This is a genomic window from Rhodopila sp., from assembly GCF_965277825.1.
In the GTDB taxonomy this organism is placed as follows: domain Bacteria; phylum Pseudomonadota; class Alphaproteobacteria; order Acetobacterales; family Acetobacteraceae; genus Rhodopila.
Window position 1 is genome coordinate 5,021,519 of the sequence record NZ_OZ255846.1, and the last position, 56,913, is coordinate 5,078,431.

A 56,913-nucleotide genomic window follows, 5' to 3' on the forward strand; every position below is an offset into this window, starting at 1 on the left:
TCGATCACGTCTCTTTAAGAAATTAACAGGGTGGCGGATGCGAGGGAAGGTTACTCGCCCAGAGCAGAGGTTCCGCTTATTCGTCCTCCGCTGCGCCGGCCATGCTGTCCGCGGCAGGCGCCAAGTTCCCCTGGATGACCAAAGAATATAGGTAGGTGGACCGCCGGAGCCATCGTCCAGCGTCTAGGGAAAGCGAGCCATTTACCCAGGGCGCCCCCCATTGCGGAACTTCAGAGACTGGATTGCTTATGACACTGGATCGGCTTTCGACCCCAAGAAAATAGGCTGTTGACGCAGGTGACCATGGACCAGCTTCCAGACGCGGACCGGCCTCCCAGCGCCGATCGCCCGACCTCCTCCATCAGACCGGAGGTCACGGCGGCATCGATGACGCGCGAGGGTGAGCGTCCTTCCGCCACACCGAATCAGGTATTGGCCATCGTGTGCATCGGGATCGTGCTCGCCAACCTCGATCTGTTCATCGTCAATGTCGGCCTGCCCGCCATCGCTACGGATTTCAACAATGCCAAGCTTGAAGATCTGTCCTGGATCTTGAACGGCTACGCGATTGCCTATGCTGCGTTGCTGGTGTTCTTCGGGCGCTTGGCCGAACGTTACCGTCGTGACCGAAGCTTCCTGCTCGGCATCGCGCTGTTCACAGCCGCGTCGGCGGCCTGTTCCGCCGCCACCGGCGTCGCGATGCTGGTCGCATTCCGCTTGCTTCAGGCCGCGGGCGCCGCGCTCATGACGCCGACTTCGATCGGCTTGCTGCTCGCCTCTTTCCCACCCGAACGCCGCGGCAGCGCGGTGCGGACCTGGGCGGCCATCGGTGGTTTGGCCGCGGCCCTCGGCCCTGTCGTCGGCGGCGTGCTGGTCATGGCGAGTTGGCGCTGGATTTTTCTCGTCAACCTTCCGATCGGGCTGTTCGCCCTTTTGATCGGCTGGTGGAAGCTCCCGCAAGTGCCGGGTCATGACGTGCCACGCCCGAATGCGTGGGCCGCGCTGCTGGTCACCGCCGGGGTCGGCGGCCTGATCTTCGCGATCGTGAAAGTGAATGACTGGGGTTGGAATTCGCCTGGCATTGGCCTGAGCTTCGCCGCCTCGATTGCCTGCCTCGTCTTGTTCGTGCGGCAATGCCTCGGGTCCCGCAACCCATTCATCGAGCCCGCACTATTCAAGGTCCGTCAGTTCACCGGCGCCGCACTGGTGATGGGACCCTATTCAATCGCCTTTGGCGCCATGCTGTTTTCCGCCGCGGTCTGGGAACAAACCGCCTGGGGCTGGTCGGCGTTGAAAACCGGCCTGGCGATCGCGCCCGGGCCGCTCCTGGTTCCGATCACCTCACTCTTGCTTGCCGGGCGGCTGATCGCGCGCTTCGGTGTCGCCACGGTCATCACCGCCGGCATCGCATTCTTCGTGGCAGGGCTTGTGTTCTGGGCCACCTTCATCGGACCGCAGCCAAACGCCGCCCTGGTGGTGCTGGGCATGGTTCTCACCGGCATTGGCGTCGGCCTCGCCTTTCCCACCTTGATGGGCGTAAGCGCATCGTCGCTGCCGCCATCGTCGTTCGCGACCGGCTCCGGAGTGATCAACATGATCCGCCAGGCGGCCATCGCGGTCGGCGTGGCGATATTCGTCGCCGTGGTGGCTTCGCCCACCTCACCGGCGGCGCGCGTCAGCGCCTTCCATCGCGGCTGGTGGGTCATGGCGGCAATCACAGCGGTTGGATTGATCCCCACATTCTGCCTTATCCGGCCAATCCGGCCGCCACGGAACGTCGCGTGAACTCGCCCCTCTGATCGAGCGCCGCCTCGTGGCACTCAAGCGGGCCGCGACCTGTCGTTCCTGGTGCGGCCTTGAGCTGGTAATGCACCAGGGCGGCCAAGGATGAGCGCTTGCCTCAGATCCGACCGTTCCTACTCCCCAACCTCCACCCGGAACCCCTCGATAACCCCATTCGCCAGCAACCGCCGCGCCATCTCCTCCGCCGCCGCCCGCGCCTTCTCCGGGTCGCTCTCCGCCAGCGTCAGCTCGATCACCTTGCCGGCCCGCACATCCTCCACCCCGGCAAACCCCAGCGCCCCCAACGCCTGGGCGATCGCCTTGCCCTGAGGGTCCAGCACGCCAGGCTTCAGCATCACCGTCACCACCGCCTTCACTGCATCAGCTCCGGCCCCTTCAGGTCGCGCATCCCCGCCTCCGGCAGGATGCCCAGCCGCCGAGCCACCTCCTGGTAGCCCTCCTCGACATTGCCAAGGTCACGGCGGAACCGGTCCTTGTCCATTTTCTCGTTGGTCTTGCTGTCCCACAGCCGACAGTTATCCGGACTGATCTCGTCGGCCAGGATGATCCGCATCTCGTCGTTTTCCCACAACCGGCCGAATTCCAGCTTGAAATCGACCAGGCTGATGCCGACCCCCAGCAACAGGCCCGACAGGAAGTCGTTGATCCGCAACGTCAGCGCGACGATATCGTCCAGGTCGGCGGTATTGGCCCAGCCGAAGCAGGTGATGTGCTCCTCCGACACCATCGGATCGTTCAGCGCGTCATTCTTGTAGTAGTATTCGATGATCGAGCGCGGCAGCCGCGTGCCCTCGGCGATCCCCAGGCGAACCGCCAGGCTGCCGGCGGCGACGTTGCGCACCACCACCTCCAGCGGAATGATCTCCACCTCGCGGATCAGTTGTTCGCGCATGTTGAGCCGCCGGACGAAGTGCGTCGGCACCCCGATATCATGCAGCCGCATCATCAGATACTCGCTGATGCGGTTGTTCAGCACACCCTTGCCGGTGATGATCCCCTTCTTGGCGCCGTTGCCGGCGGTGGCATCGTCCTTGAAATACTGCACCAAGGTGCCCGGCTCAGGTCCCTCGAACAGGATCTTGGCTTTGCCCTCATACAACTGTCGGCGGCGGGCCATCGCGTGGTTCCTTAGGTGGTCACCGCATCCTGTGCCGGAGCGGCTAGAAAGGTGATAGCGGTGTCGCGTTTATCAGCGGTCGACGCGGCAGGGTCCCGAGCTCCGCGCCGCCGCGGCAAATCGACGGCATGCGGGTATAGCAGCGCTGTCCCCGCCACAAAAGGCCGACCAACCGGCCGGCCGGCCACTACCGCAGGTTGACCGGCAAAAATGCCGCCCGATCCGGCGCCCCGGCAGCGAACAGCCACCACCGCCCGCCGTCGGCAGACAGCGTCACGACCGAGGAGCTGACCGTGCCGAATCCACCGCGTGGCACAACGTTGATCTGCTCCGCCGGGCCGCCCCGCTGGTCCGACAGGATGCCACGCCAGGCGTCCCAACTGGCTTCAGCCGCCTGGAACCGAGGCAGATGTCGGGCGGTACGCGGGCTGTCCAGGTCGTTCGGATCATACGCCGTCACCATCGACACCCCCACCGGCAGCGCCGCGCCAAGCGGCCTGCCACGGCCGGAGCCGCTGACAAACCACCCCCCCGCGCGGTCCACCAGCACCATGTTGAAGCCTCGCCACAGGCCCGCGTCCAGCCTGGTCAGCGCCTCCGCCGCCGCCGCCGCGGTCGTATGCTCCAGCGCCAGCAGCGGCAGTTCCCCGCGGCTTCGCTTACCCACCGCCGGTCCCAGCGTGCCAGGCCGGTTCAGCACCGTCGCCACCACGCCGTGGCGGTTGATCGCCATCCAGGTGCCCCCGCCCGAGCGGTCGCGGCCGCCGATCACTCCCGGACGATCCGGCCACCAGGCGGCCGGCGGGTCCCAGACCCGATCGATCCGTTCGTCACGATTGGCAGCCAGCATCACCCGGTCCGGACCGACGAAGACAACGACAGTACACACCGCGCCAACATGGCGTGCCCATGCGGCAAAGGCCAGAGCCGCCATATGCCAGAGCCGCCATATGCTAAAGCCGCCAAATGCCAAGGCGGCAAACGCCAGAGCAACCCGTCCTACTCGAACCGCCCCAAGCGCACCGCCGTATGCCCCCGGCTCGGGCGCAGGCTGGGCATCACCAACAAACAGTCGTCGTGTGGCGTCCTGATCTCGGTCTCGCCGTCCATCGCGATCAGCGTGTCACGCTGAGCGATGATATCGCCGCCGTGGTAGGTCTGCACGAAACAGAAATTCGACGTCGTCGCGGTCACCGCGATGGTCACCCTGGCCACCCGAGTCGGCGTCGGACCCGGCGCCGGCGGCAACGGCGCGTCCGGAGCAACCACATCGAGGTGACGCAGCAAGCCGGCTACGCTCGCGAGCAGCGTATCGACGGTGGGCTGCTCCCAGTGCTGCCCAGCCTCCACCAGGCAACTGGCAAACGGCGTCGCCGGGTCGGCGAACCTGGGATAGTCGATCAGCCGCCGCCCGTTGACGTGACCATGATCGGCCACCACCAGGGTCGGCGTGCCGATCGCCGTCGCCAGCGCCCGTCCCTTTGCCGGAACCCCGCTCAGGATCAGCGCCTCGGACGGCCACAGCATCGAATGCAGGTCCAGGGCCACATCGACGGTATCGATAAACCCACGGATCTGCCGCGCCCGGTCAAGCTCGATGGAATGCCGCGGTCCGTCCAGGATCGCCCGGTCCCAGACCCGGTTCATGTCCTCATCGACGAAGCGCGACGCGGTCGGTCGGGACCGGTCGAAGCGGCCGAACGCCTCCAGGTTCAGGAAGCCGAACGACAACCTGCCGCGGGTCGGCACCAGCCCAGCCCGCAACAGCTGGTCCAGCGCGATGGCCCCGGCCAGCTCGTTGCCGTGCATCAGGCACAGCAATGCCACGTGCGGCCCAGACGCTGCCGAATCCACCGAGGTGATGCCGCTGATGCCGACGTTCCCGGCCATCCATGCGGAAATATCCGGCGGGCAGATGCCGACCTTGAACTCTGGAAGCGCCGCCGGGGAGGTAAACGGACCCATCGCCTGTCGGATCAGACCAGCAGCCGCTCGACAAGCCGGCGGATGAAGCGGTCACACGCCGCCAGTTCCGACTCGGCCACCCATTCGTCGGCCTGGTGCGCCTGGGCGATATCACCCGGCCCGCAGATGATGGTCGGGATGCCGGCCTGCTCGAAGAACCCGCCCTCGGTGCCGTAGGCCACCTTGCCGGCGCTGTTGCTGCCGGTGACCTGCTTCACCACGTCGGCCAGCGCGTGGTCCGGCGGCAATTCCATGCCAGGCATTTCCAGCGCGATCTCGCATTGGAAACCGCAGGCGGCATCCACCGCCTGCATCGCCGGCTCGACCGTCTCACGGATCCAGCCTTGCATCCGCTCCAGATGACGATGCGGCGAATCGCCCGGAATGAAGCGCCATTCCATCGTAAAGGCGGCATGCTGAGGTATCATGTTGAGGATCGTGCCGCCCGCCATCGTGCCGGCATGGATGGTGGTGTGCGGCGGATCGAAGCCGTCCGCGAACGGGCCCTCGGCGGCCAGCCGGCGCGCTTCGCGGGCCACCCAGGCGATCGCCTCGCCGGCCGCCTGCACCGCGTTGACGCCCTTCGATGGTTCGCAGGAATGACCGCCCTTGCCCCGCACAGTGACGTCGAGATTGAGCTTTCCCTTATGCGCCAGGATCGGCTTCATGCCGGACGGCTCGCCGACCACACAAACGTCCGGACGCAGCCCCGACTCGCCGAGGTCCTGGATCAGCCGCCTGGCGCCCCAGCAGCCGATTTCCTCGTCGTAGCTGATGAACAGATGCAGCGGCCGAACCAGCTTCATCGCCTGCAAATCCGGCACCGCCGCCAGGCAGGCAGCGACAAAGCCCTTCATGTCGCAACTGCCGCGGCCGAACAGCTTGCCATCACGGCGTCGCAGCGCGAACGGATCGCCGGTCCAGGATTGGCCATCGACTGGCACCGTATCGACATGGCCGCTGAGCGCAAGTCCACCAGCCGCCCGCGGCCCGATGATGGCGTGCAGGTTGGCCTTCTCACCCAAGGCATCGCCGCTGACCCGATAGCTCACCCCCAGCCGGTCCAGGTAGTCGCGGATGAAGCCGATCAGCGCCAGGTTGGAGTTCCGGCTGGTGGTGTCGAACGACACCAGCGAGGCCAGCAATTCGGTCGTGGTCATCCGGCTCGCCGCCGGCTGGGTGATCTCCATCGCCATACTGTATACCGGTCCGCGCCGGCGGCAACCGAGGCACCGGGACTCGCGTCGATCCGCTCGCCAACCGGCAACACGCGCGGCACCAACGCCAAGGCGGAAATCGCTAGACCGAGAAATACTTCGCTCGCTCGTTGAGCACCACCACCGCGCTGGTGGATTGCTCAGGATGCAACTGGAACTCGTCCGACAGCGAGATACCGATCCGCTCCGCTCCCAGCATGCCAAGAATCGGTTGCTGATCCTCCAGCCGAGGACAGGCCGGATAGCCGAACGAATAGCGGCTGCCGCGATATCCTTGCGCCAGCATCTTCTCCATGTCGCGATCGTCCTCGGCGGCAAACCCCAATTCGGCGCGGATCCGCTTGTGCACGTATTCCGCCATCGCCTCGGCCATCTCCACCGAGAGGCCGTGCAGATACAGGTAGTCCTGGTAACGGTTGTCCTCGAACCACACCCGCGCGGTGTCAGAGGCTTTCTGCCCCACCGTCACCACCTGCAAGGCGATGACGTCGCGCTCCGCCTCATCGACATCGCGGAAGAAGTCGGCGATGCACTCGCCATCCTCCTTCGGTTGCCGCGGCAGCGAAAACCGCGCCAGCTCTGTGGCACCATCCGGCTCGAAGATGATCAGGTCGTTGCCCTGGCCGGCCGCCTTCCAGTAACCGTACGCCGCTTGCGGCTTCAGGATGTCCTGCTCCTCGCACAAGCCCAGCATGCGCCGCATCACCGGGCGCAGTTCCTGCTTCGCCCAGCCGAGGAAATCCTCCAAGGTGCGGCCCTGCTTGCGAAATCCCCACTGGAATTGATACAGGCTGCGTTCGTTGACAAACGGCACGATCGCCTTGGGCGCCGACTCGACCACCCGCGCCCCCCAGAATGGCGGCTCGACCACCGGCGTATCCTGGGTCAGACGCCGCCGCCGCTCGCGCACCACCGCGACATCCACCGGGCGGAACGCCTTGGCATCCGCCTGCCCCAGCGTGCGCGCGGTGTTGCGGGATTTGCCCACCCGCTTGGACTGGATCACCGCCAGATAATCGTCGAACGCGTTGCCGGTCACCTTGTCCATCAGGTGCAGCCCGTCGAACGCATCGCGCGCATAGGCTACCCGGCCCGAGGCATAGGCCGCGACGCAGGCGTCCTCGACATAGTTGCGGGTCAGCGCGGCACCCCCCAGCAGCACCGGGATCTCCACCCCCTGGCGGGTCATTTCCTCCAGGTTCTCGCGCATCACCACGGTGGATTTCACCAGCAGCCCGGACATCCCGATGGCGTGCGCGCGGTTGTCCTGCACCGCCTGCAGCATCTCGGTCAGCGGCACCTTGATGCCCAGGTTGACCACCCGGTAGCCGTTGTTGGTCAGGATGATGTCGACCAGGTTCTTGCCGATGTCGTGCACATCGCCCTTCACCGTGGCCAGCACGATGGTGCCCTTCTCCTGGCCCTCCACCCGTTCCATCATCGGTTCCAGGTAGGCGACGGCGGCCTTCATCGTCTCCGCGCTCTGCAGCACGAACGGCAACTGCATCTTGCCGGCGCCGAACAGGTCGCCCACCACCTTCATGCCATCCAGCAGCACATTGTTGATGATGTCGAGCGGCGGCAGCGTCAGCAAAGCCTCGTCCAGGTCGGTGGTCAGGCCCTTGCGGTCGCCGTCGACGATGCGGTCCTTCAGCCGCTCCTCGGGGGTCTCGGCGCGTTGTTTCTTGACCGCATCGGCGGCCTTGCGGCCGGCGAACAGTTCCAGCAGTTTCTGCAACGGGTCGTAGCCGTCGCGGCGGCGGTCGAAGATCAGATCCTCGGCGACCTGTCTTTCTTCCTCGGCGAGCAGGTGCAGCGGGCGGATCTTCGACACATGGATGATCGCCCCGCTCATCCCGGCGCGCCGGGCATGGTCCAGGAACACGCTGTTCAGCACCGCGCGCGCCGCCGGATTGAGCCCGAAGCTGACATTCGACAGACCTAGGATGATCTGGATGTCGGGGAATTTCTCCCGGATCGCGGCGATGCCCTCCAGCGTCCATTGCGCCAGCTTGCGGTCGTCCTCGTTGCCGGTGGCGATGGTGAAGGTCAGCGGGTCGATCAGCAGGTCGGATTGCGCCAGCCCATGCCGGGTGCAGGCAAAATCGACCAGCCGCGTGGCGATGCGCAGCTTGTCCTCCGGCGTCTTCGCCATGCCGACCTCGTCGATGGTCAGCGCGATCACCGCGGCGCCGAACCGCTTGGCCAGGACCAACCGGTCGGTGGCATGTTTCTCGCCATCCTCGAAGTTGATCGAGTTGATGATCGGCTTGCCGCCATGCAGTTTCAGCGCCGCCTCGAGCACCGGGGTCTCGGTGCTGTCGATCACCAGCGGACTGTTCACCGACGCGGTGAAGCGGCGGATCACTTCGGTCATCTCGGCGTTCTCGTCGCGGCCCACGAAAGCGGTGCAGATATCCAGCGCGTGCGACCCTTCGGCGACCTGCTCGCGGCCCACGGCGACGCAGCCGTCCCAATCGAACACCTCCTGCAATTCGCGCCACTTCTTCGAGCCGTTGGCATTGCAGCGCTCGCCGATCGCGAAGATGGCGTTCTCCTGCCGCAACGGCACCGCCTGGTACAGGCTGGCGACGCCGGGCACCCAGATCGGCTTGCGCGCCACCGGGGCCGGCCGCACCGATCCGCCGGCGCGTTTGCGCAGCATCGCATCCAGCGCCGCGGTATGCTCGATCGAGGTGCCGCAACAGCCGCCGATCAGGTTGATCCCGTCCTGAACGATGAAACGCTCCAGCCACGATGCCAGGTCGGCGGCGTTCAGCGGGTAATGGGTGTGCCCATCGACCAGTTCCGGCAGCCCGGCATTCGGCTGCACCGAGAGCAGTCCGGGCCAGTTCTGCGCCAGCCAGCCGACATGTTCGGCCATCTCCTGCGGGCCGGTAGCGCAGTTCAGCCCGATCAGCGGCACGTCGAGCGCGCCCACCACGGTAGCGGCGGCGGCAATGTCGGGGCCCACCAGCAGCGTGCCGGTGGTCTCCACCGTCACCTGCACGAAGATCGGCGTGTCGGTGCCGGCATCGCGGCGGGCGATCTTGGCGCCGTTGACCGCGGCCTTGATCTGCAGCGTGTCCTGGCAGGTCTCGATCAGGATCGCATCGACCCCGCCGGCGACCAGGCCGCGGCTCTGTCCCGCAAGCGCCGCCTCCAGCGCATCATACCCAATATTCCCCAGGCTCGGCAGCTTGGTGCCGGGCCCGACGCTGCCCACAACCCAGCGGTCGCGGCCGTCGGCGAAACTGTCCGCCGCCTCGCGCGCCAGTTCACCGGCGCGACGGTTGATCTCGAAGGCGCGATCGGCCAGGTCGAACTCGCCCAGGGTAACCGGCGAGGCGCCAAAAGTGTTGGTCTCCACCATGTCGGCGCCGGCGGCGAAGTAGCCCTTGTGGATCTCACGCACCATGTCCGGGCGCGACAGCACCAGCACATCGGTGCAGTTCTCGCGGCCCCAATAGTCGCGCTCGACGTCCAGGGTCAGCGCCTGCACCCGGCTGCCCATGCCGCCGTCACACAGCAGCACGCGGTCGCGCAGGGCATCGAGCAAATGGGGACGGGTCATGCGGGCTGCTTTCAGAGGGCGAGTTCGCGCGCCTTGACGCCGGCGGCGTCAATCATGCGCAGGGCCGGCCAGATGCGGATCGGCAATGGCCCGGCAATGCTGATCGGGTCGCGCCATTCCACGCCGGCGGCGGTGAATATCCCGGCCATCGCCGGATCGGAAAAACCCGCCCAGCGGTGCGCCAGCTTGGCGGTCAGTTCGGTCCGGTCGTGCTCCGCCAGGTCGATCACCAGCAACCGTCCGTTCGGGGCCAGCACGCGGGCGGCTTCGCGCACCACGCCCGGCGGGTCCTCGGCGTGATGCAGCACCATCTGCAGCACCACGCAGTCGAACGACCGATCCGCCAGCGGCAGCCGGTACATGTCCGCCAGGCGCACCGCGCAATGCGCCAGCCCCGCGCCCGACAGCCGCGCTCGGGCCAGCGCCAGCATCGCCTTGGAGGCATCGACGCCAAGCGCCTGACGGACCCGATGCGCCAGCAGTTCCAACACCCGGCCGGTTCCGGTGCCGATATCCAGCAGGCGTTCCGCCGCTCCGGCCGGGATCAGCCCAAGCAGCGCGTCCTCAACCGCCAGCGCCGGCAGGCCCAGGGCGCGCATCTCGTCCCAGTCGGCGCCCTTCTGGCGGAAACTCTCCGACGCGATGCGAGCGCGTTCGGCCAGCACACGGGCCGCCTGCCGGCGATCAGCCTCCAGCACAGGATCGTCGGCCGGCAGCCGGGCAACCAGTTCACGCGCCAGCGCGCCATCGTCCCCGGTCGGCAGCGCGAACCAGACGTTGGCGCCCTCACGCCCCCGGTCGAGCAGGCCACAGTCGCACAACAGCTTCAGATGACGCGACAGCCGAGGCTGCGACTGACCGAGGATTTCGGTGAACTCCATGACGCAGAACGCACCCCGAGCCGCCAGCGCCAGCAGGCGCAAACGGGTCGGTTCAGCGGCGGCGCGCAGGCTTGCGAGAAGATGCTCCATGGCAAGCCGACTGATGACATAAACATATCCTTATGTCGAGTAGGTGTTTTCCCAGGCGCCTGCCAAACAGCCGCACAGGCCGCCGCAAGCCCGGCAGCCCGCGCACCCTTACGCCTCGATCCGAGTCAGTTTCACCCGCGCCTCCTGCGGAATCGGCACCGGTCGCTGCACCCCCCGCTCCACGAACACATGAACAAAATGACCCTCTGCCGCGGCAATGTCGTCATCATTGCGAAAAATGCCGATTTCGTACCGCACCGAGCTGCGCCCGATCGCCGCCACCCGAATGCCGACATTGACCCGATCCGGAAACGCCAAAGACGCGTGATAGCGGCACGCCACCTCCGCCACCACGCAATGCACCGGCCCGTCCAGCAGGCCAACCACCTGCTCTGTCATCTCGTAATAGGTGACCGCCGTGTCGAAGAACGAGAAGTAGTTCACGTTGTTCACGTGCTGGAACACGTCGTTGTCCATCCACCGCGTGGTGATGGCATGGAACCAGCGGTAATCGGCGCGCTTTCCCGGCGGCTGACGGCTCATGCTGTGCGGCGTCCTGTATCGTTGGCGACGCCCTGCATTACCCGCCGCTCGGTCATAGGACAACGCCGGCCGCAGGCGCTCCACGGCGCGCGCTCAGCCTGTTGCCGCTCTGCCCAAGCAAGCGCCGCGCCGGTCGGGTCAGGCCGACGCTTTCATTCCGCCGCGACCGAGGCTTCGTCTTGGCTCTGGCGGTCATGCCCGATCGCTGGCAGCGTGGCGTTGCCATGCAACCGCAGCATGTCCGCGACCTGGTCCGCCGGTTTCGGCTTGCTGAAGAAATAACCCTGAATTTCCCCACACCCCTCGGAACGCAGCGCTTCCAGTTGTGCCTCGGTCTCGACGCCCTCGGCGTTGACCGACATGTGCAATGATCTGCCCAGGCCGATCACCGCCCGCACGATGGTGCGGCAATCCTCTTGTTCGGCGATGCCCTTGACGAACGACTGGTCGATCTTGATCTTGTCGAACGGGAAGCGTCGGAGGTAGCTCAGCGAGGAATAGCCGGTGCCGAAATCGTCCATCGCGATGCGGATGCCCATCTCGCGCAGCGCGTGCAGCGTCTTCAGCACGCCGTCGGCATCCTGGATCAGCACCGATTCGGTAATTTCCAGCTCCAGGCGGCTGGGCGCCAAGCCGGTTTCCCGCAACGCTTGGGCCACGTCATCGACCAGGGATCGACCCTGGAACTGCAGCGGCGACAGATTGACCGCGACCTTCAGCGTGCCGGGCCAGGTCACTGCATCGGCGCAGGCCTGCCGCAGCACCCATGCCCCCATCTGGCCGATCAAGCCGGTTTCCTCGGCGATCGGTATGAAGTCGGCGGGGCTGACCATGCCGCGCTGCGGGTGGCGCCAGCGCAGCAGCGCCTCGAACCCGGCGATGCCGCCGGCCTGCACCAGCGGTTGGTAGAAGACCTCGAAGTGCTTGTCGCTCAGCGCCTGGCGCAGGTCGAGTTCCAGCGCCCGCTTGATCTGCACGGCATCGTCCATCTCTCGTTCGAAGAAGCGGAACGTGCCACGACCGTCGTTCTTTGCCCGATACATCGCCAGGTCGGCCCGCTTCAGCAACGCCTCGCCGGCTTCCAGGCCATCCATCGACAGCGCGATGCCAATGCTGACGCCGATCACCACCTCGCGGCCTTCGATCAGGAACGCCCTGCCCATGAGGTCCACCAGCCGCTTGGCCAGCGCGGTCGCATCGGTCGGCTGGGTAGACTTTTCCTGCACGATGACGAATTCGTCGCCGCCAAGACGAACCACCAGATCGGTTTCGCGGGTGCATTCGCGCAGCCGTTTGGTTACCAGACGCAACAGCTCGTCGCCGGCGGCGTGGCCCAGGGTATCGTTCACGATCTTAAATCGATCCAGGTCCAGGCAAAGCATCGCGATGCCGTCGCCGCGCCGCGCCCGAGCCAGGCTGCCGGCCAGGTGCTCGGTGAACAGCAGGCGGTTGGGCAGGCCGGTCAGGCCGTCGTGACGGGCCAGATGGGCCATCCGGCTCTCCGTCGCGCGGCGTTCCGAGATATCCTCGTAGGTCGCGACCCATCCGCCATCAGCCACGGCGTGTTGGGACACCGCGATCACCCGGCCGTCGGGCAGTTCGCAGGTCAGCGCCGACAGCGAGGTGTCACGCGCGCTGCCCACCAGCAAGTCCAGGCCGGCGTCGTGCAGCATTGTTTCGACCAGCGCCTCGGCGCCGGGGATTCCGAACATCTCGGCGAAGCGCTTGTTGCTGATCACCAGGCGCCCGTCATTGCCGAACAGACAGAGCCCCTGGGTCATGTTATCGAGCGCCGCCTCTAGCCTGGCGTGCTGCCTGGCCAGTTCGCCGGCGTGGCTGGTGGCTTGTTGCTGCATAAGCGCGTGGATCCGGGCCAGCGCGTCAGCGATGCTGGACTGCATGATGGACAGCGCGCGCAGCAGTTCCGCGGTCTCGCCGCGGCCGGTGACCGGGATCACATTGTCGAGGTTGCCAGCGGCGATCGCCTGGGCGACCCGGACCGCCCTGCGGACCGGCGGGGCGATCAGCCTGTTGAGTAGAAAGGTGATGCTCAGCGCGCCCAGCACGGTCAGGCCGATGACTATCCAGGTGCGGCGGGCCTGTGCGGCAACCATCGCCTCGACGCCACGGCGGTAGCGGAAGCCGTCGCCGGCGAAGGTTTCGACGGCCTGTTCAAATTCCGCCTGCACCGCCGCCAGCGCTCGTTCGGTCGCCGCTTGGTCGGGCTGGTGCACGGCGGATGTGACCGCACCACCAAGCCGGTTCGCGGCGTCGCGGCCCTCGGGCGACATGGCGCGATCGCGCGCCACCGCCAAATCGTCGAGCACCGCCTCGACCGCGTCCGGCTGGACCACGCCGCGATGGGCCGAAGCCGCCAACGCGGCGAAGTCGACCTGCGCCGAGCGCAGGTAGCTGACGCCCATGAAGGCGTCGTCGTAAATCCGCAACGCCAGCGAACCGAGGTCGCGTTCCGCCTTCTGGGCGTAGGCACCCAGCCCCACCGCGAGCAGGGTCAGTGCCGCGCAGCCGAACAGTATCTTAGAGCGTATGGACACGTAGGTCCTGCGCGGCGGCGGTTCGGGGTTCAATGCACGTCTACCTGGAGCAGCATCTTGGGATGGATATGACAGCGGACCTGGAACAGGCCGGCCTGTGGAAACGCGATGTCCACGGCGGAGCCTGGCGCCTGTTCATCGGATTCGAATTTGACCGATGGCGATTCGACGTAGATCTGGTGGCGGAACTTGTCATCGTTGCTGAACCGGATGGTGTCGCCGCGGGCAATCTGCAGGCCGCCGACGCTGAAGGCCCGGTTCTGCTGCGACACGGTGACCATGCCGGCGGCGAGGGCTGCCACCGACAGCGCCGCCATGACGGCCGCGAGGACAGGTATCGAGCGGATGCGCACGGCGGTTCTCCTGGCTACTTGGTAACGACGTCGCGCTGCATCGGCGCCAGGCGTGCCATCAGCCGGTTCTGCGTCCAATAAGGAATGCCGATCTGGCGCATGGCGGTCTGCACGTCCTCGGCCACCGCGTTGAATTTGGCCTGGGTCAGATCGAGGCCAGCATGGGCCTCGGCCATCGAGTGACCGTGATAGACACAGGGTCCGCCAGTGATTTGGCAGAACTGCTCGGCCAGCCGTTGGCGCAGCCGATCGAGATTGATGTTGTCGAAATCGGTCTTCACCCTGTTGTCGGCAACAAACAAGCCGACCGACCGGTCGGCGATCCGGGCGACACCGGCCTGGCCGCCGAGATCCTTGAACAGGCTGTCCTGAGCCAGTGCCGATGCGGCGAGGGTTGCAGCGAACAGCACGCCAAATCCGGCGGATTTTGTCAGCAGCATTTTAGAATCCTCCTACCAGGGAAACATAGACGCCGTTCTGATTGCCCTGATTGGCGATCGGACCCAGCGCGGTGAAGGCCACCGTTGCCGACAGGTTCTTATTGATGAAATAGGCGGCGAAGATATCGTAGGCGGTTCCTTCATGGGCGAAGCCCAGGTTGTCGGGCTTGGTGCGGACCTCGGCGCCGATGGCGAAGTCATGCCGCAGCAGCAGCGCGGCAGACCCCTCGAACTGCGCGGAATAACCCTGGTCGCGGTCGCCACCGAAGCCCAGCAGGCCGAACTGGTTGGCCTTGGTGGCGCGCACCGTGGCATCGACCAGCACGCTTTGCGCCAGGAACAGTTTGGTAGCGGAAAGATAGAAGTCTTCGCCGTCGGCGCTGCGGGCGCCGATGGCGTGCAGCACCGATCCGTTGGAAGAGGTCTTGTACTGAATGCCGGCGGCGACCTGCGGGATCCAGCTATCCTGGTCATACACCGCGTCGCCGAACAGGCGGACCTTGGCGCCGATGACATCGAGCTGAAACTGGTATCCCGAACCAAGCCCGAGCTTCGCCCCGGTGGAGCCGGTTTCGAACCATTGATGCGTGTAGGAGAGTTCGACGCGATTGTACAGGCCGACCGCGGCACCGGCGCCATGCAGGGTGAAGCTGGGCAGTGCGTCGAATGTGTAGTGCGCCTCGGCACCGATCGCATCACGAGTGCCGTAGCCGGCGATCAGTGCCCAGGGCACCAGGCCGCCGCCGGCGGCGCCTTCGATCTGTGCCACGCCGGAGGTGGCCAGCAACCGGCCGCTTTCCTGTGCGTGAGCCAAACCCGGCAGTTCGATCGCCGCAATCAGGAACCAGGCCGCCCATCGGCGGGATAGCCGCATCCTCAACTCCCCCGGAGGTAGTTGCGCGGTGATCCGCGCCGGGGCGGACAATGTCGGGTATTTGTTAATAAATAGTTACGGGTGGGGTGGCTACTTTGGGGTAATTGCAGATGATACCAAGCCGGGGTGTCCGGTTTCCTGCCGTCACTAGGCGCGCGGGGCGCTTTCCGATAGTCAGGACTGTTGAACCGTCCTGCTGGAAGCTAAAGCTACGCGTGTCCGGCCATATGTCCCTACACCCGATTCCCCGATCTTCGGCGATCCGGCCGTCGGCCAAGCGGTAGATCGCGACTGCGGGGAGAAAAATCGGCGCCCCTGCCATCGGCGTGCATTCGCGCGCCTGCGGTCGAAAATACAAACCGCTGATGAACGTGGATGGACGCCGATCGTCGGCGTTATAGATCCGCTTGAGTTCGATCAAACGTTACCCGGCCATGATACGAAGGGGTGGCGCGTCGGGTTCAGGCGGCGTGATCCAGGATGTCGGTGATGGTGCGTTCCAGATGGCGCAGTGTGTTGCAGACCGTTGCCAGGTTGCAGAACGGGGCGTAGCGGTACATGTCGGAATCGCCAGTACCCCAGGCCGAGCGGTATTCCGGATTCAGCCAGATCACGCGTTTGCAGCGTTGCGACAGCCGCGCCAGGATGTCAGTGCGCGGATCGTTGCGATTGCCGCGAGCGTCGCCCAGGATGATGACGGTGGTCTTGTTGGTAACGAAACGCATCCAGCCATCCTCGAAATCGGCCAGCGCGTTGCCGTAGTTCGACGACCCGAAGCCGATCAGCGACATGATCCGCGCGATGGCGTCCTCGACCGGGTGTTTTTCCAGGATCTCCGACACCTCGATCAGCGATCCGGCGAAGGCGAAGGAGCGGATGTCGGACAGCGCCTCGTTGACCGCGTAGACGAACATCAGCAGGAACTGCGCCATGGCGGCGACCGATCCGGAGACGTCGCACAGCACCATGACGCGCGGCTTTTCGATGCGTCTCTGTTTCCATACCGTGATGAACGGGATGCCGCCCCAGCCCATGTTGCGCCGCAGGGTGCGCCTGGTATCGAGCTGGCCGCGCAACCGCCGCCGCCTGGGCTTGGCGTAGCGCGCGGCGAGTTTTTTTGCCATCTGCCGCACCAGGATGTGCATGCGATCGAGATCGCGCCGTTCCAGATTGGACAGCCGGGCGGATTTGAGCAATTCCTCGCGGAATTTCTCGGTGTCGCCGCGGGCGAACAGCAGCAGGTTGCGTTCGACCAAGTCACGCACCGAGTCGCGCAACGCCTCGACCCTGGAGTGCAGGAATTGCGCCCGGTTGAGGCCTTCCGGGGTGGCCGATTTGCGCATCTGCTCGATGTCGCGCTCCAGCGGGCGCAAGCCCATGCGGTCGAGGATGCGGCGGGCATAGAGATTTCGTTGCGTGAAGAAGCGGATGTTTTCGATGCCGGAGTCGCGCGCCGCCTGTTCCATCGCGGTTGCCAGCGTCGCGCGATCGTCCTGCTCAAGTAAGGATCCGAGTGACTGGCCGCCCTGGCCGCCGACGCCATCGCCGGCAGCGTTCGGCGTTGGCGGTTGCTGGTCCGAGCCCGGCTCGGCGGCCTCGGCTGGATCGCCACCGGCGGCGATTTCGTCGCGTTGGAAATAGAGGTCGAAGACCTCGTCGTAGGCGGTTTTTTCCTCCGGCGTCTTGGCCAGCAGCAGGCCCAGTGTATCCTTGAGGATGGTGCGGTCGGAGAAGCCGACCAGATCGACCGCGCGGGCAGCATCGATCCCCTCGGCGGCGGACACGCGCAGACCGGCGCCGCGGGCGACCTGTAGGAAACGCCGCAACGGCTCGCTGGCGGGGGCGACGGCGTCGGACAGGGCTGGCATCAGGTCAGGCCGGCATCGGGTCGATTTGACATCAGGTCAGGCCGGCGTCTTGCCTCGCCTTGTGGGTGAGGCCGGCGAGCTGGCGCTTGGCAGCCTCGATATCGGCCTCGAACTTCAGCAGTACGTTCAGCGTGTCGCGCACCAGGTCGACCTCAAGCACCGAGGTGTGCAGCAGCAGCAGGATGCGGGCCCAGTCGATGGTTTCACTGACGGATGGAACCTTCTTCAGGTCCAGACCGCGCAGCGCCTGGACGAAGCTGACCAGTTGCTTGAGCAGGCTGGCATCGATGCCGGGCACGCGGGAGGCGATGATCCGAGCCTCCAGCCGGTCGTCGGGAAACCCGATATGCAGATGCAGGCAGCGTCGTTTCAGCGCGTCGCCGAGGTCGCGGGTGCTGTTCGACGTCAGCAGCACAATCGGCGGCACGGCGGCACCGATGGTGCCGATTTCGGGGATGGTGACCTGGTAGTCGGACAGGATCTCCAGTAGGAAGGCCTCGAACTCCTGGTCGGATTTGTCGATTTCGTCGATCAGCAAGACCGAACCGCCGGGTTCCTGCAGCGAGCGCAGCAACGGGCGAGGTTCGAGGAACTGGGGCGAAAAGAACACGTCGCCGAAGGCATGCAGCTTGTCGAGTGCGGCGGTCAGGGTGTCGGCGTCGCCGATCACCGCGTTGATCTTGTCCTTCAGGATCTGGGTATAGAGCAACTGCTTGCCGTATTTCCATTCATACAGCGCCTTGGACTCGTCAAGGCCCTCGTAGCACTGCATGCGGATCAGCGGCAGCTTCAGCCAGGCGGCGACGGATTTCGCCAGCTCGGTCTTGCCGACGCCGGCCGGCCCTTCGACCAGGATCGGCTTGTTCAGGTGGCGCGCCATGTAGATGGCGGTGGAGATCTGGCGGCTGGCGATGTAGCCGGCCTGGCTCAGGCCGTGTTCGACGGCATCGATCGATCGCAGCGGCGTGTCGCCGTGCGGTGGCGCATCGTTCACAAGCGGCTCCGGTTCCTGTTCGGTTTTGGATCGCATCGCTGCGGGTGAATGTCAAACCGGTGGCGGGGTCGGCACCGAACGACGGCAGTTTGGCGATGGTGGAGGGGTGCCAATTCAGATGTTCATAAATTGTAGAATCACGAGCAGCAGGGACTTTTCCAGATGCTATTGAGTGGGCGCCCAGCAGCAAGCCACCATTGCGTGGGGCCGTTCCCACCTATTCGGCCACCACCACACCGGGGAAATGGCACGCCACGCGATGGCCGGTTGCGACCTCCATGAGGGCCGGCGCCTCGGCGGCACAGCGCGATGCCGCGGCCGGACAGCGGGTGCGGAAAAGGCACCCCGACGGAGGGTTGATTGGGCTTGGGATTTCCCCGGTCAGCAGGATCCGCTTGCGGGTCCGCGCCGCATCGAGCGTGGGCACGGCGGAGATCAGGCTGGCCGTGTAAGGATGCAGCGGGCGGCGAAACAACTCGGCAGCCTTGGCGGATTCCACCACGCGGCCAAGATACAGCACCACGATCCGATCGGAGATGTGGCGCACCACTGCCAGATCATGCGCAATGAACAGGTAGGTCAGGCGCAGCCGCTCCTGCAGTCCGATCATCAGGTTGATGATTTGCGCCTGGATGTTCACATCCAGCGCCGAGATCGGTTCGTCCCCGACCACGAAAGCCGGTTCCACCGCCAGCGCGCGCGCGATCGAGATGCGTTGGCGCTGTCCCCCCGAGAACTCGTGCGGAAATCGCCGCGCCGCGGCCGGCGGTAACCCCACCAGGTCAAGCAGAGCGTCGACCCGTGCGCGCGCGTCCGATGCGCTGCTTGCCAACCCATGCAAATGCAGTGCCCCGGATAGGGTCTCGCCCACATCCATGCGCGGATTGAGCGAGGCATAAGGGTCCTGAAAGATCATCTGCATCCGCCGGCGCAACGGCCGGATCGCCGATTGCGACGCGTGGGAGATGTCTTGCCCGTCGAACAAGATGCGTCCGCCAGTCGGCTGCTCCAGTCGCATGACCACGCGCGCCAGCGTAGATTTCCCGCAGCCGGACTCTCCGACCAGGCCGACGGTCTCGCCGGGGAAGACTTCCAGGTCTACGCCGTCCACCGCGCGCAGCACGCGCCGCCGCTCCAGGAAGTTCTCGCGCGGCAGTTCGAAGTGCTTGACCAGGCCTTGCACCTTCAGCAACGGCTTCGGTCCAGCGGGCGGGCGCGAAGCCACCGCGGTGGCACGCGCCTGTGGCGGCGCCAGTCGCGTGCCACCTTGAGTGACCCAGCAACGGGCGCTGCGCTCGGCCGCGATCGGCAGCAGTGCCGGATGCTCCGAACACGCATCGACCGCAAAGGGACAACGCGCGCGGAAGCGACAGCCCTCGGGCCAGTCGCGCGCGTCGGGCGGCTGGCCTTCAATTGTCGCCAGCCGCCGATCGCTGGTCTCTATGCCATCCAGCCGCGGCGCGGCATGCAGCAGCGCCCAGGTGTAGGGATGGCGGGGATCGATCAGCAGGTCCTGCGGCCGGCCTTCCTCGACCACCTCGCCGGCATACATCACCAGCACGCGTGAGCAGATCGTGGCGATCACACCGAGGTCGTGGCTAATCAGGATCACCGCGGTGCCCATATCGGAATTCAGCGCGCGCAATAGGTCCAGGATCTGCGCCTGGATCGTCACGTCCAGCGCCGTGGTCGGCTCATCGGCCAGGATCAGCGAGGGTTCATTGGAAAATCCCATCGCCAGCATCACGCGCTGGCGCATCCCGCCGGAGAACTGGTGTGGCCAGGAGTCCAGCACATCCTCTGGCTGTGCGATGCCCATGCGGCTCAGCAGCGACGCCGCCCGGGTGCGTGCCGCCTCCGGCGTGAAACGCTGATGCGCCGTCATCGTCTCGACCAACTGTCGCGAGATGCGGAGCACCGGATTAAGCGAGGTCATCGGGTCCTGGAAGACCATCGCTATCTCGGCACCGCGGATGTCGCGCAGTGCATTCTCCGACAATGCGGTGATCTCCTGGCCGTCGAAACGGATCGAACCGGCGACGATACGAGCCGGTTCCTCCAGCAGGTTCATGATCGACTTCGCCGCGACGCTCTTGCCGGAGCCGGATTCACCGACGATGCCCAGCGTCTCGCCGCGGTGCAGTGTAAAGCTGACGCCGTCGACCGCACGCACCACGCCGGCGTCGGTGAAGAACCAGGTGCGCAGGTCGCTGACCTGTAGCAGTGGCACAGCCCTATCTGGCAGGTTCCCGGCTGACATTTCCCCGGCTGACATGTCAGCGTCTGGCACTCCTGCGCCTGGCACTTCAGCGTCGTCTGGCATGCGGGTCCAACCAGTCGCGCAGGCCGTCGCCGACGAAATTGAAGCCGATCACGACCGTCAGGATCGCGAGACCGGGAAAGGTCGCAACCCACCATTGCGATACCAGTTCGCGGCCTTCAGAGACCATGGAGCCCCATTCGGGCGTCGGCGGCACCACGCCAAGGCCGAGGAAAGATAGGCCAGCAAACACCAGGATGGCATTGCCGAGGTCCAGCGTCACCAGCACGACCAGTGGACCAAGCGCGTTGGGCATGATCTGGCGAAATAGGATATGCACGGGGGAAAAACCGATAGTACGTGCCGCCGCAACGTATTCCAGCGAGCGCTGGCCCAGCACAAGGCTGCGTGCCAGCCGGGCGAATTTCGGCCACCACACAATGAGCATGGCGATCACCGTGTTGCGCGTGCCGATGCCCAGCGCCGCGGCGATCGCCATTGCCAGGATGATGGGTGGAAAGCAAAACATCAGATCGGTGGCGCGCATCAGGATTTCCTCGGCCCAGCCGCGCGCATAGGCCGCAACAGCGCCGACCAGTGTGCCGGCTGCGCCGCCGATCAGCACGACGGTGAAGCCGACCGTCAAGGAGGTACGCGCGCCGTAGACGATCCGCGTCAGGACGTCGCGCCCGAGTTCGTCGGTGCCGAACCAATGCGCCGTGGAGGGTGCCGCAAGGCGTCCGGCGACGTTCACTGTATCGGGCGCGTAGGGTGTGATCCACGGCGCAAGCACGGCGGCCACCAGCCAGATCAGGACCACCGCGCCACCCAGGGCGGCCAGCAGATAGCGCCGGCGCCAGCGGCGGCCGGCACCTGAGTCCGTCGTGTCGGCCAGCATCGCGGCCGCTTCGTTGCTCAGCGCGGCGCCGGCGGCTGGCGGCGTCATCGGCGCATCACCCGTGGATCGAGCAAGGCATACGAAACGTCGACCACCAGGTTGACGATCACATAGACAACCGCGACCACCAGGGTAACGCCCATGATCGCCGGGAAATCGAGGATCACCGCGCTCTGGAAAGTATAGCGGCCCAGACCGGGCCAGGAGAAGATGGTCTCCGTCAGCACCGTGCCGGTCAGCAATTGCGCGTACGCCAGGCCGCCCAGCGTGACCACTGGCAGCAGGGCGTTGGGCAGTGCGTGACCCAGCATGATGGCGCGCCGAAGCAGCCCTTTCGCGCGCGCGACCCGGATGTAGTCCTGCGACAGCACTTCCAGCATCGCGGCGCGGGTGGTGCGCGTGATCAGGCCCATGGTCGCCGATGCGAGCACGATCGATGGTAGGATCAGATGCGTTATCGCGTCCCAGAACGTATCCCATTGGCCGGCCAGCGGCGCGTCGACCAGCATGAACCCGGTCACGTCCGGCGGCGGGAACTGGTCGGCGCCGATTTGTCCCGGCCCGGGTGCCCAGCCGAGCCAGCCGTAGAACACCGCCAGCATGATGAAGGCGAGCCAAAAGGTCGGCGCGGAAACGCCGATCAGGGAGACGGCGCGCGCCAGGTGATCGATCCATGAGTCGCGCTTCACCGCGGCCAGCACACCCAGCGGCAGGCCAAACAGCAGTGAGAGCAGGAACGCGACGGTCGAGAGCTCGATCGTGGCCGGGGCATATTGTGCGATGTCCTCGATCACCGGGCGCTGCGAGGAGATCGACATGCCCAGGTCGCCGTGCATCAGTCCACGCAGAAAGACCCAGTATCGCTCCCACATTGGCAGATCGAGGCCCCATTTGTGGCGGTAGGCCTCGACGATCGCTGGGTTATTGGCGGCGACGTCGCCAAGCTGCGTCAGCACCGGATCGCCGGGCACCGTGTTGGCGATCAGAAAGATGATCAATGTGGCGAGCAGCACCATCGCCACGGCAATAAGCAAACGCGAGGCGATATAGCGCGGCAAGCGGTCGTGCCCCTCCCTTTCCCGCCGCATACCGCACCGACGGCGGAGCGCCAAGTTGTATTGTGCCGCCGTGTCCGTATGGTCTGCGACAGAAAATGCCATGGGAGGCGAACGTGGATGAGATTGGCTGGATCGGCCGGCGTAACGTGGTGCGCCTGCTGGGGATCGGCGGCGCGGCGCTAGCAGCGGGGCTGCCGACCAGGGTACACGCCGCGGTCAGCGGCAGAACGTTGGTGCTGGGCATTGATATTAGCGATTCAATCACCTTCGACCCGGCGCGCGAGGCGCAGTACACCGCGCCACTGAGCTTGCGGGCGGCCTACGAGTCGCTGGTGACGATGTCGCCGGGCGACTACCTGGAGGTGAAGCCGGCGCTGGCGTCGTCATGGGCGCGGACCACGGACGGCAAGGGCTGGCGGTTCCACCTGACCGCCGCGAAATTCAGCAGCGGCAATCCGGTCACCGCCGACGACGTGAAATGGACCTTCGATCGGCTGATCAACCTGAAGGACCAGCCGTCGCAATATGTGACCAATGTTTCGGCGGTGAACGTGATCGACCCGAAGACGGTCGACGTCATGCTGGTCGATCCCACACAGCCGATCCTCGCGATCCTGTCCGGGCCGAATTTCGGCGTGATGGAACAAAAAGTAGTGGCGGCGCAGGGCGGCACAGCGGCGGCCGATGCCATCACCGCCGACAAGGCGACACAATGGCTGAACCAGCATTCCGCCGGCGCCGGCCCATTCGCCCTGGTGGGCTGGACCCGTGGCGCGCAGATCCTGTTGACCCGCAACGAACATTACTTCCGCGGTCCGGTGCAATTCGAGCATGTGATCGTGCGCCATATGGGCGACAGCGCAACGCAGCTTTTGGCGATCAAGCGCGGCGACGTCGGCGCGGCTTTCAATCTGATACCAGAGCAGATAGCCACCCTGAAGGACGACAAGCAGGTGCGTGTGGAGGGACTGCGCAGCCTGGATTTCGTCTACATGGCGTTGACCAACGAGCCCGCGTTCAACAAGGCGCTAGCGGTGAAGGAAGCGCGCCAGGCGATTGCCTGTGCGATCGACTACGATGGCATCATCAAAAGCCTGCTCGGTGGGACGGCAATGCGCTGTGCGTCCTTCATCCCGATCGGCCTGTATGGCTCGACCGAGGACACCACGAAACAGTTCGGCTGGCACCAGGATCTGGATCGGGCGAAGCAGTTACTGCAGAAGGCCGGGCTGTCGGACGGGTTCGAGTTCAAGTTGAGCTATGGTGACGCCGCGGTGTCCGGGTTATCGTACGCGGTTCTGGCGCAGAAACTGCAATCGGACCTGGCGCGCGTCGGTATCAAGGTGGCCCTGGATCCGATCGATCAGGTGAACCTGCGGACCCAGTACACCACGGGTAAGTCGACCGCGGTGCTGACCTTCTGGAATCCATCCGGTGTAGAAACAGATCAATGGGCCTCAGCCAGCGTACTGCGCGTGGCCAAGCGCATTCACTGGACGCCCGACCCGACGCTGACGGCACTGGTCCGGCAGGCCGCCGCGGAACAGGACACGACGAAGCGTACAGCGCTGTATGTGGAGTATCAGAAGGCGCTGATCGACCAGGCGAGCCTGCAGGTATTGTTCCAGCCAATCTACCAGTTTGCCGTGCGCGACAAGTTGAAGACGTTTCCTCTGACTGCGGCCGGGTGGGAGGTGGAACTATATCAGGCGACGGCCTGAGCAAGACCCAACCGGCATTATTGGGGACTTGTGTGACTATGGGGTTGCGTACTGCTCGAAGAGCGGCAACGGATCGCAACGGGTTCGACTTGCCTAGACCGCTCGGAAACAGATCCTCGCGCTCACCGCTGACGGGCTGATGCGGTGCCCGCCTTCGCCATGGCCGCCGTGACGTTATCGGGACGGGTAAAGGCAAGGTATTCCCGAGCATACTGGGGCGGCAGGACTTCAACCATCGTTTCGTTCTCGACCCAGACCTCGATCACATGGAACGGGCCGCGATTGCAATCAAAGCAGTGCCACCCCGCGCGCTGAGCGATCGCTTGGACGGTATCGGCGTCGGTTGACACGCTAAGCGCGAAATGCGTCGAACCATAACCACGTGCGTCCTTGTTCACGAAGCTGCTGCCGACCTCACCACCAGGCTGAATCTCCGTTCCCGCCGGATAGACCTCCACCCCCGACCCGTGCTCGTCGAGCTGAAGCGCGAAGAAACTGCCTGGGTTGGGCGGGAACGGTATCGCGGTTCCGCCCATGAGTTCGGCGAGCACTCCGGCGGCGTAATTCGGGTCTCGCGCGGCAATCGAGAGATGGTGGATCATGGCGTCCTCATGAATTCAGTCGTCGCAAGCATAGCACAAACGCACCCACCGCTCCAACGAGCCCAACCTTCCGCATGCGGTCATCATCGACAGATGTCACCACCCGCTACGGATGGCCGTTTGGGTCGCTACCTGCCGTCGACATGTTCCAAGAACAAACGTCTGCTTATCGTCATTGAGCACTCCAAAGCGGCCGTTCGGGAGTCGGCCACAACACGCCTTGGCAGGTCATTCGTGGGGCACCGGCGATCCAACATGGTCGTAGCCGCTCATTCCACGCGGGTCGCCCGATCCTTACGGCTGGTCTGGTTGAAGCGACAGCATTGACAACGACGCAGCGGTCGGCGGCAAATGCTGCCGGATCGACGGGAAGCGCCGCGGATTTGGCCGCGCGCGCCAAAACGGGGAGACACACCATGCCGGACACCCCCGTCCTGGCGGAACTGCCAGCTCAAGATCAGGTCGCGATCTACGACGCGATCGTCATCGGCGCCGGCATTTCTGGCATGTTCATGCTCTACCGCCTGCGCGAACTCGGCATGACCGCGCGAGTCTTCGAAGCCGGCACCAACGTCGGCGGCACCTGGTATTGGAACCGCTACCCCGGCGCCCGCTTCGATTCCGAAAGCTGGACCTACGGCTTTTCGTTTTCGAAGGAGCTGATGCAGGAATGGGACTGGAAGGAGCATTTCTCCCCCCAGCCCGATACGCTGGAATACCTGAACCATGTCGCCGACAAGTTCGACCTGCGCCGGGACATGCAGTTCCGCAGCACAGTGACAGCCGCGCACTGGGACGACGCGGCGAACCAGTGGACCGTGACCCTGGAAAGCGGCCAGCAGGCGAAGTCGCGCTTCCTGTGTACCGCCATCGGCATCCTATCCGCTCACACCCTGCCGGCCATTTCCGGCCGCGACAGCTTCCACGGCCCCGCTTACCATCCCGCGCGCTGGCCGCACACGCCGGTCGACTTCACCGGCCAGCGCATCGGCATCATCGGCACAGGGGCCACCGCCATTCAGGCGATCCCCGAGATCGCCAAGCAGGCGGAGCAGCTCACCATCTTCCAGCGACGCCCGAACTGGGCCGCGCCGTTGCACAATGCCAGGATCAGCAAGCAAGAGATGGAGCAGATCAAGTCCCGATATGAGGAGATCTACGCCCACTGCGCCACGACACCGATGTGGTTCATCCATCAGGCGGACCGTCGCAAGACCCTGGAGGTGCCCCCGGAGGAGCGCGAAGCGTTCTGGGAGAAGCTGTACGCCGAACCCGGATTCGGCATCTGGTTGGGCAATTTCCGCGATATCGGGGTCAACGAGAAAGCCAACGCCGCCATCAGCGATTTCATCGCCAGGAAGATCCGCCAGCGCGTGAAAGACCCGAAGGTTGCGGAGAAGCTGATCCCCAAGGACCATGGCTTCGGCGCCCGCCGCGTGCCGCTGGAAAGCGGCTATTTCGAGGCCTACAACCGCGACAACCTCACGCTGGTCGATACGCTGCAAGACGAGCCGATCGAATGCATCACGCCGAAGGGCATCAGGACCACGCAGCAGGAATACGAGTTCGATGTCCTGATCTACGCGACCGGCTTCGACGGCGTGACCGGCGCGTTCGATCGCATCGACATCCGCGGTGCGAATGGCGTGCGACTGGAGGACGCCTGGGCCGAAAGCCCGCGCACCTATCTCGGCATGCTCGCGGAAGGTTTTCCGAATATGCTGATGGTGCTGGGCCCGCACACCGCGCGCGGCAATATCCCGCAGGCCATAGAACACAGTGTGCAATTTCAGGCTGGCATGCTGCGGTTCATGCAGCAAAACAACTACACGCATGTGGAAACCAGGCCGGAGCAGGTGGACGATTGGACCCAGACCGTGATCAAGGCCGCCGAACCGTTGCTCTCCTCCAAGGTCGATTCCTGGCAGACCGGCGTGAACCGTAACGTCGAGGGCCGGGCCGTGCGCCGCGTCCTCGGCTATAACGGGAACGGTGTGCATTTCAGGCGGACGACCGACGAAGTCGCCAAAGGCGGCTACAAGGAATTGATGTTTCGTTAAAGCATGATCGCGCTCGGCGGAACGTTCAAAGCGCGTGAATCATGCGACAAAACAAAGAGCTAAACCACTGTCAGCATGTACAGTCATGCTGACGGTGCGGCAGGTTGCGATGGGCGGCGTCCGCCCCCTCTGTCGCGCGCGGCACCCCCACGTGATCAATACTGATCTTCAGGCCGGGATGACGCTCCGCGATCTCGCGAACCCGCGGCAGGAAAGCCGATGGGTTCCTGGTGGAGGGGGTTGGATTCGAACCAACGTAGGCGCACGCCAGCGGATTTACAGTCCGCCCCCTTTAGCCACTCGGGCACCCCTCCGCGTCGGGAAGCGGGGACTAAAGCCAAAGACAGCCGGCTGTCAACGCGCGCGTTCAGCGCGAAACCGAGAGAGCCCGGCAGGGTTCGGCTCGAAGCCGGCGGCCCCGGACCGCCTTGGCTTGGCCGGCCCGACGGCAACGCTGCGCCCGGCGCATCGGAATGACCCCCAGGGATCGCGAAACCGTGTCGATAGCTAATTAACTTGTCCGGTTTAGGTAGCACTCTAATTGTCCGCTTGTTGCCGTTTTGTCCCCGCCTATCCGGCGTGGACAAACCGACGGTCGCTCTGGCGGCGCATCAGGCGACCGATGTTCGTCATCTCCCCGGGGGGCTGTTGCTTGGCGAAATAGACAGCGCTTGGGCTTGCTGCGGCTGATGCGGTGGCGGTGGAGTTGTGGGTAACGCGCTGGCGTTATCCATAAATCCACCGGCGCTGACTTGGTTGGGCGTCATGCCGCCGCGCCCAAAGCACCGGCCCGCAACGCGCCGTGCCCGTCGTAGCGGCCAAGGCAACGCGGCCCGTGGAAGATCGCGTGGCTGCCGTCGTGATACCGCCGCACCTTCACCGTCGCTTTGACAAAATGCGCCCGCAGCGGACTGGGCGGGATCTGCAGCTGCAGCTGGTGGAACACCACGGTGTTGTCGTGGCCCACCTGGCGGTCCTCCTGCACACACAAGATCTCCGCCAAGTCGACCCCGCTGATCGCCACGAAGGCCGAGCCATCCTGCTCCGCCTGCACCGCAAACCGGGCGTTGTGGGCCGGCATATAGACCTCACGGATGAAATCGTTGGCCGCCGCAACCGTGCCGATCCCAGCCAACGCCAACTCCTTCACCAGCCGGTCCTGCAAGGTCGCGAACAGACGCTCCGAGCGGCCCCGTGCCTCGGGGGAGTAGGCCGCGATATGTTCCACACCCAGTTGCGCCAACGCCCGGCCAACCTGGGTCGGAGACTGGCGATCGACCGGCCCATCAGCCCGCGGCGTGTGGAAGTAATGGCTGCCACGGTCGGTATACAAACTCAGCGGCAAGCCATGCTCGCCAAACACCTGCAGCAGCGCCTGGAACGTCGAGACGGTGCCCTCCTCTGGGCACACGAAGGCTGAGTAGATCGTGTTCGTCGCATCATCCATGGTCACGATCAGGTCCATCGCATCGAGCCCGCCAATCCAGCCGTGGCGCGAGCCGTCTTGATGCAGGTGCTCGTGAAAGTGCTTCGCCGTGAAGCCGCTGTAGCGGGTGCGATACAGGGTCTCGATCTGCGCCTCGCGCTCGCTCGGCACCCGCTGGCCCGACACCTGGCCGAGACGCCGGTCCAACAGCCCGCTCTCGCCGGCGTCGTCGAACCGGACGCACCAACGCCGGAGCGTCCGCTCGTTGACGCCAAGCAGCGCCGCCGCATCGATCTGGTTGAGCTCACCGGCTTCATGGCGCTCGAACTCGCTCCGGAACTTGATCACCCGCACACCCTGTAGGGCTTCCGTCCGGCGCATCCAGGCTCTCCAAAGAGCCCAGCATCACCGGACAGATCGTGTGCTACCTAAACCGGACATATCGTGTGCTACCGACAAGGGATCGCGAAACCCTTGACCGCGGCGAGGTTTCTCCGGCACGTGTAGAACAACAAGCACCGCGACGGGGACGACGTTCATCCACCTCCAACCGCAAGATCGAGCCGGGATGAGCCTCCACGCAGCGCGCCGGGCAGCCCATCCGAGCTGGCTACCGACCTTGCTTGGTCTGTTCATCGCCGTCGGGCCGGCAGCGACCGACATGTATCTGCCGGCGTTCCCCGCGGTGGAGGCCAGTTTCCACACCGCACCAGGCACCGCGCAACTGACCCTGGCAACCTGGTTCGCCGGCCTGGCGATCGGCCAGATCACCCAGGGCACGCTGTCCGACCGGTTCGGCCGCCGCGGTCCGCTGATCGCCGGCTTCCTGGTGTTCACACTCTGCACCATCGGCTGCGCGCTGTCGCCCAGCTTGGCGGCGCTGGCCGGGTTCCGCGCGGTCGCGGCATTCGGCGCCTCGGCCGGAATGGTGATCTCGCGCGCCGTGGTGCGCGACCTCGCCGAGGGCCAGGCGGCGGCGATCATGATGTCGCGCCTGGTGCTGGTGATGGGGGTGGCGCCGATCCTGGCGCCCACCATCGGCGGCGCGATCCTGGCGTTCGCCCACTGGCGGGGGATCTTCTGGCTGCTGACGATCTACGGCACCGCCTGCGTCATCACCGCCTGGAAGGTGCTGCCCGAGACGCTGCCGGCGGAACGGCGCACGCAACTGAGCCTGACCGGCCAGATGGCGCGCTACCTGGTGATCGCGCGCGAGAAGATGTTTCTGAACCACGCGATCATGGGCGGCTGCAGCACGTTCTGCCTGTTCGCCTATCTGGCCGGTTGCTCACCGGTATTCGAGGACGGCTTCGGCCTCAGCCCGAGCGGGTTCGCGCTGATCTTCGGCTTGTGCGCGGTCAGCCTGGTGATCTGCTCGCAGCTCAATGCTCGGCTGCTGCCGCAGTTCGGGCTGTCGCGCATGCTGACGATGGTGGCGCGGGTTTCGTTCTGCGGCACGGTGGTGCTCTTGGTGCTGGCGTTCAGCGGGGTACACGTGCTGGCGGCGATCGTGGCGCCCCTGGTGCTGGTGATCGGCTGCCAAGGATTCAACAACGCCAACGCGACGGCAGGGGCGCTGGCGCGGCACGCCGCCCATGCCGGCAGTGCATCAGCGCTGATGGGCACGTTCCAGTTCGGGCTGGGCGCGGTCTCCGGCGTGCTGGTCGGGCTGCTGACCGACGGCACGCCCAGGGGCATGGCGGCGCTGATGTTCTGTGGCATGCTAGGGGCGGTGATCGCCGACCGCTTCCGCCTCCGCCCCGAAAGTATCCGCGTATGATCGTCGGCATTCCTGCCTGCGCCAAGCGCCTCGGTCCGCTGGGCGCCGAGATGCCGTTCCACCAGACTCCAGCGCGTTACTCGCAGGCCGTGCTGGGCTGCGTCGGCGCGCTGCCGGTGCTGATCCCGCCGCTTGGCGAGGCAATGATCGGGCTGCTGGACGCTGTGGACGGTTTGCTGGTTCCAGGCAGCCCCAGCAACGTCCATCCCAGTCATTACGCGGACGGCGACAGCGAGACGCCGGATCTGCACGACCTGGAGCGCGACCACACCACGCTGCCGCTGATCCGCGCGGCAATTGCGGCCGGGATCCCGGTGCTGGCGATCTGTCGCGGCATCCAGGAACTGAACGTGGCGCTGGGCGGGTCTCTGTTCCAGCGGGTGCACCTCCGCCCTGGCATGAGCGATCATCGCGGCGGAGCCGGTGCGCACGAGGTGCGCTATGGCCCACGCCATGCGGTCAGCGTCAGCGGCAGCCTTGCCAAGCTGCTGGGGGTGGAGCGGATCGAGGTGAACTCGCTGCACGGCCAGGCAATCGACCGGCTCGGGGTTGGCTTGATGGTCGAGGCGCGGGCGCCGGACGGCACCATCGAGGCGGTGGCGATGCCATCGGCACCTGGCTGGCTGCTGGGGGTCCAGTGGCATCCGGAGTGGGGGTTTGCCGCCAACCCGCACAGTGTTGCTATTTTCACCGCCTTCGGCGAAGCCTGCCGGACTCGGGAGCGTTCCCGAACGGCGTGACCGGCAGCGTCAGTCCCCAGGGCATGATGCGCCGCGGGTATGATGCGGCGTGCGTCCACGGGCCTTGTTTGTCGGACGTGATCCGGTTCACGACGGGCGCCGCGGCGTAAGCTTCCAACGAAGCACTGAACAACAGAAAGGCGGGCAGTCATGGACCTTCAACTGGCGGGCAAGACGGTGCTGATCACCGGCGGGTCGAAAGGCATCGGCAAGGCGGCGGCCGAGGTACTGGCCGAGGAGGGCTGCAACCTGATCCTGGTAGCGCGCGATGGCGCTGTGCTGGACGCGACGGCGGCGGAGATCCGGACCAAGCGGCAAATCAACGTGCGCACCATCGCCGCCGACCTGTCGAGCGACGCGTCGGTCCGCAACGTAGCGCGGGAGGCCGGCGAGATCGATGTGCTGGTGAACAATGCCGGGGCGATCCCGCCCGGCGACGTGGCCTCCGTCGACGACGCAAGGTGGCGCCAGGCCTGGGACCTGAAGGTGTTCGGCTACATCTCGTTCTGCCGGGTGATCTACGCCCAGATGAAGGCGCGCAAGGCCGGCGTCATCGTCAACGTGATCGGCTCCGCCGGGGAGAAGTTTCCGACCAATTATATCGCCGGCGCGGCCGGCAACGCGTCGTTGATGGCGTTTACCAGAGCACTGGGCCGGGGCGCGCCGGCGGATGGGTTGCGGGTGGTGGCGATCAACCCCGGCCCGGTGGAGACCGATCGGTTGGTGATGCTGCGCCAGGCCGAGGCGAAGCAGAAGTGGGGTGATGAGAGCCGCTGGCGCGAACTGAGCGCGGCAATGCCATTCGGGCGCCCGGCGACCCCACGGGAGATCGGCAACGCGGTAGCGTTCCTGGCAAGTTCGGTGTCGGGCTACACCACCGGGACGGTGCTGACGATCGATGGCGGCGGTTGAACGAAAAGTTCCCCGGCAACGCCGGCAAACACTTTACACCGCAGTCTGACTAGCTATATGACCAGTCACTCAACTATAGGAGCAGTCATGCACATCTGGCCAGTACAGGACGCAAAGGCCCGCTTCAGCGAGTTCCTGGACACGTGTCTGGAAGATGGGCCGCAGATGGTATCCCGGCGCGGCACCGAAGCCGCGGTGCTGGTGCCGATCGCGCAGTGGCGCAAGCTGCAGGCGGCAAGCCAGCCGACGCTGAAGCAGTTGCTGCTGTCGGAAACCGCGCGCGCCGATCTGGATGTTCCGGTTCGCGGCAAGCGGCATCGTCGAGTGGCGGAAGCGCTCGATTAGGATCAAGGCTTGGCGCCCGGGGCGATATAAACCCCGGCGCCCCCGGCCGATGATCGGTGTGTCGCGACGAGACGGAGACAGTGGTGTATCTGCTGGACACCAACGTCATATCGGAATTACGCAAGCGCCGGCCGCACCCTTCTGTCGTCGAATGGCTGCGGGGTGTGGCCTCGGACGACCTCTATTTGTCCGCGCTGACCATTGGGGAGCTGCAGGCCGGCGCGGAGATCACCCGAAAGCAGGATCCGGCAAAGGCCGAGGAAATCGAATTCTGGATTGATCAGGTGGCCAATGCCTGGAACGTGCTGGCGCTCGACGCCAGGGTGATGCGAGCCTGGGCACGGCTGATGGTGGGGCGCCAGGACGACTTGATCGAGGATGGCATGATCGCGGCGGTCGCGGTGGCGCACCGGCTGACCGTGGTGACCCGCAACGTCAAGGACTTCCAGCGCTTCGGTGTGGCGATGCTGGACCCGTTTCAGTAGCAGGGCGGCCCGGCGGGATCCCTTCGTGACAGGCCTGGTTTATCAATTGGGCGACCTGCTGGGTACGCGCCCGTTCCGCCGACAGACTGGCCCGGGCATGCGCCTTCCTTCAGACCTGGTAGTGGAAAACCGTAAACTCTTGCGTGCGCACGAGCTCTGCTCGCTGATTGTACAACAACCGTTCCGTTGTGATGAAGTAGCCCTCGCCCAGCTTGGTCTTTTTCTTCTGACCGCAGTGCTTCATCCTCAGCTCGATGCGCGCGGTGTCCCCAGGCATCAGCGGAATAAAGAAACGCGACGCTGCCTGCACCACGGCAATTTCGGGACAGCCCGGCGGACTGACCAAGGTGCCGGCCTGCACCAGACTCTGCCGCAAGGACTGCAACAGCGGAATGCCGGTCAAACCCTGGCGCACCGCATCCGGAATGTGTCCGCCGGGCTTCATGTAACCGACACCCAACGTGGCCGCGGAGCCAGCACCGAAGAACATCGAGGTGGGCGGCGCGGTGATGCTGCCATGCCGGCTCGAGGCAGCGTACCCCTCATCCCAATACAGCGGATTCCAATCCTCCAGTGCCTCGCACCAAAGGTGGATTTCATCCTTGGTCAGCGGTCGCGTCGGCAACCCTCCTGCCTGCCGCGACTTGCCCAGGAACGGGCGGGCGAAATCGGGAAGGTCGGTCGCGGAACTGTCTGTCTGGACGGATCCGGTCGCGTTCAGCGGTCGGGCCTTCTCCCCCGACCGCGACGGCAAGGCCATCGTGGCCGTCGCGGTCGGGGCCTGGGCGGCTAGGGCATGGCCGATATTGAGGTCCACAAGATCGACCAGGTAAGCGCCGTCCTCTGCGCGGTAGCAGCGCCCAACGCGGCCGGTGACCTCAAGCATATCGTTGGTGCAGCTTTGCGTCCGCATACTGAAGCTGAGCGAGCGGATTTCTCCCCCAGGACCGGACCAGTCGGTCAGCAGGCGCCCGAACAGGCCCGCCACGTGCGGCGTCGAGATGAACGCATCCCTGGCGCCGGCCCTGCGCGCATACTCACCGTCGAAATGGACATAATCGTAAAGTCCGCTGGCGCGAACGAAGGCGACGAGCCGCAAAAGGCTGAGCTCATAGGTAAAGGCGGCAAGCGGCTGCCCCGGCTCCACGTCCTCCCAGTAGATGCTATGACGGTCCATCCGACGCTCCTGTCATGGCAAGTTGCCAGCGACCCTACCAGACTGCCAACCATCCAAACGAATGTCCAAGTCGTGCCCACCGCTCGTGGCGGGGCCATGACCAGGCGGAGGCTAATGCTCACCGCGACCATGTCACAACCGACGATCCGTGGTATCATTACGCAACCCTGCGCCGCCGTTCCAAACCGAAGGGCCGGGATGCGGATCGCCCAGTGTCGAGAGGACTCCCATGGCAAAGCAGTTCGCGCACATCGAACCGGCCCACGCCGCATTCATCGCGCAGCAGCATATCTTCTTCACCGCCTCGGCGGCTGCCACCGGCCGCGTCAACGTATCACCACGCGGCACCGACGCATTCCGCGTGCTGGACCCGAACAACGTGGCCTACCTCGACCAGACCGGCAGCGGGAACGAAACGGCCGCCCATCTGCGCGCCTCGGGCCGGCTGACCATCATGTTCTGCGGCTTCGAGGCCGCCCCGATGATCCTGCGCCTTTATGGCCAGGGCCGGTCACTGCCACGCGGCACGCTCGAATACGACGCCGTTCTGGCCGCTGCCTACGAAAATCAGGAAACCCCCGGCGCCCGCCAGATAATCCGCCTCGAGATCGACCTGGTGCAGACCAGTTGTGGCTACGGCGTGCCGCTGTTCGACTACAAGCAAGACCGTGCGACACTTCGGCGCTGGGCGGAAAACAAGGGCGAGGCAGCGGTGGCCGCATACCGCGGCCAGAAAAACGTTTTCAGCCTCGATGGTTTCGAGACCGGGGTCACGGCCGTCGAGCCCGCTCTGACGGACTGACCGCGTGATCCCCGACGGAGTCATGACAATCCTGCTATGCCTGCTCGGCTACCTGCTGGGCTCGATCCCGTTCGGCCTGTTGCTGACCAGCTTCGCCGGCGCCGGCGACATTCGCGGCATCGGGTCGGGCAACATCGGTGCGACCAACGTGCTGCGCACCGGGCGCCGCGGATTGGCTGCCGCTACACTGCTGCTTGACGGAGTCAAAGGCGCCGCCGCAGTGCTGATCGGCGACTGGCTGGCCGGTCCCGACATCGCCATGCTCGCCGGCCTTGCCGCCGTGCTCGGCCACCTGTTCCCGGTTTGGCTTCGTTTCAAAGGCGGCAAGGGCGTCGCAACCGCCCTTGGTGTGCTGATCGCCGCCGCATGGCCGGTCGGTCTGGCGGCGTGCGCGGTCTGGCTGGTGGTCGCCGCGATTGCCCGGCGGTCATCGCTGGCCTCGCTCGCGGCGCTCGCATCGGCCCCCTTGGTCGGCTTGATTCTGGAGGATTTCAGCCTCGTTAAACTGGCCTTAACGATTGCCGTGCTGGTGTTCGTGAGCCACCAGGCCAACATCCGCCGTTTGATCGCCGGAACCGAACCACGCATCGGCCGGCAGAACGCGAAAGGCGCCTGATCCGGCCCGCCCGGCGGTTTTGCCGGCGGCACCATGGGACGCCGCCGCCATGCCAGCCTGGACTGATCAGATCGACCACCTGCGCCTGATCCGCGCCGAGGGCGTCGGCCCCGTCACCTATCGCCGGCTTCTCGACCGCTATCACACGCCGGCCGCTGCCCTTGCGGCACTGCCCCGGCTCGCCCGAGCCGGCGGCCGCCCCGCACCGCCGAGGGTTCCGCCCGGTTCCGAGGCGGCCGCCGAACTCGAGCGCACGCACGCCATCGGCGCTCGCATGGTGTTCCTGGCCGATCCGGATTACCCGCGGCTGCTGGCGCTGCTGGACGACGCCCCGCCGTGCCTGATCATGAAGGGCGATGCAGGACTGGCTGGGCAACGCTGCATCGCGGCGGTGGGCGGCCGCAACGCGTCGGCCAACGGCCAGCGCATGGCGGAGACCCTGGCGGCCGACCTGGCGACGAGCATGGTCGTGGTTTCCGGCCTGGCGCGCGGCGTCGACACCGCGGCGCATCGCGGCGCCATGCGAACAGGGCGCACCATCGCGGTGATCGCCGGCGGCATCGACCAGCCCTACCCGCCGGAAAACGCCGAACTGCACCGCCGGATCGGTGAAACCGACCTGCTGGTCACCGAAGCGGCGTTCGGCACCGAACCGCAAGGCCGCCATTTCCCGCGCCGCAACCGCATCATCGCCGGCCTGTCGCTGGGCGTCGTGGTGGTCGAGGCGGCGTTGCGCTCCGGCAGCCTGATCACTGCGCAGATCGCCCAGGAAACCGGCCGTGAGGTGTTCGCGGTGCCCGGATCGCCGCTCGATCCACGCGCCCGCGGCGGCAACGACCTGATCCGCCAGGGCGCGATCCTGGTGGAAACCGCCGCCGATGTGCTGGGCAACCTGCCGGCCGAACCCGGCCCACCACAGCCGCGCACACGCCGCTTCGGCGAACCGGATCCGACTTTCCCCGGCCCCCCGGCCGCCCTGGAACCGCCCCCCGAGGCGCGCCGGCAGGTGCTGTCGCTGCTGTCGCCGGAACCGACTATGGTTGACGATCTGGTGCGCCATTGCCACTTGACGCCGGCGGTCACAATGGCGGTTCTACTGGAACTTGAGCTCGCCGGGCGTGTAGAGACGCTGGCCGGCAGCCGCGTGGCGCTCTTGCCGGACGCAATCGAGTAGGATACCGCACCGTTCAATGTCAGACGTTGTCGTCGTCGAATCCCCCGCCAAGGCCAAGACCATCAATCGCTACCTGGGTGGCGGCTACACCGTGCTCGCCAGCTTCGGGCACGTCCGCGACCTGCCGCCGAAGGACGGCAGCGTGCGGCCAGACCAGGATTTCGCGATGGACTGGGAATCCGACGCCCGCGGCGACAAGCAGGTCGGCGCCATCGCCCAGGCCCTGAAAGGCGCCAAGACACTTTATCTGGCCACCGACCCCGATCGCGAGGGCGAGGCGATCTCGTGGCACGTGCGCGCCATGCTGGCCGACAAGAAGGCGCTGAAGGGCGTCGCCGTGCACCGCATCAGCTTCAACGAGATCACCCGCAACGCCGTCCGCTACGCCATCGAACACCCGCGCGAACTCGATCAGCCGCTGATCGAGGCCTACATGGCGCGCCGCGCGCTGGATTACCTGGTGGGGTTCACCCTGTCCCCGGTGCTGTGGCGCAAGCTGCCCGGCAGCCGCAGCGCCGGGCGCGTCCAATCGGTCGCGCTGCGGCTGATCTGCGACCGCGAGGCCGAGATCGAGGTTTTCCGGGCGCGCGAGTATTGGTCGATCGAGGCGCTGTTCATCACCCCCGCCGGCGCCCCGTTCACCGCCAGGCTGACCCATCTGAACGGCAAACGGCTGGACCAGTTCGACCTCAACACCGAGACCCTGGCGCTGGCCGCCAAGGCCGCGGTCGAGGCCGCCAGCTTCGTCGTCGGCGCGGTCGAACGCAAACGCGTCAAGCGCAACCCGCCGCCGCCGTTCACCACCTCGACCTTGCAGCAGGAAGCCTCGCGCAAGCTGGGTTTTGGCGCGCAACAGACGATGCGCCTGGCGCAAGGCCTGTACGAGGGCGTCGATATCGCCGGCGAGACCACCGGGCTGATCACCTACATGCGGACCGACGGCGTGCAGATGGCGCAAGAGGCCGTCCACGGCATCCGCGACCACGTCAAACAGAGCTTTGGCGCGAATTACCTGCCCGCCGCGCCGCGCGAATACACCAGCAAGGCGAAGAACGCGCAGGAAGCCCACGAGGCGATCCGCCCGACCGATGTGACAAGGACGCCCGACGCCGTGGCGCGCGGCCTGAACCCCGATCAGCGCCGGCTGTATGAGTTGGTCTGGAAGCGCGCGGTGGCATCGCAGATGCAGTCCGCCGAACTCGACCAGGTCAGCGTCGATGTCACCGATAGCAAGGGGATAAAACTCCGCGCCAACGGCTCGATCGTAGCGTTCGACGGCTTCCTCAAGCTGTATCGCGAGGACACCGACGACAAGGCCGAAGGCGCCCCGGACGAAGACGACAACCGGATGCTGCCGCCGATGAGCGAGCGCGATCCGCTGAAGCGCCAGAAGGTAGACGCCAGCCAGCATTTCACCCAGCCGCCACCGCGTTACTCGGAAGCCAGTCTGGTGAAGAAGATGGAGGAATTGGGCATCGGCCGTCCCTCCACCTACGCCTCGATCCTGTCGGTGCTGCAGGACCGCAACTACGTCAAGCTGGATAAGCGCCGCTTCGTGCCGGAGGATCGCGGCCGGCTGGTGACCGCGTTCCTGGTCAGCTTCTTCGAGCATTACGTCGACACCGGCTTCACCGCCGGGCTGGAAGAAAAACTCGACGAGATCTCGGCCGGCCAGCTCGACTGGCGCAAGGTGATGCGAGCGTTCTGGGAGGAATTTTCCCGCGCGGTCGAGCAGACCCGCGAATTGAAAATCAGCGACGTCATCAACGCTCTGGACCAGGATCTCGGACCGCATTTCTTCCCGGCCCGCGAGGATGGGTCGGATCCGCGGGTCTGCGCCGCCTGCGGCACCGGGCGCCTGGGGCTGAAGCTGGGGCGTTATGGCAGCTTCATCGGCTGCTCGAACTATCCCACCTGCCAGTACACCCGCCGGCTGGCGATCGACGTCGGCGAAGAGGGCGGCGAGACGCTGAAGGAAGGGATGCGCTCGCTTGGCCATCACCCCGATTCCGGCGAGGAAATCACCGTCCGGCGCGGGCCATATGGTCTCTACGTGCAGCAGGGCGAGACCTCCGAAGACAAGAAGCTGCGTCCAAGGCGGACGTCGCTGGCGCGCGGCATGGACGGCGAAAACCTGACGCTTGAACAGGCGCTGGGTCTGCTGGCACTGCCGCGCGAGATCGGGCTGCATCCGGAGACCAAGGAGAAGATCGAGGCCGGGATCGGGCGGTTCGGGCCTTATGTGAAAATGGGCGCGGTGTTTGGGTCGCTGGATCGCGACGACGACGTTCTCGCGCTGGGGCTGAACCGGGCAGTCGATCTGCTGGCCAAGAAGCTGGCCAGCGTGCGCAACATCGGGCCGCATCCGGCGGGTGGCGAGCCGGTCAGCGTGCGCAAGGGCCGCTTCGGTCCGTATGCCCAGCACGCCAAGACGGTTGCCAACCTGCCGCGCGGGATGGCGATGGACGACATCACCCTCGATCAGGCGGTGGCGCTGCTGGCGGAAAAGGGCAAGGCGCTGAAGCCGCGTGGTTCGGCGGCCCGCAAGGGCGGTCGGGCGGGCGCCAAGTCGGCCAGCCGGCCGGCCGGCAAGGACGCGGCGGCCGAGGCGGCTGTGGGTGAGGCCGCGGCTGGGATGGCAAAGCCGAAGCAGGCGGTGGCGGAGAAGAAGACTACCGCCGCGACCGGGAAGAAGCAGGCCAGCGCCGCGACGGGTAAGAAGAAGGCCGGCGCCGCGAAAAAGAAAGCCGCTGCTAAAGCGCCGGCGAGGATGGCCCGCCGGGCAGCCGAGTGAGCGTTGCCGGTTGGGGTCGAGTGGTCGCGGCTATCAGCGACCCGTTGGCGTTATCAGTGTCGGGTGGTCGCGGCTACCAGAGACCATTGGCGTCATCAGTATTGAGACGCAGAACCCACCCAAGCCGGGCTCGGCGCGGCCATGACGTGGCGGGATCGTCCCTAACGGGACCGTATTTGCCGGGACAGATCCTCGCGCGCGTGCTCACGCGCCCGGCCATGAATCCGGAGTGAAAGCCGGCATCCTTCTGGTCCTGGGCTGGCTTCTGATCCTGCCGGCGGCGCGGGCGGCCTGTGTGGTCGACGACCGAGCCAGCGTCCCGCTGGTCGTCGGGGATGGGGCGATCACCGTCGCGGTTGAAGTAAACGGCATCGCCGCGACCTTCGTGCTAGATACCGGGGCCCAGCGCTCGGTGGTCAGCGAAGCGGCGGTGCGGCGCCTTGGGCTGGCGCGGGACGCCTGGATCGGCACCACCATGAGCGGGGTAGGTGGGATCGAGAGCCGGCCCAACGCCGACCCTAGAAGCCTGACGCTGGCTGGTGTCCCGCTGGTTCGCCGGACGTTGACCCACGATAACAGCCTGACGGTCGGGGTCATCCCGCGCACGCGGGTTGGCACGCTGTTGATCGACGGCATGCTGGGGCGCGATTTCCTGTCGCTGTTCGATCTGGACCTCGATGTGCCGGGTCGTCGCCTGACGCTGTATCGGGTGCATGACTGCGCCGGGCGGTTCCTGCCCTGGAACGGCGGCTATGCCGCCATACCGCTGACGATGGAGGCCGAGAACGCACTGGTCGTGCCGGTGGCGGTAGATGGCACGCCGTTGCGCGCGGTGCTCGATTCCGGTGCCAGCGCCAGCCTGATCGGCGCGCCCGGCCTGATCCGGCTTGGGCTGCGCCAGGCAAGTTTCGCCAATGACCCGGCCGATGAGGTCAGCGGACTGGGACCGCGCGTGGTGACGATGCACGAACACCGGTTCCGCTCGCTCCGGGTCGGCGGCGAGAGTATCGAGCGCCCGCTAATCTGGGTTGCGCCGATCCGCTTGACCCCGATCGTCGACATGCTGCTGGGCGCGGACTGGCTGGCCGGGCGGCGGGCATGGATTTCGTTTTCGACACAGCAGTTTTTCGTTGCTAAATGATAATGCTGGTTCTATCGCCCGGTCATGACCTGATTTCGGCCCAGGTGTCATCCAGCGCTCGGACCGTGCGCGACACCGCTTCGTCGATCTCCGGCTCGGTTATGATCAACGGCGGAGAGAACGCGATCCGGTCGCCAACAAAGCGGGTGATCAGCCCGTGTTTCCGGGCATGGCGGTCCACGATGGCACCAACACCGCGGGCCGGATCGAACAGGCCCCGAGTGGTCTTGTCGGCAACCAGTTCGATTCCGGTCAGCAGGCCGACGCCACGTACCTCGCCGACCAGCGGATGCTCGCCCAGCGCGGCAAGTTTTTCCTGCATATAGGGACCCACGCGCCGCACGTGGCCCAGCATGTCCATCTCTTCATAGATACGCAACGTCTCCATCGCCACCGCGGTGGTGACCGGGTGTCCGGCATAGGTGAAGCCGTGCGCGAAGTTACCCAGCTTGCGGCTTTCATCCAGCATCGCCTCGAACACGCGCTGGTTGACCAGCAGCGCCGAGATCGGCTGCATCCCGGCCGACAAAGCCTTGGCGCAGGAGATCATGTCGGGCTTCAGGTCATAAGTCTGGCTGCCCCACATGTTGCCGGTGCGGCCAAAGCCGCAGATCACCTCGTCGGCGATGAACAGCATGTCGTGCTTGCGGACCACCGCCTGGACTTTCTCCCAGTAACTTCGCGGCGGCGTCAGACCGCCGCCGGCGCCCATCACCGGTTCGGCGATGAAGGCGGCGCAGGTCTCCGGCCCCTCATGCAGGATCAGCGCGTCCAGCGCGTCGGCCATGCGGGTGGCGAACTGTTCCTCCGATTCCGCTTCGCTGTGGTGACGGTAGTAGTGCGGATACTCGGTGTGCAGGAAGCCCGGGAACGGCAGGCCGAAATCGGCGTGCATGTCAGGCTTGCCCGATGCGCTGATCGAGGCCGAGGTGCTGCCATGATAGGCCATGCGCCGGCCAATGATCTTGCGTTTCTCGGGCTTGCCGATGGCGTGGTGGTAATACCAGACAAGTTTCAACGCCGTATCGTTGGCTTCCGACCCAGAGCACTGGAACAGCACTTTGCTCATCGGCAGCGGCGCAATCGACAGCAGCTTTTCCGCCAGGTCGACACCCGCCTCGTGGGTGGTGCCGCGATACAGGTGGTAGTACCCCAGCTTGCGCATCTGCTCGTAAGCAACCTTGGCGAGCCGCTCCGACGCATAGCCCAGCGAAGCGCACCACAGTCCAGCAGCGGTGTCGAGATAGCGGGTGCCGTTGTCGTCGGTGACATAGCAGCCTTGGCCCGAGCCAATGACCATCGGGCCTTGCTCGATATGGGTGGCGAGGTTGGTCTGCGGATGGACGATGCTGGCGATGTCGCGTGCCTGCACCGAATTGGGCGTGAGATATGTCAAGGCCGGGTCTCCTGGCGGATCGGATGGCCGGACCAGTGTGCCACGACAGGCGCCGGCCGACCACCAGGCGGCGGAAATTACCAGGCGGCGTCGAGCAACGCGCGCACCGCTAGCGGCCCATCGATCTTGCGCGGGTTAGTGTGTACCCAGCGGTCGTGCATCGATCCGGACGCGATGGCGTCGAGCTGTTCAGGTTTCACGCCCACATCGCGCAGCGTGCCGGGAAGGCCAAGCCTGGCGATCAGTTCGGCGACCGCATCGCCCGCCGTCTTGTCCTTCTGTCCGAGCGCCTCGCTGACCCATCTCTGGCGTTCGGCGTTGACCGGCTGGTTGAAACGCAGCACGTGCGGCAGCATCACGCAGGACGTGTAGCCGTGCGGCACATGGGCGGTGCCCCCCAGGACATGGCCGATGCCGTGGCTGGCGCCTTTGGCGACGCCGTTCTGCGATCCCATGATCGACATCCACGACCCAAGCTGGCAGTTCAGCCGCGCGTCGAGGTCGGCGGCGTCAGCCTTGACCGCCGGCAGTCCGGCGGCGAGCAATCGTAACGCCTGCAACGACGCCCCGTCGGAGAATGGCGTCGGATTGATCGAGCACAGATCCTCCACCGCATGGTCCACGGCACGGATGCCGGTGGACAGGAACAGCCATTCCGGCGTGTGAACGGTTATCGCGGGATCAAGGATCACCGTCAGCGGCATCATCATCGGGTGACCGAAGCTTTCCTTGACGTTGCGGGCGGTGTCGGTGCAGCCGGCGAATGCGGTGAACTCGCCGGCCGAAAGCGTCGTCGGCACATCGACCGAGCGGATCGGCGGCGGCCGCAGCGGCGGCCGTTCGGTCTTGCCGTCGGGGGTGATGACCGCACGGAACCGATCCAGTTGCTCAGGCGCGGTGACGTCGTTGCCAAGGCACAGGCCGACCATCTTGGCCGCGTCGGTGACCGATCCGCCGCCGACGGTCAGCAGCAAATCGGCGCTGGCCACTCGGGCCTCGTTCGCCGCCGCCACCACGTCGGTTCGTGGAGTATGGGCGCCGATTCTGGCGCAGACGCCGGCAAGCCGATTGCCGAGCACGCGGCGGACGCTATCGATGACGTCGGTTTCGCGGTTGAGCGTGCCGCTGGCCATGACGTAAACGGCCTTTGCATCAAGCCGGCTGACTTCCGCCGCCAGCGCCTCCTCGAGCGGGACGCCGTAGACGACGCGGTCCATGGGCGGATAGCGATGCGTGCCGTGGATCATCGATGGGCTCCATACTGATTGTCTTGCCAACGCCTGCGAATCGGGAGCAGACTATAGCCGTCGTAGCAACAACTGAAAGGAGGTGATCCAGTGTCTCATTGTTCCGTGGCTTCCATCGCCCAGACCTGGATCGCCGGCGTACAGACGTCGGCGTAGAACGCTCCGGTCCGGCAACGGACGCACACAAACAATGGGAAGGCCTCGGAATTCGTTCCGGGGCCTTCCGTCTGTTTGGGGCCTTCCCTCTGTCTGGGGTCGGCTGGTGGTTGATAGGCTTTCCGATTGCCTCGTCAAGCCGACCGGGGGTGCGCGACCAGCCTTTGACACCGCCACCCGAGGGCGCTTTGTTCGCCAACCAAGGCAGCCAAAAGGAAACGCCCGATGCGTCCGATGGAGGGCATGCGCGTGATCGCGCTGGAACACGCGGTCGCCGGGCCGCTCTGCACCCGACACCTGGTCGATCTGGGCGCCGAGGTGATCAAGATCGAGCGTCCGGGTGATGGCGATTTCGCCCGCGCCTACGACGATTTTGTCGATGGCATCAGCAGTATTTTCATCTGGCTCAACCGGGGCAAGCGCAGCGTCACGCTCGATATCAAGCAGCCCGATGCCCGCGCGGCAATGGACGCGCTGATCGCCGGCGCTGACGTGCTGGTGCAGAACCTGGCCCCCGGCGCGGCCGCCCGCCTCGGGCTGACGCACGCGGCGCTGCAAGCCGTCAACCCGAAGCTGGTGGTGTGCGATATATCCGGCTACGGCGAGAGCGGACCGTTCGTGCAAAAGAAGGCCTACGATCTGTTGATCCAGGCGGAATCCGGGCTGATCAGCGTGACCGGAACGGCAGACGAGCCGTCGCGCGTCGGCATCTCGATCGCCGACATCGCCACCGGGATGTACGCGATGACCGGCATCCTGTCGGCCCTGCTGCGGCGCAGCCGCACCGGCGAGGGGTCGAACGTCAAGGTCGCCATGCTCGATGCGGTGGCCGAGTGGATGACCTATCCGATGCTGCGCCACGCCTACGCCGGGTCGGCGCAGCCGCGAATGCCGACCAGCCATCCGGCGATCGCCCCATATGGCGCGCACCGGACCAAAGACGGCCAGGTGATCATGGGTCTGCAGAACGAACGCGAATGGGCGACGTTCTGCACCAAGGTGCTGGGTCGGCCCGAGACCCAGACCGATCCGCTGTTCGCCGACATGGCACGGCGACGGGCGAATCGGGAGGCGCTGACCGCGCTGATCGAGGACTTCTTCAGCGACAAGACTTCCGCCGAGGTCTCGGCTTTGCTGGACCAGGCGGGGATCGCCAACGGCCGGCTGAATGAGCCGATCGACGCCTGGAACCACGTTCAGTTCAAGGCGCGCGACAGATGGCGTGAGATCGGCACCGCAGCCGGCCGGGTGCGGGCGCTGCTGCCGCCGGCCACCTTTACCGACCAGGAGGCGGCGATGGGCGACGTGCCGAGCGTTGGTCAGCACACCGATCAGGTGCTGACCGAGCTGGGTTTCACAGCCCAGCGGATCGCCGCGATGCGAGCGGCGCACGCGGCATGAGCGGGTTCGATCCGGCACAACACCGGATGGTCGCGGAGCAGCGCTGGTTCGAGGATTTCCGTATCGGGGAGCGCTTTCTGCTGCCCAGCCGGACCATGACCGAGGCGGTGTTCCTGGCCTTCCAGGCGGCCAGCGGCGACAACCACCCGATCCATTATGATGCCGAATACTGTCGCGCCAGGAACATGCCCGGACTGCTGGCGCACGGGCTGCAGTCGCTGGCGCAGACCGCGCCGGGTGCCGGGTTGTTCCCCTATATGGTGGAGGAGTCCCTGGTCGGCTTCATCGAGCAATCCAGCCGCTTCCTCAAACCGGTATTTGCAGGTGATACAGTCTATCCGGCGCTGGAGATCGACGAGCTGACCGGCAATCGAACGACCGGCGTGGTCGGCTTGAAGACCACGGTGCACAACCAGCGCCGGGAATTGGTGCTGGAGGGCCGGCAGCGCTACCTGCTGCGGCGTGCCAAGCCGGCGTAATCAAACTCGGCCCACCGATATTAATCCGAGGCTTGCCGATCGCCGGTGCGCGACGGCGCGGGCCGGCGCAGCCGCGGTTTCGGTTGCGCTGTGGTGGTGTCGAGGATCGCATGCAGCGCGGCGACAGTCTCCGGCGGCAGGCGGTGGATGATCTGCGCCATGCGGTTGGCCAGCGCGGTCTGCTCCGGCGCCAGTCCGGCGGTATTGACCGTAATCCTTGGGTTCGACAACCGAGCCAGGCGGGATAGGTCCTCGGCCTCGTCCCAGATCAGCCCGAAATACTCGTTCACCTGGTGCACCAGCCCAGCACTTGGGGCGCCGCGCTTGCCGTGTTCCAAGGCGGACAGATAGGCGGACGACACCTGCAGCGCCTGGGCCAGATGGGTCAGCGTAAGGCCGCGGTCGGCCCGCAAGGCGCGCAGCCGGGCGCCGAACGGGGTCATCGGATACGCCGCAGGATAAGCCGCACGGACCCGGGATTGAGCACATGCGGATGCGCCGCCCCGAGGATCAGCGGGCGGACTTCCGGCAGGTTAAGCCAGTGCGGGAATTCGCGGCGGATCACGCCGCCGGCCTCGCCGCTGCCGCGTCCGGTCACCACCTCGACGCAGCGCAGGTGGTCCGCGTGGGCGCTGCGCAGAAACGCCACCAGGGCGTGGAACGCGCGCTGCGCGGTCATGCCGTGCAGATCCAGGGTGCGGGCCGCCGCTAGCTTGCCGGACCGGAAGCGCTGCCAGGTGGCGCCGTCGATGCCGCCAGGGTGGGTGCCGACGGTCAATGGAGATGCCATCATTCGCGGCTTCGAGACCTGTGCGGCGACTTGCGGCGGCGGCGGTTTGGATGGAACCAGCGCCGGGGCCGCAGGTTCCGAGGCGGCCGGCGTTGGCCGCCGACGCCCCGCCCCGCGCAGCGGCGCGATCTGGCTGGCGTAGTGCGCCCAGAGCGCCTGTTCAGCTTCGGTCAGGCCGCGCGTTCGGGGCGGCATCGGGCGAGCCTGGTGGGCAAAAACCGGGCCCTGTGCGGAGCGGCCGCGGCCTGCGTGTGCGGAGCGGCGGCGGCCCGGTCGTCGATTTCCGTGGCCGGCCTATTTCGGGTCGCGCGACAGCCCGCGCGCGGCAAGCGCATCGAGGTAGCCGGCCCAGCGCCGGTCCTGCTCGCGGCCAAGTTCGGCCAGATAGTCCCACGAGAAGATCCCGGTATCGTGCAGATCGTCGAACACCAGCCGGACCGCGTAATGTCCCACCGGTTCGACGGCGATGATGCCGACATGGCGCCGTCCGGCGACGGTTTGCTTCTGCCCCGGGTGGTGGCCCTGGACCTCGGCGCTGGGGCTTTCGACCCGCAGGTATTCGGCCGGCAGTGGGTAACGGGTTCCATCTTCGAACGACACATGCAGCACCCGTGCCGCGCGGTCCAGGCGGATTTCCGTCGGCGCCGCCATTAAGCCTCCAGCTTGCGAGCCTCTTCCGGCAGCATGATCGGAATACCGTCGCGGATCGGGTACGCTAGGCCGGCCTTGCGGCTGATCAGTTCATTGGCCGCGCGATCGTATTCCAACGGCGCTTTGGTGAGCGGACAGACCAGAACCTCCAGCAGGCGCGGATCGATGGCGGGTGACAGCGATGCAACGGAGGCTGGCGGAACGGCGGGAGCGGATTCGTTCATCGTGGTTCTCGCTTGCGGATTTGCCAGGCGGCGTCATGCAGTTCGCCGACAGGTTTATGCGACCGCGTTGCATCACCGCAAGCCGTGGGCGAACCACCCCGAACGCGCCCCAGTCTAACTGACCGAATGGCCCGGCGGGAGGTCGGGCCCGGCAGCGCCCATCTGCAGCAGGGCGAGCAGCGTGGCCGCCCGGTCGGCGTCGGTCAGGGCCTCCAGCAACGCCTGTTTTTCCACCGCCTCGAACGGGCAGGCCATCGCCAGGGTGATCACCAGCCCATCGTCGGAAAGACCTCGGATAGCGTCCCAGTTGGCCTCGACATTGCGGCGGGCAAAATAGCCGCGCAAAGCGCTGAGCAGCTTTTCCCGCTCGATCTCGACAGCCGGCGGATTCATGTCCATGTCGCTGACATACCGGGCGAAATCGCAGCGCACGCGGCGATAGCCACGCTGCCCGTCGAGCTCAGACGCGACCGTGAACCGGACCATCCCCGTCAGCGTCACCAGCAAGCGGCCGTCATCGGTCTCACTGAATGATGACACCCGTCCCAGGCAGCCGACGCGATAAAGCCCCGGTTCATCCGAGGCCTCGGCCTCAGGCGATTGGGCATGCGGATCGGGCTGGATCATGCCGAACATGCGCCCGGTTGCCAGCGAATCCATGACCATCGCCAAATAGCGTCGCTCGAAGATGTTCAGCGGCAGCTTGCCGCGCGGCAACATCAACACTCCGGTCAGCGGGAAGACCGCGCATTCCTTGGGCAGGTCCTCGAACTGGGGATGAAATGCCGCCATTCAGGAAAAATCACCTCCTAATTGCCATTCAGCTAAACAACAGCGCGGACAAGCGCCGGCGGGCGGCAGCGGTGGCGGGGTCGTCGAAGCCCCACGCCTCGAAGAACTTCAGCAACTGCAACCGGGCGGCCTCCTCATTCCAGGTGCGGGCGCGACGGATGATGTCAAGCAGCGCATCGGCAGCCTGTTCGCGCTCATTCATCGCATTCAGCGCGGTGGCGAGGTCGTAGCGCGCCTGATGATCGGCCGGATCGGCGGCCAGCCGAGCCTGCAGCGATTGCAACTGATCCTTCGCCGCGCGTCCCTCGCGCGCCAGCATCAGCGCGCTACGGGCGCCGGCGACCTCGGCATGGTCGGTGACCTTCTCCGGCACCTGCGCCAGGGTTTCCTCCGCGGCCTCTTCCTGGCCCATCGCCATCATGGCTCGGATCAGGCCACCCCAGGCGTCACCGTTCTCCGGCTCTTCCGCGAGCAGCGCGCTGAACAGTTCGCCGGCCTGCTGCGCGTCGCCCTGTTCGAGCGCGGTCTTGGCCTCGGACAGCAGGTCGGCGGTTGGCATGGAACCGCCGGTCGACTTCAGCAGCGCCTCGACGAAGCGCTTGACCTCGGATTCCGGCTGCGCACCCTGGAAGATGTCGGCGATCTGGCCCTGCCAGAACGCCGCGACGGTGGGCACCGACTGCATCGGCAGGCCAAGCTGGGCGAGCTGGCGTACCAGTTGCTGATTCTGGTCGATATCGATCTTCACCAGCTTCACCCGGCCGCCGGCGGCCTTGGTCACCTTTTCCAGGGTTGGGGTCAACTGCTTGCAGGGGCCGCACCAGGTCGCCCAGAAATCGACCAGGACCGGGATCGAGCGGGACGCCTCGATCACCTCCTGCATGAAGGTTTTCTGGTCGCCGTCGGTGATCATGTTGGCGGCGGAGGCGGTCGTGCTGCCGCCACCTGGGGCGGACTGGCCGATGATGTGGTCCATGGCTCGTGCTTCCTGGTGGTCTGCGATCGTTGAGATGTAACCGCTCGGCAGACAAACAAGCGCCAGATCTTGTGCCTGACTCAAGTGCCTGACTGGCGCGGTCGGTTGGCGTCAAACATGCCGTATCTCGGCCAGTGCCGTCCAGGGGGGTTGGGCACGGGGGTAGAATGGGGCGTCGGCTTGGCGGTTATTCGGGCCCGTCCTGTTAATCAGTCGAACAGCGAGCTGACCGAGCTCTCGTCGCTGATCCGACGCATGGCCTCGGCCAGCAGCGGGGCGATGGTCAACTCACGGATATTGTCGCAGCGCTTGACTTCGTCGGTTGCCAGGATCGAGTCGGTGATGGTCATCATCTCGATGGCCGAGGTGGCGATGCGGGCAACCGCCGCGCCGGACAGCACGCCATGGGTGACATAGGCCCCAGCCGACCTGGCACCGCGCTTGATCAGCGCATCCGCCGCATTGCAGTGGGTGCCCCCGGAGTCCACCAGGTCGTCGACCAGGATGCAGTCGCGGTCGACGACGTCGCCGATCACGTTCATCACCTCGGAGTGGCCGGCGCGTTCGCGGCGTTTGTCGATGATCGCCAGATCGCAGTTCAGCCGGGTGGCAATCGCCCTGGCCCGCACCACACCGCCGACGTCGGGCGACACGATCATCACGTCGCGGCCTTGATAGCGCTCCTGGATGTCGCGGCTGAACAGCGGGGCGGCGTAGAGGTTGTCCACCGGAATGTCGAAGAAGCCCTGGATCTGCGCCGCGTGCAGGTCCATCGTCAGCACCCGGTTGGCGCCCGCCTCGGTGATCAGGTTGGCGACCAGCTTGGCGGAAATCGGTGATCGCGAGGCGGTTTTGCGGTCCTGCCGGGCGTAGCCGAAATACGGCACCACCGCGGTGATCCGTCGGGCCGAGGATCGCCGCAGCGCATCCAGCGTGACCAGCAGCTCCATCAGGTTGTCGTTAGCCGGAAACGACGTCGGCTGGATGACGAAAACGTCCTCGCCACGCACGTTCTCCTGGATTTCGACGAACACTTCCATATCGGCGAAGCGGCGGATCGAGGCTTTGGTCAGCGGCAGCCCGAGGATGACGGCAACGGCATCGGCCAGGGGGCGATTGCTGTTGCAGGCGAGGATCTTCATGAGCACGACCGCTGCAAAGGAAGCCGGACCGGTCGAAGCGCCGGAAACAGCCGGTTTCTAGCAACCGCCCTGTCACATGTCCATCAGCCGCCCGTGTCCATCCAGGGCAATTGCATTGGCCTCAAGCGCACGCTGCTGGAACCACGGATGCTGAACGGATGTGTAAGGTTTTTGAACCCAGTTTCCAGCGTAACGCCTATTTGCGTGCATTGGCGTGCATCTGCGGTTCCAAACTGCTTCTCTTGGTCACGCCGCGTCCGGTGCTCACGCAGCGTCCGGCGACTATCGCCGACAGAAAATCCAAATCCGAGTACCCTGCCTGTCCATCAGACGCCCGCCCCATCAGACGCCCGCCCCATCAGACGCCCGCCCGATCAGACGCCCGCCCAGGAGGCAGGCCGTTTGCTCAGGAAGGCGTCCATACCTTCCTTGAAGTCCCGGCTGGTGTAGCACAGGCGGATCAAATCGTCGTCGGCGGGCAGGTTGTCGCGCAGCCGGCGCAGCGCCTCGCGGGTTGCCCGCATGGTCAGCGGCGCGTGTCCGGCCAGCAGCGTGGCGAGGTCCGCCGCCCGAGCGAGCAGCGCGTCGTGGTCGGCGAGCACCTCGGTCACCAGACCGACGGACAACGCTTCCGGGGCGGAATAGAGCCGGGCGGTGAAAATCATCTCGATCACCCGGGCCGGCCCGACCAGCGCGGACAACCGGGCGATGTTAGCGATCGACAGGCAGTTGCCCAGCGTGCGGGCGATCGGGAAGCCGAACCGGGCGGTGGCGGCGGCGATGCGAAGATCGCACGACACCGCGATAGCGGCACCCCCGCCGGTGCAGGCGCCGGCGATCGCGGCGATGGTGGGCACCGGGCAACGCTCGATCGTGGTCAGCACGCGGTCGATGCGGGCCTCGTAGCGCATGGCGTCCTCGGCGCCGGTGAAGGCGCGGAACTGGTTGATGTCGGTGCCCGCGGCAAACGCCTTGTCGCCGGCCCCGGTGATGACCAGCACACGCACGTCGCCCGGATCGCCGGCGATCTCGGCCAGTTGCTCATACATCGGGAAGGTCATCGCATTGCGGGCCTGCGGACGGTTCAGCGTGATGTGGCCGATGCCGTCGCGCTGCTGGTAAAGGAGGTCTTCGGTCATGGCGTGATCCCTGAGGGGGGTTGGTCGGCTCCGCCCAAGGAGCGTGGGTCGGTTCAGCCTGGTGCCGCCAGGCCAAGGTCGCAGGCCACCTTGCGTAACCTCTGGTCTTTGGTCCAGAGCTTCGCATCCGGGGTCAATCGGGTGGCGGCGAGCAGGTGGGCTTCGACGTAGCCGATGCCACGTCCGAACAGGGCATGGCGATCGATGAAGCTGACGACCTCGGCATCGGTCGCCACCGCGGCTCGGGGCAACGCCGCCATGGTTTCCAGCACAACGCTGCGTTGGCGAAGCTGGCCCAGGGCGATTTCACCGATCACGAACGGATGCATAAGAACCGAAGCGGTATCGAGGAGTCTGCCAAGCCTCTCGTCTCCGGACCGCAGATGATCGGTCCAGATCGAGGTATCCACCAGGATCATGCGGCCAAGATCATGCGGCCAGGCTCAGGCGGCCCCAGGGCAACGCGGCCGGGCTCACAGGCGGCCAGGGTGATGCGGCCAGGGTGATGCGGCCAGCGTATGCGGCCAAGGTCATGCGACGGGCAGCCGTCGCCTCGGTGGTGCGGTCAGATCGCGTTCGCTACCGCCCAGACGGGCCAGCCGCCGAGCGCTTTCACGCTCGATGAGAGCTTTCAGGGCCTCGCGGACCAGGCTGGATTTCTCCTTGAGCCCGGTGAAGCCTTGGGCCGCGGCGACAAGATCGTCATCGAGGGCAAGTGTGGTGCGCATCGGTCAAGCCTCGCTGTCTATAGGCACGAATGTATCATCATTTGATGCGGTCTACAATGCTTCCACCCCTATTGCCCCTGGACGGCTGCGCTTGGCCGGAAAAGCGGAAAACGTATTGTGTGCGTCATCCGGCCGCAAATGGCTTGAATGGCGGCGTCAAGCGGCCTAAATCTACGCTGTCAGCTCGCTGACTATGGCGATAAACGGTGCGTGAAATAATCGTTGTGGACCCGGGGGCAGTGCCCGGCGCCTCCACCATTCATCCGCGATGCCGGGACACCCCGTATCGCAGTCCAAATGGGGGCGAAACAGGCTCGACACGCGTGGTAAAGACTCATCTTTTGCCCGGCATGATACCGCCGTTATCGGGTCAAATCACAAGTGCCAACGATAACGAGGCGCTCGCCGTCGCTGCATAAGCGATAGGCGCGGTTCGGGGGGGCACCGGGCAACAGAAGCCCCCCCAATTACTTCACTCCGACAGGTCGATGCCGAACCGCTCGGCCAAACCCCGCGTGCCGGCGGTGGTGATACTGACAGCGCGGGAATCTCGCTGCCGGGCGATCCAGCCGAGTTGTAGGCAGCGCGCAGCCAGCGCCGCGCCCAGGCGGCCGGCAATGTGCGGCCGGCGTTCGCTCCAGTCCAGGCAAGGCCGGCAGAACACACGCTTGCCGGCGGCCGGTTCGGCGCCGAAATCGGCCAGAAAAGCATGGCCCTGATCGGTGACCTCACCGCCATCGCTGGACAGCGTGACGTGGCCGCCGAGGGTCAGTGAATCGGCCAGTCTGACGCCGAGGCGTCCAGCCAGATGGTCGTAGCAGGTGCGGGCGGTGCGCAGCGCATCGCCGCCGCGCCAGGCGGTGCGCCTGGGCGCCGGACCGGCGACCGCCATGACGCTCTCCAGCATCTGCCCGACCAGCGGCGAAGCCAGGCGGAAATAGCGATGCCGCCCCTGTCTTTCCACCGCCAGAAGACTGGCATCGGTCAACCGGGCAAGATGGCCGCTGGCGGTCGGCGCCGACACGTGCGCCGCATAGGCCAGTTCCTTGGCGGTCAGCGCTCGTCCGTCCATCAGCGCGTTCAGGATGTTGGCTCGGGCCGGATCACCGAGCAGCGCGGCGACCGAGGCCATGCGTGAGGTGTCGCTCATGACGGTTCATATAGGCTGGATCGGCAGCATGTGCATGCCACGATGGTTCGGCGGCGACCGAAGTGTCGGCAAGCGTCAGATCGCCGATGACCGCGTCGCGGCAGCGCAATTGACAGTAAATCCTGATGCCGTCAGTGCTGTTCCACCGCCGCGGATCGATCAAGTGCGACCGAAAGAAATCGGCGCCGCGGGGATAGTCGAGGAAACACCATGATGCTGAAATCAAAAAAAGACGTCGTGTATGCTGTTTCGCTGGGTTTCGTGGCTGGCATGGCGTTGCCCGGCGCCGCGTCGGCCCAGCCCCCGGCAGGGCATTCCCCGGCAGAGGGGACCCCAGCAGCGCAGACCCCGGCAAGGCAGGCGCCCGCTGGAATGCCCGCGCCGGCCACCACCACCGCGCCGCAGACCCCGATGGCGGGCACGCCGCCGGGCGAGGCGATACAACCCTGGGGACTGCCTCCGCCACCGCCCGGCATCGGGCCGGTTTCGCAATTCGCCGACATCCACGACCAGCCGCAGGGGAAATTCCTTGAAGGGGGGTCGTTCGACGATGCCGGCAATTTCTGGTTCGTCGCCATCGGCAGTGGATGGATTTCCTATCTGACGCCGGAGGGCAAGCTGGTTCCGGGGTTCAACTGCAACCCGCCAGCCTCGGTCGGCTTCGCCTGCGAGCCGCAAGGCACGCGCTGGCATGACGGCAAACTGTATCTGACCTCGCGCCACCTTGGCATCATGGTCTGGGACCCACAGACCAAGAAACTCAGTTCGCTGGTAACGACCTATCGCAACCAGTTGTTCAAGGGGCCAAACGACCTGGATTTCGACGCCGAGGGCAATCTTTACTTCACCGATCCCTGGGGCACCGGGGCGGGGCCGGACTCCGCCGATCAGGCTGGCGCGGTCTATCAGTATTCCACCAGCGGCGTGCTGCGGCGGATCATCTCCACCGGCCAGTTTCCCAACGGGATCGCCGTCTCGCCGGACGACAAGACCCTCGCGGTCGCCGATTACGCCGCCAATCGAATGCTGTACTATTCCTTCCTGAGCGGACCGAACCCGGCCTGCACGCAGTGTGCCAACGATCCGGGGCATCAGACCTTCTCGTTCGCCACCTCCGGCAGCTTCAATCCCGGCAACGGCGGTCCCGACGGCATCCATTACGACGTGCACGGTGACCTGTGGGCCGCGCTCGGCATTGGAGGGGTCATCGAATACGATCCGCGCGGGATCATCCTTGGCTATGTGCCGCTGCCGAACGGGGACGCCGCGGCGACCAACTTCTCCTTCGGCGGCCCGGACAACCAGTACATCTATATGGAGGGCGCGGTGACCGGCGTCGTCTACCGCTTCAAGGCACCCTATCCCGGACTGGTCGGGCCTGGAGGCGAACGGCTTCCGGCGCAAAAATAAATCGTCGCCGGCGACGGCCGGGTTCGTGGCGGGCCCGGTGAGCTTCCACGCCCGGCGTCTCGCTTACCGGGGCTTGGTCGGGCGGGCGCCGCGCTCGGCCCGCACGCGAAGTCGCGGATGTGCTGCGCGGCAGCCGCCTTTGAGCGATCGAACCAGGCTGGATCCAGACGCGCCGCGTCCGGACCCGACCTGCGTCATCGCGTTATCGCCCGACCCCGGCTGAAACCCTCGGCTGAACCCCCGGCCGAAATCCCCGGTCGAACCCGGGCTGAACCCCCGGCTGAACCCCGGCTGGAACCCCCGGCTGAAACCCCCGGCTGAAACCATGACAGTTGCCGAAACCGGAGGCCGCCATGTAGGGTGCGGCCGAGATTTGGGAACACAGCATGAACGATCTGTTCGGGTCCGGGTCCGAAAAGTCTGGACCAAAGCCACCCACCAAGCCTGCCGCCCAACCAGATGCCAAGCCGGATGCCAAGCCCGCAAAGCCGGAAGCGGCGAAGCGCATTCCGCTGCCGATCCGCGACGACCAGGAATACTCCGCCAAGGACATCGAGGTGCTGGAGGGGCTCGAACCGGTGCGCCGGCGACCGGGCATGTATATTGGCGGCACCGACGAGCCCGCCCTGCACCATCTGGCGGCGGAAATCCTCGACAACTCGATGGATGAGGCGGTGGCCGGTCATGCCAGCTTCATCGAAGTCGCGATGGAGGACGGCAACTGGCTGACGGTGCGCGACAACGGACGCGGCATTCCGGTCGACCCGCATCCCCGGTTCAAGGCGCTCAGCGCGCTGGAAGTCATCCTGACCACGCTGCATTCGGGCGGCAAGTTCGGCGGCAAGGCGTATGCGACATCGGGCGGCCTGCACGGCGTCGGCAGTTCGGTGGTCAACGCACTCTCGGCCGAGATGGACGTCGAGGTAGCGCGCGACCGGGTGCTGTGGAAGCAGTCCTATGCCCAGGGCAAGCCGCGCACCAAACTGATCAATGCCGGCCCGGTACACAATCGCCGCGGCACCACCATCCGCTTCCGCCCCGACCCGGACATCTTCGGCGCCCTGGCGTTCATCCCCAGCCGGCTGTATCGGCTGTGCCGGTCGAAAGCCTATCTGTTCCGCGGCGTCGAGATCCGCTGGACCTGCGCAGCCTCGCTGCTGAAAGCCGGCAAGGATGACGTGCCGGCCGAGGCGGTGCTGCACTTCCCCGGCGGCCTGCGCGACAGCCTGGCCGCCGATATCGGCGAGCTGGCCAAGGTGCTGCCGCAGATCTGGGCCGGCGAGGCGGCGCTGCCCGGCGAATCGACCGGCAAGGCCGAATGGGCGGTGGTCTGGCTGGAGCAGGGCGATGGGTTCCTGCATTCCTACTGCAACACCGTGCCGACGGCGCAGGGCGGCACGCACGAGGCGGGCTTCCGGGCCGCGCTGGTGAAGGGCCTGCGCGCCTGGGGCGAGCATCGCGGCAACAAGCGCGCAGCGCAGATCATCGCCGACGATGTGCTGGACCCGGTGGCGGCAAAGCTGTCGCTGTTCCTGCGTGACCCGCAATTCCAGGGGCAGACCAAGGAGAAGCTGACCAGCATCGAGGCCTCCCGCCTGGTGGAGGGCGCGCTGCGCGACCGCTTCGACCATTTCCTGGCCGGCGATCCGGCGTCGGCCGACAATCTGCTGGCGTTCGTGATCGAGCGGGCCGAAGACCGCATCCGGCGCAAGGAAACTAAGGACACCGCTCGCAAATCGCCGACCCGGCGGCTGCGGCTGCCCGGCAAGCTAACCGACTGCACGCGGGAGAACGCGGCCGAGACGGAGATTTTCCTGGTCGAGGGCGACTCGGCCGGCGGATCGGCCAAGCAGGCGCGCAACCGCGAGACCCAGGCGGTGCTGCCGTTGCGCGGCAAGATCCTGAACGTCGCCAGCGCGTCGGCCGACAAGCTGCGGCAGAACCAGGAGTTGAAGGACCTGATCGAGGCGCTTGGCTGCGGCGTCGGTGACCGCTTCGACCGCGCCAGGCTGCGCTACGGCCGGGTGATCATCATGACCGACGCCGATGTGGACGGCGCCCATATCGCGTCCCTGCTGATGACGTTCTTCTACAAGGAACTGCCGGAACTGGTGCGCAACGGCCATATCTATCTGGCGCAGCCGCCGCTCTACCGGCTGACCCAGGGGGCTAAGTCCGTCTATGCGATGGACGACGCCGATCGCGAGCAGAAGACGCGCCAGGCGTTCAAGCCGGGGACCAAGGTGGAGGTGAGCCGCTTCAAGGGCCTGGGCGAGATGCCGCCGGCGCAACTGAAGGAAACCACCATGGACCCCGCCAAACGGACACTGCTGAAGGTGATGGCGATCCCGGAACAGCGGGCCGCCACCAACGACCTGGTCGAGAGTCTGATGGGAAGGCGCCCGGAGCTGCGGTTCGCCTTCATTCAGGAACGTGCGAAGACGGTGGAGGAAGTGGACGTCTGATGGCATCGGCATATAACCGACGCCGAGCGCGGCGCGCAACGAACTGATCACCTTTTCCGGACCGGAAGCCCGTTGCACGATGCGTTTCTTTTCCGACCTGTGTTTCGCCACCGGCCCACTGGCGGGAGTCCTTTGATCAAGACGCCATAGCGGGCGGCGGACTTGCCGCTGTGGCCTCGGCGGATAACAATCAGCCCCGGGACGAAACAGAGGCGGCGCACGATGAACTTCGAATTCTCGGACGAACTGATCCAACTCCGAGACCAGGCTCGGCGGTTTCTGACCGATCGCTGCCCGCCGGCAGTGCCCAGGCGCATCCTCGATACCAGCGAACCTTACGCGGCGGACCTGTGGCGTGCGATTGCCGAGATGGGATGGACCGGCGCTGCAATCCCCGAGGAGTACGGCGGGGTCGGTCTCGGCCGGCTCGCGGTGTGCGTGCTGGCCGAGGAAATCGGCCGAGCCGTGGCGCCGGTGCCGTTTTCGTCCTCGGTGTATCTGG

General features: G+C 65.8%; 52 protein-coding genes, 1 tRNA gene and 1 other RNA gene (1 of these 54 running past the window's edge). 20 read left to right on the top strand and 34 right to left on the bottom strand.

The features are described from left to right. The first annotated feature begins 303 nt into the window (after window positions 1-303). A complete protein-coding gene (locus tag ACQY4T_RS24205) occupies window positions 304-1,785 on the top strand; it encodes an MFS transporter (protein ID WP_428535878.1) in 1,482 nt (493 codons plus the stop codon). Between the two features lie 131 nt (window positions 1,786-1,916). Here the strand turns inward: ACQY4T_RS24205 and purS are convergent, their stop codons facing one another. The 17 genes from purS to ACQY4T_RS24290 all read right to left on the bottom strand — a co-directional run bounded on the left by purS (window position 1,917) and on the right by ACQY4T_RS24290 (window position 22,490). Then, window positions 1,917-2,159 (bottom strand): phosphoribosylformylglycinamidine synthase subunit PurS, encoded by a 243-nt coding sequence (gene purS, locus ACQY4T_RS24210; RefSeq protein WP_428535880.1) that lies wholly within the window; start codon window positions 2,157-2,159, stop codon window positions 1,917-1,919. Continuing rightward, on the bottom strand, window positions 2,156-2,920 hold the full coding sequence (purC, locus tag ACQY4T_RS24215) for a phosphoribosylaminoimidazolesuccinocarboxamide synthase (RefSeq protein WP_428535882.1): 765 nt from the start codon (window positions 2,918-2,920) through the stop codon (window positions 2,156-2,158). Before purC ends, purS begins: the two co-directional genes overlap by 4 nt. Window positions 2,921-3,107: 187 nt before the next feature. Next, complete coding sequence (locus ACQY4T_RS24220) at window positions 3,108-3,854, bottom strand: NRDE family protein (protein ID WP_428535884.1); 747 nt, start codon at window positions 3,852-3,854, stop codon at window positions 3,108-3,110. Between the two features lie 65 nt (window positions 3,855-3,919). Next, window positions 3,920-4,885, bottom strand: a complete 966-nt coding sequence (locus tag ACQY4T_RS24225; protein WP_428535886.1) for a peptidase M14 — start codon at window positions 4,883-4,885, stop codon at window positions 3,920-3,922. Between the two features lie 11 nt (window positions 4,886-4,896). Continuing rightward, a complete protein-coding gene (argE, locus tag ACQY4T_RS24230; protein ID WP_428535888.1) occupies window positions 4,897-6,081 on the bottom strand; it encodes an acetylornithine deacetylase in 1,185 nt (394 codons plus the stop codon). A 103-nt stretch (window positions 6,082-6,184) separates the two neighbouring features. Then, on the bottom strand, window positions 6,185-9,676 hold the full coding sequence (gene metH, locus ACQY4T_RS24235; RefSeq protein ID WP_428535890.1) for a methionine synthase: 3,492 nt from the start codon (window positions 9,674-9,676) through the stop codon (window positions 6,185-6,187). An 11-nt stretch (window positions 9,677-9,687) separates the two neighbouring features. Further along, window positions 9,688-10,647 (bottom strand): metalloregulator ArsR/SmtB family transcription factor, encoded by a 960-nt coding sequence (locus tag ACQY4T_RS24240; RefSeq protein ID WP_428535892.1) that lies wholly within the window; start codon window positions 10,645-10,647, stop codon window positions 9,688-9,690. A 108-nt stretch (window positions 10,648-10,755) separates the two neighbouring features. After that, window positions 10,756-11,190, bottom strand: coding sequence for an acyl-CoA thioesterase (locus ACQY4T_RS24245; RefSeq protein WP_428535894.1), 435 nt, complete (start codon window positions 11,188-11,190; stop codon window positions 10,756-10,758). Window positions 11,191-11,342: 152 nt separating this feature from the next. Further along, window positions 11,343-13,745: a putative bifunctional diguanylate cyclase/phosphodiesterase gene (locus ACQY4T_RS24250; RefSeq protein ID WP_428535896.1), complete on the bottom strand. Its 2,403-nt coding sequence runs from the start codon at window positions 13,743-13,745 to the stop codon at window positions 11,343-11,345. Between the two features lie 29 nt (window positions 13,746-13,774). Further along, window positions 13,775-14,098, bottom strand: coding sequence for a hypothetical protein (locus ACQY4T_RS24255; protein ID WP_428535898.1), 324 nt, complete (start codon window positions 14,096-14,098; stop codon window positions 13,775-13,777). Between the two features lie 14 nt (window positions 14,099-14,112). Next, window positions 14,113-14,538, bottom strand: coding sequence for a group I truncated hemoglobin (locus ACQY4T_RS24260; protein WP_428535900.1), 426 nt, complete (start codon window positions 14,536-14,538; stop codon window positions 14,113-14,115). A gap of 1 nt (window position 14,539) precedes the next feature. Next, a complete protein-coding gene (locus ACQY4T_RS24265) occupies window positions 14,540-15,412 on the bottom strand; it encodes a DUF3034 family protein (RefSeq protein WP_428535902.1) in 873 nt (290 codons plus the stop codon). A gap of 461 nt (window positions 15,413-15,873) precedes the next feature. Beyond that, window positions 15,874-17,280: a vWA domain-containing protein gene (locus ACQY4T_RS24270; RefSeq protein ID WP_428535904.1), complete on the bottom strand. Its 1,407-nt coding sequence runs from the start codon at window positions 17,278-17,280 to the stop codon at window positions 15,874-15,876. A 31-nt stretch (window positions 17,281-17,311) separates the two neighbouring features. Further along, entirely contained in the window at window positions 17,312-18,274 is a 963-nt protein-coding gene (locus ACQY4T_RS24275; protein WP_428535906.1) for an AAA family ATPase, read from the bottom strand. Between the two features lie 217 nt (window positions 18,275-18,491). Continuing rightward, on the bottom strand, window positions 18,492-20,504 hold the full coding sequence (locus ACQY4T_RS24280) for a dipeptide ABC transporter ATP-binding protein (protein WP_428535908.1): 2,013 nt from the start codon (window positions 20,502-20,504) through the stop codon (window positions 18,492-18,494). 76 nt (window positions 20,505-20,580) lie between these two features. Further along, window positions 20,581-21,480 (bottom strand): ABC transporter permease, encoded by a 900-nt coding sequence (locus ACQY4T_RS24285; RefSeq protein ID WP_428535910.1) that lies wholly within the window; start codon window positions 21,478-21,480, stop codon window positions 20,581-20,583. Then, window positions 21,477-22,490 (bottom strand): ABC transporter permease, encoded by a 1,014-nt coding sequence (locus tag ACQY4T_RS24290; RefSeq protein ID WP_428535912.1) that lies wholly within the window; start codon window positions 22,488-22,490, stop codon window positions 21,477-21,479. The genes ACQY4T_RS24285 and ACQY4T_RS24290 overlap by 4 nt, the downstream gene beginning before the upstream one ends. A 113-nt stretch (window positions 22,491-22,603) precedes the next feature. Between ACQY4T_RS24290 and ACQY4T_RS24295 the strand changes: the two genes are divergently transcribed. Next, window positions 22,604-24,211, top strand: coding sequence for an ABC transporter substrate-binding protein (locus ACQY4T_RS24295; RefSeq protein ID WP_428535914.1), 1,608 nt, complete (start codon window positions 22,604-22,606; stop codon window positions 24,209-24,211). A gap of 122 nt (window positions 24,212-24,333) precedes the next feature. On the opposite strand, the gene ACQY4T_RS24300 is transcribed toward ACQY4T_RS24295, so the two are convergent. Beyond that, on the bottom strand, window positions 24,334-24,813 hold the full coding sequence (locus ACQY4T_RS24300; RefSeq protein WP_428535916.1) for a hypothetical protein: 480 nt from the start codon (window positions 24,811-24,813) through the stop codon (window positions 24,334-24,336). A 416-nt stretch (window positions 24,814-25,229) separates the two neighbouring features. Between ACQY4T_RS24300 and ACQY4T_RS24305 the strand changes: the two genes are divergently transcribed. Next, a complete protein-coding gene (locus tag ACQY4T_RS24305) occupies window positions 25,230-26,873 on the top strand; it encodes a flavin-containing monooxygenase (protein ID WP_428535918.1) in 1,644 nt (547 codons plus the stop codon). A gap of 228 nt (window positions 26,874-27,101) precedes the next feature. On the opposite strand, the gene ACQY4T_RS24310 is transcribed toward ACQY4T_RS24305, so the two are convergent. Together ACQY4T_RS24310 and ACQY4T_RS24315 are read right to left on the bottom strand one after the other, a co-directional pair. Continuing rightward, window positions 27,102-27,187 (bottom strand) — tRNA-Tyr (locus ACQY4T_RS24310). 449 nt (window positions 27,188-27,636) lie between these two features. Then, window positions 27,637-28,680, bottom strand: coding sequence for a helix-turn-helix domain-containing protein (locus ACQY4T_RS24315; RefSeq protein WP_428535920.1), 1,044 nt, complete (start codon window positions 28,678-28,680; stop codon window positions 27,637-27,639). 187 nt (window positions 28,681-28,867) lie between these two features. On the opposite strand from ACQY4T_RS24315, the gene ACQY4T_RS24320 reads away from it, so the two are divergent. The 5 genes from ACQY4T_RS24320 to ACQY4T_RS24340 all read left to right on the top strand — a co-directional run bounded on the left by ACQY4T_RS24320 (window position 28,868) and on the right by ACQY4T_RS24340 (window position 32,561). After that, window positions 28,868-30,079 (top strand): multidrug effflux MFS transporter, encoded by a 1,212-nt coding sequence (locus ACQY4T_RS24320; protein WP_428535922.1) that lies wholly within the window; start codon window positions 28,868-28,870, stop codon window positions 30,077-30,079. Then, window positions 30,076-30,819 carry a gamma-glutamyl-gamma-aminobutyrate hydrolase family protein gene (locus ACQY4T_RS24325; protein ID WP_428535924.1) on the top strand — a complete coding sequence of 248 codons (744 nt, stop codon included), beginning with the start codon at window positions 30,076-30,078 and terminating at the stop codon, window positions 30,817-30,819. Before ACQY4T_RS24320 ends, ACQY4T_RS24325 begins: the two co-directional genes overlap by 4 nt. A gap of 150 nt (window positions 30,820-30,969) precedes the next feature. Continuing rightward, entirely contained in the window at window positions 30,970-31,731 is a 762-nt protein-coding gene (locus ACQY4T_RS24330; RefSeq protein WP_428535926.1) for a short-chain dehydrogenase/reductase, read from the top strand. Between the two features lie 87 nt (window positions 31,732-31,818). Continuing rightward, a complete protein-coding gene (locus tag ACQY4T_RS24335; protein ID WP_428535928.1) occupies window positions 31,819-32,076 on the top strand; it encodes a type II toxin-antitoxin system Phd/YefM family antitoxin in 258 nt (85 codons plus the stop codon). An 83-nt stretch (window positions 32,077-32,159) separates the two neighbouring features. Next, window positions 32,160-32,561, top strand: a complete 402-nt coding sequence (locus ACQY4T_RS24340; protein ID WP_428535930.1) for a type II toxin-antitoxin system VapC family toxin — start codon at window positions 32,160-32,162, stop codon at window positions 32,559-32,561. Between the two features lie 109 nt (window positions 32,562-32,670). On the opposite strand, the gene ACQY4T_RS24345 is transcribed toward ACQY4T_RS24340, so the two are convergent. Continuing rightward, window positions 32,671-33,738, bottom strand: a complete 1,068-nt coding sequence (locus tag ACQY4T_RS24345) for an FAS1-like dehydratase domain-containing protein (RefSeq protein WP_428535932.1) — start codon at window positions 33,736-33,738, stop codon at window positions 32,671-32,673. Window positions 33,739-33,967: 229 nt separating this feature from the next. On the opposite strand from ACQY4T_RS24345, the gene ACQY4T_RS24350 reads away from it, so the two are divergent. The 5 genes from ACQY4T_RS24350 to ACQY4T_RS24370 all read left to right on the top strand — a co-directional run bounded on the left by ACQY4T_RS24350 (window position 33,968) and on the right by ACQY4T_RS24370 (window position 40,265). Further along, window positions 33,968-34,540, top strand: coding sequence for a pyridoxamine 5'-phosphate oxidase family protein (locus ACQY4T_RS24350; RefSeq protein ID WP_428535934.1), 573 nt, complete (start codon window positions 33,968-33,970; stop codon window positions 34,538-34,540). A gap of 22 nt (window positions 34,541-34,562) precedes the next feature. Next, window positions 34,563-35,156: a glycerol-3-phosphate 1-O-acyltransferase PlsY gene (gene plsY, locus ACQY4T_RS24355; RefSeq protein ID WP_428543061.1), complete on the top strand. Its 594-nt coding sequence runs from the start codon at window positions 34,563-34,565 to the stop codon at window positions 35,154-35,156. A 49-nt stretch (window positions 35,157-35,205) separates the two neighbouring features. Then, window positions 35,206-36,330 carry a DNA-processing protein DprA gene (dprA, locus tag ACQY4T_RS24360; protein WP_428535936.1) on the top strand — a complete coding sequence of 375 codons (1,125 nt, stop codon included), beginning with the start codon at window positions 35,206-35,208 and terminating at the stop codon, window positions 36,328-36,330. Window positions 36,331-36,346: 16 nt separating this feature from the next. Continuing rightward, window positions 36,347-39,124, top strand: a complete 2,778-nt coding sequence (gene topA / locus ACQY4T_RS24365; RefSeq protein ID WP_428535938.1) for a type I DNA topoisomerase — start codon at window positions 36,347-36,349, stop codon at window positions 39,122-39,124. A gap of 229 nt (window positions 39,125-39,353) precedes the next feature. Beyond that, on the top strand, window positions 39,354-40,265 hold the full coding sequence (locus ACQY4T_RS24370) for a retroviral-like aspartic protease family protein (RefSeq protein WP_428535940.1): 912 nt from the start codon (window positions 39,354-39,356) through the stop codon (window positions 40,263-40,265). A gap of 22 nt (window positions 40,266-40,287) precedes the next feature. Here the strand turns inward: ACQY4T_RS24370 and ACQY4T_RS24375 are convergent, their stop codons facing one another. Continuing rightward, entirely contained in the window at window positions 40,288-41,661 is a 1,374-nt protein-coding gene (locus tag ACQY4T_RS24375; RefSeq protein WP_428535942.1) for an aminotransferase, read from the bottom strand. Between the two features lie 77 nt (window positions 41,662-41,738). Further along, complete coding sequence (locus tag ACQY4T_RS24380; protein WP_428535944.1) at window positions 41,739-42,908, bottom strand: iron-containing alcohol dehydrogenase; 1,170 nt, start codon at window positions 42,906-42,908, stop codon at window positions 41,739-41,741. A gap of 381 nt (window positions 42,909-43,289) precedes the next feature. Here ACQY4T_RS24380 and ACQY4T_RS24385 point away from each other — a divergent pair, with 381 nt between their 5' ends. Next, window positions 43,290-44,465, top strand: a complete 1,176-nt coding sequence (locus tag ACQY4T_RS24385; RefSeq protein ID WP_428535946.1) for a CaiB/BaiF CoA transferase family protein — start codon at window positions 43,290-43,292, stop codon at window positions 44,463-44,465. Continuing rightward, the gene (locus ACQY4T_RS24390) at window positions 44,462-44,944 is read left to right on the top strand and encodes a MaoC family dehydratase (RefSeq protein WP_428535948.1); all 483 of its coding nucleotides are present in this window, start codon (window positions 44,462-44,464) and stop codon (window positions 44,942-44,944) included. Before ACQY4T_RS24385 ends, ACQY4T_RS24390 begins: the two co-directional genes overlap by 4 nt. Before the next feature lie 20 nt (window positions 44,945-44,964). Here the strand turns inward: ACQY4T_RS24390 and ACQY4T_RS24395 are convergent, their stop codons facing one another. The 10 genes from ACQY4T_RS24395 to ACQY4T_RS24440 form a co-directional block, all read right to left on the bottom strand. After that, window positions 44,965-45,387 carry a helix-turn-helix domain-containing protein gene (locus ACQY4T_RS24395; protein WP_428535950.1) on the bottom strand — a complete coding sequence of 141 codons (423 nt, stop codon included), beginning with the start codon at window positions 45,385-45,387 and terminating at the stop codon, window positions 44,965-44,967. After that, on the bottom strand, window positions 45,384-45,929 hold the full coding sequence (locus ACQY4T_RS24400; protein WP_428535952.1) for a Smr/MutS family protein: 546 nt from the start codon (window positions 45,927-45,929) through the stop codon (window positions 45,384-45,386). The genes ACQY4T_RS24395 and ACQY4T_RS24400 overlap by 4 nt, the downstream gene beginning before the upstream one ends. A 99-nt stretch (window positions 45,930-46,028) precedes the next feature. Further along, on the bottom strand, window positions 46,029-46,385 hold the full coding sequence (locus ACQY4T_RS24405) for a gamma-butyrobetaine hydroxylase-like domain-containing protein (protein ID WP_428535954.1): 357 nt from the start codon (window positions 46,383-46,385) through the stop codon (window positions 46,029-46,031). Next, window positions 46,385-46,609 (bottom strand): Trm112 family protein, encoded by a 225-nt coding sequence (locus tag ACQY4T_RS24410; RefSeq protein ID WP_428535956.1) that lies wholly within the window; start codon window positions 46,607-46,609, stop codon window positions 46,385-46,387. Before ACQY4T_RS24410 ends, ACQY4T_RS24405 begins: the two co-directional genes overlap by 1 nt. A 114-nt stretch (window positions 46,610-46,723) precedes the next feature. After that, entirely contained in the window at window positions 46,724-47,401 is a 678-nt protein-coding gene (locus ACQY4T_RS24415) for an LON peptidase substrate-binding domain-containing protein (RefSeq protein WP_428535958.1), read from the bottom strand. A gap of 28 nt (window positions 47,402-47,429) precedes the next feature. Then, a complete protein-coding gene (locus tag ACQY4T_RS24420) occupies window positions 47,430-48,377 on the bottom strand; it encodes a tetratricopeptide repeat protein (protein ID WP_428535960.1) in 948 nt (315 codons plus the stop codon). A gap of 209 nt (window positions 48,378-48,586) precedes the next feature. After that, the gene (locus tag ACQY4T_RS24425) at window positions 48,587-49,519 is read right to left on the bottom strand and encodes a ribose-phosphate pyrophosphokinase (protein ID WP_428535962.1); all 933 of its coding nucleotides are present in this window, start codon (window positions 49,517-49,519) and stop codon (window positions 48,587-48,589) included. 374 nt (window positions 49,520-49,893) lie between these two features. Then, window positions 49,894-50,658 carry an enoyl-CoA hydratase gene (locus tag ACQY4T_RS24430; protein WP_428535964.1) on the bottom strand — a complete coding sequence of 255 codons (765 nt, stop codon included), beginning with the start codon at window positions 50,656-50,658 and terminating at the stop codon, window positions 49,894-49,896. Window positions 50,659-50,711: 53 nt separating this feature from the next. Further along, on the bottom strand, window positions 50,712-51,077 hold the full coding sequence (locus tag ACQY4T_RS24435) for a type II toxin-antitoxin system VapC family toxin (RefSeq protein WP_428535966.1): 366 nt from the start codon (window positions 51,075-51,077) through the stop codon (window positions 50,712-50,714). Between the two features lie 111 nt (window positions 51,078-51,188). After that, window positions 51,189-51,386, bottom strand: a complete 198-nt coding sequence (locus ACQY4T_RS24440; RefSeq protein ID WP_428535968.1) for a type II toxin-antitoxin system VapB family antitoxin — start codon at window positions 51,384-51,386, stop codon at window positions 51,189-51,191. 139 nt (window positions 51,387-51,525) lie between these two features. On the opposite strand from ACQY4T_RS24440, the gene ssrA reads away from it, so the two are divergent. Next, window positions 51,526-51,852: a transfer-messenger RNA gene (ssrA, locus tag ACQY4T_RS24445) on the top strand. Window positions 51,853-51,858: 6 nt separating this feature from the next. Here the strand turns inward: ssrA and ACQY4T_RS24450 are convergent. Then, window positions 51,859-52,536 (bottom strand): ArsR/SmtB family transcription factor, encoded by a 678-nt coding sequence (locus tag ACQY4T_RS24450; RefSeq protein WP_428535970.1) that lies wholly within the window; start codon window positions 52,534-52,536, stop codon window positions 51,859-51,861. Between ACQY4T_RS24450 and ACQY4T_RS24455 the strand changes: the two genes are divergently transcribed. From ACQY4T_RS24455 to ACQY4T_RS24470, 4 genes are all read left to right on the top strand, one after another. Next, the gene (locus ACQY4T_RS24455; protein ID WP_428535972.1) at window positions 52,517-52,750 is read left to right on the top strand and encodes a hypothetical protein; all 234 of its coding nucleotides are present in this window, start codon (window positions 52,517-52,519) and stop codon (window positions 52,748-52,750) included. The two genes, ACQY4T_RS24450 and ACQY4T_RS24455, sit on opposite strands and share 20 nt — an antisense overlap. A 158-nt stretch (window positions 52,751-52,908) precedes the next feature. Continuing rightward, window positions 52,909-53,946, top strand: coding sequence for an SMP-30/gluconolactonase/LRE family protein (locus ACQY4T_RS24460; protein ID WP_428535974.1), 1,038 nt, complete (start codon window positions 52,909-52,911; stop codon window positions 53,944-53,946). Between the two features lie 386 nt (window positions 53,947-54,332). Next, window positions 54,333-56,411 (top strand): DNA topoisomerase IV subunit B, encoded by a 2,079-nt coding sequence (parE, locus tag ACQY4T_RS24465; protein WP_428535976.1) that lies wholly within the window; start codon window positions 54,333-54,335, stop codon window positions 56,409-56,411. Between the two features lie 222 nt (window positions 56,412-56,633). After that, on the top strand, window positions 56,634-56,913 hold the start of the coding sequence (locus ACQY4T_RS24470; RefSeq protein ID WP_428535978.1) for an acyl-CoA dehydrogenase family protein. Its footprint extends 848 nt past the window's final position; the window shows 280 of its 1,128 coding nt (coding positions 1-280); its start codon is at window positions 56,634-56,636; the stop codon falls past the right edge of the window.

Bases quoted from the DNA above. Each gene is read 5' to 3' on its own strand.
- ACQY4T_RS24385 (WP_428535946.1), top strand. From the start codon at position 43,290: ATGCGTCCGATGGAGGGCATGCGCGTGATCGCGCTGGAACACGCGGTC.
- ACQY4T_RS24285 (WP_428535910.1), bottom strand. From the start codon at position 21,480: ATGACGCCGCCAGCCGCCGGCGCCGCGCTGAGCAACGAAGCGGCCGCG.
- ACQY4T_RS24430 (WP_428535964.1), bottom strand. From the start codon at position 50,658: ATGACCGAAGACCTCCTTTACCAGCAGCGCGACGGCATCGGCCACATC.
- ACQY4T_RS24245 (WP_428535894.1), bottom strand. From the start codon at position 11,190: ATGAGCCGTCAGCCGCCGGGAAAGCGCGCCGATTACCGCTGGTTCCAT.
- ACQY4T_RS24440 (WP_428535968.1), bottom strand. From the start codon at position 51,386: ATGCGCACCACACTTGCCCTCGATGACGATCTTGTCGCCGCGGCCCAA.
- ACQY4T_RS24380 (WP_428535944.1), bottom strand. From the start codon at position 42,908: ATGATCCACGGCACGCATCGCTATCCGCCCATGGACCGCGTCGTCTAC.
- parE (WP_428535976.1), top strand. From the start codon at position 54,333: ATGAACGATCTGTTCGGGTCCGGGTCCGAAAAGTCTGGACCAAAGCCA.
- ACQY4T_RS24395 (WP_428535950.1), bottom strand. From the start codon at position 45,387: ATGACCCCGTTCGGCGCCCGGCTGCGCGCCTTGCGGGCCGACCGCGGC.
- ACQY4T_RS24390 (WP_428535948.1), top strand. From the start codon at position 44,462: ATGAGCGGGTTCGATCCGGCACAACACCGGATGGTCGCGGAGCAGCGC.
- ACQY4T_RS24460 (WP_428535974.1), top strand. From the start codon at position 52,909: ATGCCCGCGCCGGCCACCACCACCGCGCCGCAGACCCCGATGGCGGGC.
- purC (WP_428535882.1), bottom strand. From the start codon at position 2,920: ATGGCCCGCCGCCGACAGTTGTATGAGGGCAAAGCCAAGATCCTGTTC.
- ACQY4T_RS24205 (WP_428535878.1), top strand. From the start codon at position 304: ATGGACCAGCTTCCAGACGCGGACCGGCCTCCCAGCGCCGATCGCCCG.
- ACQY4T_RS24455 (WP_428535972.1), top strand. From the start codon at position 52,517: ATGCGTGAGGTGTCGCTCATGACGGTTCATATAGGCTGGATCGGCAGC.
- ACQY4T_RS24410 (WP_428535956.1), bottom strand. From the start codon at position 46,609: ATGAACGAATCCGCTCCCGCCGTTCCGCCAGCCTCCGTTGCATCGCTG.
- dprA (WP_428535936.1), top strand. From the start codon at position 35,206: ATGCCAGCCTGGACTGATCAGATCGACCACCTGCGCCTGATCCGCGCC.
- ACQY4T_RS24325 (WP_428535924.1), top strand. From the start codon at position 30,076: ATGATCGTCGGCATTCCTGCCTGCGCCAAGCGCCTCGGTCCGCTGGGC.
- plsY (WP_428543061.1), top strand. From the start codon at position 34,563: ATGACAATCCTGCTATGCCTGCTCGGCTACCTGCTGGGCTCGATCCCG.
- ACQY4T_RS24240 (WP_428535892.1), bottom strand. From the start codon at position 10,647: ATGGAGCATCTTCTCGCAAGCCTGCGCGCCGCCGCTGAACCGACCCGT.
- ACQY4T_RS24220 (WP_428535884.1), bottom strand. From the start codon at position 3,854: ATGGCGGCTCTGGCCTTTGCCGCATGGGCACGCCATGTTGGCGCGGTG.
- ACQY4T_RS24345 (WP_428535932.1), bottom strand. From the start codon at position 33,738: ATGGACCGTCATAGCATCTACTGGGAGGACGTGGAGCCGGGGCAGCCG.
- metH (WP_428535890.1), bottom strand. From the start codon at position 9,676: ATGACCCGTCCCCATTTGCTCGATGCCCTGCGCGACCGCGTGCTGCTG.
- ACQY4T_RS24415 (WP_428535958.1), bottom strand. From the start codon at position 47,401: ATGGCGGCATTTCATCCCCAGTTCGAGGACCTGCCCAAGGAATGCGCG.
- ACQY4T_RS24420 (WP_428535960.1), bottom strand. From the start codon at position 48,377: ATGGACCACATCATCGGCCAGTCCGCCCCAGGTGGCGGCAGCACGACC.
- ACQY4T_RS24400 (WP_428535952.1), bottom strand. From the start codon at position 45,929: ATGCCGCCCCGAACGCGCGGCCTGACCGAAGCTGAACAGGCGCTCTGG.
- topA (WP_428535938.1), top strand. From the start codon at position 36,347: ATGTCAGACGTTGTCGTCGTCGAATCCCCCGCCAAGGCCAAGACCATC.
- ACQY4T_RS24265 (WP_428535902.1), bottom strand. From the start codon at position 15,412: ATGCGGCTATCCCGCCGATGGGCGGCCTGGTTCCTGATTGCGGCGATC.
- ACQY4T_RS24425 (WP_428535962.1), bottom strand. From the start codon at position 49,519: ATGAAGATCCTCGCCTGCAACAGCAATCGCCCCCTGGCCGATGCCGTT.
- ACQY4T_RS24225 (WP_428535886.1), bottom strand. From the start codon at position 4,885: ATGGGTCCGTTTACCTCCCCGGCGGCGCTTCCAGAGTTCAAGGTCGGC.
- ACQY4T_RS24330 (WP_428535926.1), top strand. From the start codon at position 30,970: ATGGACCTTCAACTGGCGGGCAAGACGGTGCTGATCACCGGCGGGTCG.
- ACQY4T_RS24300 (WP_428535916.1), bottom strand. From the start codon at position 24,813: ATGATCCACCATCTCTCGATTGCCGCGCGAGACCCGAATTACGCCGCC.
- ACQY4T_RS24335 (WP_428535928.1), top strand. From the start codon at position 31,819: ATGCACATCTGGCCAGTACAGGACGCAAAGGCCCGCTTCAGCGAGTTC.
- ACQY4T_RS24320 (WP_428535922.1), top strand. From the start codon at position 28,868: ATGAGCCTCCACGCAGCGCGCCGGGCAGCCCATCCGAGCTGGCTACCG.
- ACQY4T_RS24260 (WP_428535900.1), bottom strand. From the start codon at position 14,538: ATGCTGCTGACAAAATCCGCCGGATTTGGCGTGCTGTTCGCTGCAACC.
- ACQY4T_RS24350 (WP_428535934.1), top strand. From the start codon at position 33,968: ATGGCAAAGCAGTTCGCGCACATCGAACCGGCCCACGCCGCATTCATC.
- ACQY4T_RS24405 (WP_428535954.1), bottom strand. From the start codon at position 46,385: ATGGCGGCGCCGACGGAAATCCGCCTGGACCGCGCGGCACGGGTGCTG.
- ACQY4T_RS24450 (WP_428535970.1), bottom strand. From the start codon at position 52,536: ATGAGCGACACCTCACGCATGGCCTCGGTCGCCGCGCTGCTCGGTGAT.
- argE (WP_428535888.1), bottom strand. From the start codon at position 6,081: ATGGCGATGGAGATCACCCAGCCGGCGGCGAGCCGGATGACCACGACC.
- ACQY4T_RS24305 (WP_428535918.1), top strand. From the start codon at position 25,230: ATGCCGGACACCCCCGTCCTGGCGGAACTGCCAGCTCAAGATCAGGTC.
- ACQY4T_RS24435 (WP_428535966.1), bottom strand. From the start codon at position 51,077: ATGATCCTGGTGGATACCTCGATCTGGACCGATCATCTGCGGTCCGGA.
- ACQY4T_RS24270 (WP_428535904.1), bottom strand. From the start codon at position 17,280: ATGCCAGCCCTGTCCGACGCCGTCGCCCCCGCCAGCGAGCCGTTGCGG.
- ACQY4T_RS24315 (WP_428535920.1), bottom strand. From the start codon at position 28,680: ATGCGCCGGACGGAAGCCCTACAGGGTGTGCGGGTGATCAAGTTCCGG.